Origin of the sequence: Falsigemmobacter intermedius, from assembly GCF_004054105.1 — a bacterium.
GTDB lineage: Bacteria > Pseudomonadota > Alphaproteobacteria > Rhodobacterales > Rhodobacteraceae > Wagnerdoeblera > Wagnerdoeblera intermedia.
The window spans coordinates 109254-152351 of record NZ_SBLC01000009.1 but is presented as its reverse complement, the minus strand read 5'-3'; the positions used below and the strand labels follow the sequence as shown (position 1 = coordinate 152351).

Here is a 43098-nt window from a genome sequence, read left to right as displayed (position 1 = left end):
TAATGGATTATAACGATCCCACCTTGGCACAAAGATGCCGTCGGGGGGCGGTTACAACATCAGCGCCGGTGGAAAGAGACGCTGGGCGTTCGGAGACTGATCTCGCGCGGCCGGGAGGTCTCCGAAGGGCGGATGGCTCCTGCAAACCCCTTTGGCACATAAAGAAAAAGGCCCCGCGAGGGACCTGTTTTCGGGTTTGCAATGTGCAAGTGGCGGAGCGGAAGGGATTCGAACCCTCGAGACGGTTTCCCGCCTGCACCCTTAGCAGGGGTGTGCCTTCGACCACTCGGCCACCGCTCCGCTGACCCGTATATGGAGGAGACGCGCCCTGAGCAAGAGGGAATTATCCTGTTCTCAGAAGAATTTGCACTCAGGAGGAATTTTTCTCCTTTGCATTCGCACGCATGGCACGGCGGTGGGCTTTGCGCGTGCGGCGCTGGTGCAGCCGCGCTTTCAGGCGGGACCAGCCTTTAAACAGGCCGCGCCGCCCGGGCGCCTCGAACATCTCATCGGGGCCATGGGGATCAAGGATCTCATTATCCGCCAGCCAGCCCTGAAAATCAGACAGCTCCGGCACCTCATAGGGCACAAGACTGCGGCCCGGGCCGCGAAGGGCCTCGATGGTTTCAATGAGCGAGCCGCGCAGCTGATACTCCGCAGCCACCCGCCCGGCCGGGACGCCCAGGTGCTCCCCCAGAAGGCGGGCGCGCAGGTCGGGAACCATCTCTGAGATCCCCCGCCCCGGCGAAATATCATCGCATAAAATCACATCGCATTCGCTGTCGAGACGCATGGAACGGTTGTTGATATTGGAGGAGCCGACCCGCAGGCAGTTATCATCCACGATCATCAGCTTGGAGTGCACATAGATCTCTTTGCCGCCCTCGGTGCGCGGATGATAGATCCGGAACCTGCCGCGATGATCGATCCGGTTCAACGCGGAGACCAGCCTCGCACGGGCAGTGTCCATGGCCATAGGCTCCAGCCAGCCTTCGGAACTGTGGGGCGCAATCAGCACCACCTCGGGCGGATCCTCCTCCATCAGGCGCTCAGCGAGGGCATGGGCGAAGCGGCGCGAGGCGAAATACTGCGATTCCGCGAAGATCACCCGGCGGGCCCGCGCGATCATGGCCAGTGAGACGGCCTCCACCTCATGGGCGGGAGTGACGCCCGACATCTTGGGGATGGTGCGGGCAATCGCCAGCTGCACATCGGTCAGCTCCGGCTCCAGAAACTCAGGCCAGATCTCAGTCTCGGGGCGCACAGGGGTGAGAAGATCGCCGCTCGCCCGCTGCCAGCGCTCGCGGGCAAGCTCTCCCATGGCTCTTGCGGCCGGGCCGTCAAAAACCGTCGCGCTGTCGTGCCAGGGATCATGCGGGCGGCCACCGGGGCTGACCCGGCGCGGATCGTCATCCAGATGCTCCGGCGTGTCCCAGCGGTTCAGCGTCATATCGATGCCGCCGCAAAAAGCCAGGGAGTCATCTATCACCACGATCTTCTGGTGATGCGATCCGGCAAAGGGATGCGCCGCATCAAGCCTGAGTGTGATTTGCGGATGAGCTTTCCAGCGCAGCACCGTCAGCAGTGTGTTCCCGCGAAAGAGCGATCTCAGCGCGCCGGTGTCCCACCGCAGAACCCGCACCTCCAGCCCCGGAGTGCGGTCGGCCAGCCAGAGGATGAAATCCCCCAAAGTCGCGGGTCCGGTCTGCCCCTCAGGGCCGCCAAGCTCAAGCCTCGCGTCAAAGTCCCAGCCGATCAGGAAAATCGAATGTTTCGCCTTCAGCATGGCCGCCCGCACCGCGCCGAAGTAATCTGCCGCATCAATCAGCACCCGAAACCGCTGCGCCTTTGCGATCTGCCAGCAGCTCTCTCCCGGCGTAAGCCAGGACGCGGGCTGCAGGGGACGATCAAACGACATCTTCGCCTCAAAGACTTGGGCCTGGTCAGACCGGTGAAGCCGGACCAGGGGTGGCGGGGCCAACGACGGACGGAGGAGCCCCCCGGGCCGGCAGGCGCGGCAGGTGGCGTCCCCGGGCACGGTGCGGCTAATCCGCACCGGCCTGGAGAGAGAAACGCCGATTTGCCCGCTGAGGTTCCTGCCCCCCCTGCCCTCTCCTGCTGCCCTCCTGTTGCGGCCCTGCCACGCCCTGGCGAGAGGCAGCCCGCGCCCCGGAACCACCGCGCGGACAGCGGGTTAACGCCAGGGTTGCTGAGCGACGGTGGCCCTTGGTTTGAAAGATTGACTTTAAAGCGGAGGTTCGCATGGACGAAACATCAGTGGGCTGGATTGCAGCCATCATCATCGGGGGTCTTGCCGGCTGGATTGCCTCGGCGGTGATGAACTCCAACACCGGCGTTTTCCTGAATATCATCCTCGGCATTATCGGTGCCGCCATCGCCAGCTTCCTCTTTGGCCTGCTTGGCGTCAGCTTCGGTGGCTGGATCGGCTATCTGGTGGCAGGCGTCGTCGGCGCCTGCATCCTGATCTGGGGCTCGCGCGCGGTGAGCTCAAAGGGCCGCTGATTTCGGCGCAGCCTTCGTCACGACACCCCGGCCCTCAGCAGAGCCGGGGTGTTTTGCTTTCCACACAGCGCTGCCCTTCCCCTCGCCGGACCCGGCCCCGCCTGAGAGGCTGCCTCCGCAGCCACTGGGCCTTCCCCTCCTCTTGACCCGGGGCTCCGGAGGCTCCACCTTAGAGCCATGACAGAGGAAAGCTTACCCCCCTTCCGCCGCGGCGTTCCGCTCTGAAACCGGCCCTTTGCCGGTTTGTCTGTCGTTAACCTTTTCATGCAATCATCACCAGGGGCCGGTTCTGCCTTCGCAGCCGCCCCGCCTACGGAGCAAACCCATGTCTCAGATGCCGCACCCTCCGCCGATCCTGATCGACGCTGACAAACTTGCCTTCTACGAATCCCTCGCTGAGGGGCTTGAAACCCGTTTCCCCGATCTTGCAGAACGTTTTCTGGAAGAGCTGTCGCGCGCTGAGATCCGACCCGCTGGCAACCTGCCCGCCGATGTCGTCGATCTGGGCCGGCAGGTCACCTATGTCGATGAAACCACCGGACGCGAGCAGACTGTGACCCTCGTGCGCCCGGAAGAGGCCGACATCACCTCGGGCCGCGCTGCGGTCAATACGCCCGTGGGCATCGCCCTGCTGGGTCTGCGCAAGGGCGCAAGCTTTAACTGGCAGGCCCGCGACGGCCGCGACCATCAGCTGAAGATTCTGTCCGTCAGCTGAGCGGCAGAATGGCAAACGCCGCCCCGAAGGGCGGCGTTCACGTTTCAGATCAGTTGTCGACGCGCGACTGACGCTTACGCTCATGGGGATCGAGGTAGCGTTTACGCAGACGAATGACCTTCGGGGTCACTTCGACCAGTTCATCGTCATCGATGTAAGCGATCGATTCTTCGAGCGACATACGCACCGGGGTGGTCAGGCGGACCGCTTCATCCGTGCCCGAGGCGCGAACGTTGGTCAGCTTTTTACCCTTCAGCGGGTTCACTTCGAGGTCGTTCTCACGCGAGTGCTCGCCGATGATCATACCTTCGTACACAGCTTCCTGCGCACCGATGAACATCTTGCCGCGATCTTCCAGGTTCCACAGCGCATAAGCGACCGAGATCCCGTTATCCATCGAAACAAGAACGCCCTGACGGCGGCCCTGCATCGGGCCCTTATGCGGTGCCCAGCCGTGGAAGATACGGTTCAGAACGCCCGAGCCGCGGGTGTCGGTCATGAACTGGCCCTGATAGCCGATCAGACCACGCGACGGCACATGCGCGATGATGCGGGTTTTACCCACACCTGCGGGGCGCATCTCAACCAGATCACCCTTGCGATCGCCGGTCAGCTTTTCGATGACCGCGCCCGAGTATTCATCATCCACGTCGATGGTGACTTCTTCGATCGGCTCCATGCGGACGCCGTCCTCTTCGCGCATAATCACGCGCGGACGCGAGATCGACAGCTCGAAGCCTTCGCGACGCATGTTCTCGATCAGAACGCCCATCTGAAGTTCGCCACGGCCCGAAACGATAAACGCCTCACCACCGGGGGTGTCCTCGATTTTGATCGCGACGTTCGATTCGGCTTCTTTGAACAGACGCTCGCGGATGATGCGCGACTGCACTTTGGTGCCGTCACGACCTGCCAGCGGCGAATCATTGATGCCGAAGGTAACCGAGATGGTCGGCGGGTCGATCGGCTGGGCCGGAAGCGGCACATCAACCGAGAGATCGCAGAGCGTATCGGCCACGGTCGCCTTGGTCATGCCTGCCAGGGTGACGATGTCACCGGCCACAGCCTCGTCGATCGGGGTCAGGGTCAGACCGCGATAGGCCAGGATTTTGGTGACGCGGAACTGCTCAATGCGCTCGCCTTCACGGGTGAGGGCTTTCAGCTGTGCGCCAACCTGGATGGTGCCCGATTCCACGCGGCCTGCCAGCAGGCGGCCGAGGAAGTTGTCGGCAGCCAGCGTGGTCGCCAGCATACGGAAGGGCTCAGCGGCGGCGGCCTGCTGCTTCGGTGCCGGAACATGGCTCAGCACCAGATCAAACAGCGAGGTCAGGTCTTTGCGCGGACCGTCGAGGACCGGATCGGCCCAGCCAGCGCGGCCCGATGCATAAAGCACAGGGAAATCAAGCTGTTCGTCGGTCGCGTCCAGGTTCGCAAAGAGGTCGAACACCTCGTTGAGAACGCGGTCCGGCTCACCGTCGGCTTTATCGACTTTGTTGACGACAACGATCGGGCGCAGGCCGAGTGCCAGCGCCTTCGAGGTCACGAATTTCGTCTGCGGCATCGGGCCTTCGGCCGAGTCCACCAGCAGAACGACACCGTCGACCATGCTCAGAATACGTTCAACTTCGCCACCAAAGTCGGCGTGGCCGGGGGTGTCGACGATGTTGAAACGGGTGCCTTTGTAATCGACCGAAGTGGCCTTCGCGAGAATGGTGATCCCGCGCTCGCGCTCGATGTCGTTGCTGTCCATGACGCGCTCACCAACCGCCTGGTTTTCGCGGTAGGTGCCGGCCTGTTTCAGCAACTCGTCGACCAGCGTGGTTTTGCCGTGGTCAACGTGCGCGATGATCGCGATATTGCGAATGTCCATTGAATTTCCCTGGATGCTGCGCCGCCGCACATACAGGAACGGGGCGCAAATGACTAGCCTGGACGGTGACGCAGGGGATTTAACCCGGCAGATACCAGTCGCGGCGATGATTCATTGCGATAACGATATTAAGGATGACCGCCCCCAGAAGCGACCAGCCGACGAGTGAAGCCGGCAGAAGGAAGGCGGCCGCGGCAAAGAGGCAAAGATCCCAGGCCATCTGAGTCCAGCCTGCCCGGATGCCGAAACGGTCCTGCAGAATAATGGCAATAATGCCCACTCCGCCAAGGCTGGAGCCGTGGCGGAAGAGGCCAAGAACCCCCACACCACCGATCACGCCGAACAGAACCGCCGCCATGCCCGGATGCAGATAGGAGAAATTGACCCAGTCCGGCAGCAGTTCGACCAGCGCCGAGACCCCGGCCACGCTCAGGAAGGTCTTGAAGGTGAAGGTCCACCCCCGTTTGCTCCAGGCGAACCAGTAAAACGGCAGATTGACCAGAAAGAACAGCCAGCCAAACCCAAGCCCCGTGGCATGCGAGATCAGCAGCGCCAGACCCGCCGTGCCGCCGGTGATCAGCCCGGCAGAGCCCAGCAGAAGCACACCGAAGGCGCCTTCAACAGAGGCGATGAGCAGACCCTGAAGGTCCTCAAGACGGGTATAACGCGGCAGGTTTTGCGACAGATCAGCCATGGCGGTCTCAACAGGAGGAACACCCCCACATGCCGCGACGCAGCATTTATGTCAATAAAGCTGACCGAAAATCCGACGGGCGCAGAGTCGCACTGCCTGAAACTTCGGCAAATTCAGGCTCCGGGGGCAGATGCAGCTGCGCCTCTCTGCGACGGTCAATCAGCGGACGGGCCGGGACGGGGCGGCGGTTTTTCAGGATCATCGGGAGCGCCGCCAGCAGTTCGCTGCGCTGGCGCGGGCGCAGAATGGCCAGCGCCCGCACGCCCGGGTAGAAGCTTTCACAGGCCAGCCCCTCGGCGAAAAGGATGCCATGCTGCGGCAGGGCCAGATGCACATAGGCGCGGGGCCGCCCCGCGGGCGGGGGCACCGGCGCAATGCCCTGACGGCCACTCAGATGGCGCAGCGCGACCAGAACCTGCTGCCCCCGGCGGTCCGACACCAGAACGCGGTGACAGGGCGAAAGCCAGAGATCCGCCTGCGCGCCCAGAACGCCGGCCGGAACCCGAAGCGGCTAAGACCGCGCCGGCAGCCCGGACCAGTCACAGGGCAGCTCACTGCGCGCGACCCAGATCACCGGCTGTGCGCCGCGATCTGCCGTCTGCACCAGATCGCCCGGGCAAAGCCGCTCCACCGGCACGGGACCCGCGGGGGTCATTATAGCGCTTCCTGCAACAAAACAGGGCAGATCTTCGACCGGGATGGGATAGGGCGCGCTGTCCAGATTCCAGCCGGCACGGCTGATCATGCCGGACCAGGCCGGCAGGATCGCCCCCTGTTCATCCAGGGGAAAGCTGATGGCAATGCCCCCGTCTTTCTCCAGAACATCGGTGCCGTAGAGCGTGACAACGCTATATTCCACGCCATCGACGGTCACCGTATCGCCGCGAAAAATCTCATAAATCCTGTAGGACTGTCCCCCGATGGTCAGCAGATCCCCCGGCTCATTGCTGATAAACCCATCGTTATTGGAATCGCTCAGCACCACTTCGCGCAGGTAGGGCTCAAGGCTGACGGGTTTACCCTCGTAGAAATGCGTCTCACCGAGGGTGTCAAACGTCCATTTGTCAGGCTGCGCCATCCCGGTGTCTCTGACCACACTGAATGCCGGATCAACCTCCCAGGCTGTTACGGTGATATCAGTCATTGCGCCCCCATCGCCCATCCCTGTTTGCGACAGTCTGACGGCGGGTGATGAAGAAAACGCAAACGGGCCCCCGAAGGGGCCCGCAGCTGTCAAATGGTCTGATCTCAGCCGTTCAGGGCTTTGTTCAGATATTCGTCCACTTTTTCCAGGTAACCCATGGTCGAGAGCCACTTCTGCTCCGGGCCGACCAGCAGGGCGAGGTCTTTGGTCATGAAGCCGTCTTCGACGGTCTGCACGGTGACCTTTTCCAGGGTCTCTGCGAAACGGGCGAGTTCGGCGTTGCCGTCGAGTTTCGCACGGTGCTTCAGACCACCGGTCCAGGCGAAGATCGAGGCGATCGAGTTCGTCGAGGTCTCTTTGCCCTTCTGATGCTCACGGTAGTGACGGGTCACGGTGCCGTGGGCGGCTTCGGCCTCAACCACCTGCCCATCGGGCGTCATCAGCACCGAGGTCATCAGACCCAAGCTACCGAAGCCCTGCGCCACGGTGTCCGACTGCACGTCGCCATCGTAGTTTTTGCAGGCCCAGACATAGCCGCCCGACCATTTCATCGCCGAAGCGACCATATCGTCGATCAGGCGGTGCTCATAGGTGATGCCGGCGGCTTTGAATTTCTCAGCGAATTCAGCGTCGAAAACTTCCTGGAACAGATCCTTGAAGCGGCCGTCATAGGCTTTCAGGATGGTGTTCTTGGTCGACAGGTATACCGGCCAGCCTTTGACCAGACCGTAGTTCATCGAGGCGCGGGCGAAGTCGCGGATCGACTCGTCCAGGTTGTACATCGCCATGGTGACGCCTGCACCCGGAGCCTGGAAGACTTCTTTTTCAATCACTTCGCCGTCTTCACCGACGAATTTGATCGAGAGCTTGCCCTTGCCCGGGAATTTGAAGTCGGTCGCGCGGTATTGGTCACCAAAAGCGTGACGGCCGATGACGATCGGCTGGGTCCAGCCGGGAACCAGGCGCGGCACGTTCGAGCAGATGATCGGCTCGCGGAAGATCACGCCGCCAAGGATGTTGCGGATGGTGCCGTTGGGCGACTTCCACATCTGCTTGAGGCCGAATTCTTCGACGCGGGCTTCATCGGGGGTGATGGTCGCGCATTTGACGCCAACACCGTATTTTTTGATCGCTTCGGCTGCGTCAATGGTGATCTGGTCGTTGGTGCGGTCACGCTCTTCGATGCCCAGATCGTAATATTTCAGATCGATATCCAGATAGGGCAGGATCAGTTTCTTTTTGATGAAATCCCAGATGATCCGGGTCATTTCATCGCCGTCGAGCTCGACGACGGGGTTTGCTACCTTGATCTTGGTCATGCCATGCCCTTTCGAGGTTGGATTCGCCTGATCGCCTCATAGCCTGGGGCGCGGGCTTTGGGAAGTGTTGTATGCCATTGCATACCGAAAATTACACCCTATGGCCTTAACTTGCGCTTAACTGCGCGACTGCCCTGCCCCGGCGCCAAGGGTGTCGCAGGCCAGGGCGATATACTGCTCCGCCACCGCCTCAGGCAACAGCCGCCCGCCCTCACGATACCAGGTCGTCACCCCGGTCAGCATGGCAATCAGCGCAAGCGTCGCAAGGCGGCTGTCGCGGGGGCGAAAGACCCCTGCGGCCATCCCGCGCTGCACGATGGTCTCGAGGTGATCTTCATAGGCCCGGCGCAGTTCTTCTACGGCAGCGAAGTTTTCGGGGTTGAGGCTGCGAAGCTCCATATAAGCCACGAAAACTGCGTCCCGGCGGCTGAGATGGTGAAGGATGTGAAACCGCACAAAGCCCTCAAGTGCCGCTCGCGGATCCGGGTCCGGCGCCGGCAGCGCCGCCAGCAGTTCGCGCAGATGGGCAAGCATCAGATCCGCCAGCAGGCTTTGCTTGTCGCGGGTATAGAGATAAAGCGCACCGGCCTGCACCCCGACCTCTGCCGCAATCTGGCGCATGGTCACGGCGGCAAAGCCATGACGGGCAAAAAGCCGCTCGGCGGCTTTCAGGACCTTCGGCCCTGTGATCTCTGCGTGTGAGCCGCTCTTTCGTGCCATGCAACCTTATTATCTGAACGGGCGTTCAGTTCAAGCGGCCTTGCTGCCGCCCGCAGCGCTGCGATAGAACAAAGCGGACTGAAGAAGGCGAACCCCGATGCTGCGTGCTGCTCTGCTCCTTACGCTCGCTCCGCTCCTGCTCGGGGCCTGCAACAGCCTGCCCGAGGCGGCGGCGCGGCAGACGAAAATCTCCGCTCAGACGCCCTGGCCACGCCTTCTCGATACCGCAGAGCTGGACCGCGCCCTGCCCGCGCCGGATCAGATGCCGCGCGACGGCGAGAGCCTGCGCAATGCCACGGAAGCGGAGCTGACGGCCCGCAGCGCCGGTCTGAAAGCCCGTGCCGAGGCTTTGCGCCGCCGCAGCGCTGAGTGAGTGAAAGGCCCGCAACGCGGGCCTCCCGACGCCTGTGATTTCAAGCAAAGGACGGTAAAGCCCGCCCGCTCAGCCGATCAGCCGGCTTTTGCCGCCGTTGACCAGCTCATAATGCCGCCGCAGCCGGTCAAGCGCGATCCGAAGCACCACCTTGCCGGAGCGGGCCGCCCAGCCGAGACGCTTCTCCGCCGTCTCGACCCCTTCGAGATAGCAGCAGCAGCGCAGAACCATATCGCCAAGCCCCGGCCCCAACTCACGCAAAGCCGCTGCAACGCGGTCGCGCGCAGACTGGCTGCCCGCAGGATCGCTCCCCGACCCGCCCGTGAACTCGCCCCTGACGCCGCCGGTCAGAAAGCGGTCCCAGTTCTGCGCCACACGCGGCCCCATCTGCGCCAGTTCAAAATCCTCGCGCAGCCGCTCGGCCGCCGCGACCTGCTCATGCGACAAAAAGGGCTGGCCGTCTTTGTCACGCCGCCGTCCCAGCAAAGCGACCGGGCTTTCCGACAGGCTGACACGCAGGCGGCGGGGGGCTCCGTCCTCGGCGATCACCCGCTCGCCCCAGTCGCGCTGCTGGAGCCCGAAGGGCGTCATGGCCTCTGCCAGCCCCTCGGTGGCGGTGGCCTCCTCCTCGCGGGCCAGCAAACGGCGCAGGGCCGCGCGTCCTGCGGCGGTCATCTCATAAAGCGCCACCCGCCCGGTGCCGCGACAGGAGATCCAGTCTTTCATCACAAAACTCTGCGCCAGTGAGGCCTCGAGCACCGCCGTGCGCAGCTGCCGCCCGTCGGGAAAACGGCGCAACACCACCGCCTTTTCCATCTCCGGCGCCACCGCCAGCTGTGCGCCCGGCTCTGCCAGACGGCGCAGCACGCAGCGCCTCCGGCGAGAGGGGCGCAGGATCGGTCAGACGGCGTTTCGCCCGGGGCATCTCGGTCATCGCGGGGATCTCCCTCTCCCAGACCGGAGCCCTGCGATCCGCCTTTTCCAGCCGGTTCAGCGCGGCATCCACCAGCGGGTCGTCGCGCAGCCGCTCAACCCGCCGGACCTGACGCAGAACGGTCGAGGGGTGCACCCCCTGTCGCCGCGCCAGTTCGCGCAAAGAAATGCCGTCGCAGGCGTGCGTGAGATAGGTGTTCCAGGACGGGGCCGCCGCTTTGGCTTCCGTGGCTGTGGGGGGCGTCTGACCTGCACTCTTTCCCGCGATATGCATCTGTGAACCTTCGGATCTGGTGGATAGGGTCCGGTAACTGTTTCCAAAAGTTATTACCCGTTGGTTAATTTTTACCAACTTCACCAGATTCCCTTACAAAAGATAAATTCTCCCAAAGATCGCGTTCGCAGAGGAAACAATGGACGCAACGCCCGGTTGTGCTGCGGCAGAGTCCTCAGGGTCTGAAAGGGAGACGAACCATGACGGAATCTCTGACCCGCCGCCTCAGCAGCCTGCGCCGCCCGGCGCTGATCCTGCGCGCGGCCCGCATCGGGGTAAGCGACTACCGCCGCGAGCGCGATCTCAAGCGGCTTTTGAAAGCACAAAGCGCGCCCGGACCGCAGGAGGCCCTGAGCGCGCTTTTGCAGCAGGAAGAAAAACTTGAAGCGACCCGCCAGGAGGGCGATTGCAGCTACAGCGTGACCGCCCATGTGGAGCTGCTGATCGCTTTGCTGGCAGAGGCGCGACTCGCCTCTGCGCTGCGGGCCTGAGCCTTACGAGCTGCGGTGTTTCAGCCGTCCGGTGGCGGGGATCAGCTGTTGCGCGATCCCCGCGCCCATCAGATAGATCGAGGTGATGATCAGCCCCCAATGCGCCCAGCTTTCGGGGTGGAAATCGACCCAGGCAGCCCATCCCGCAAAGAAAGTCCAGGCCAGCGCCATAGGCAGCGAGAGCCAGCGCCAGCGCTCGGTCCGCACCGGATGGATGAATTTCAGCGGGAAGAACATCGCAATGGCCAGGGCCACAACCAGGATCAGGCTGACCCAGAAATCGGGTTTCAGCGCAAAGATCACAATGACCACCTGGTTCCAGCAGGCCGGAAAGCCCGAGAAGGAATTATCCTTCGTTTTCATACGCGTATCGGCAAAATACAGCGCCGAGGTGAAGGTGATCACGATGATGACCACCCAGCCCGTCCAGCCCGGCAGCAGCCCGCTCGCAAAAAGCGCATAGGCCGGGATGAAAACATAGGTCAGATAATCAATGATCAGATCCAGCAGCACCCCGTCGATGATTGGGGCATTGGTGCGCACCCCGTAACGACGCGCCAGAGGGCCGTCGACGCCATCGACCACAAAGGCCACCACGAGCCAGAGAAACATCAGATCCCATTTGCCGTCCACAGCCGCCAGCATGGCGAGCATGGCAAGAACCGCCCCGGTGGCGGTCAGCAGGTGGACGGAATAGGCTTTAAATCCGGTCATCATCGTATCGGGTTCACTTCTTCGGAGAGACGGGCTCACGCACGAGGGTGGGCTTGGGCATATACGTCCATCAGCCGCGCGGCGTCTACGGCTGTATAGGCCTGGGTCGTTGAAAGCGAGGCATGGCCCAGCAATTCCTGAATGGCCCGCAGGTCACCGCCCGCACTGAGAAGGTGGGTCGCAAAGCTGTGGCGCAGCGCATGCGGCGTCGCCGTGGCCGGAAGACCAAGGGCTGCGCGCACCCGCTCCATCGCGCGGGCGATCATCCGGGAATTGAGTGCCCCGCCCCGCGCGCCCAGAAACAGCGGCCCCTCGCGGGGGATGTCATAGGGGACCTGAGCCACATATTCCGCCACCGCTTTGCGCGCGGCGGGCAGCACAGGCACGATGCGCTCTTTGCCGCCCTTCCCGGTGATGCGCAGCACCTCCGGCAAGGGGCTGTCGCGTCCGGTCAGCGAGAGCGCCTCGGAAATCCGCAGACCGCAGCCGTAAAGCAGCGTGGCCACAGCCGTATCGCGCGCGGCGATCCAATCCTCTCGGGCCTGATCGCCGATGGTCTCAAGCACCGCAGCCGCCGCATCAATGCTGAGCGGTCGGGGCAGCTTGCGGCGATATTTCGGCCCTCTCGCCGACAAAAGCGCCGTGGCATCGCCGCCGACCCGGTCTGAGAGCCAGCGGGTGAAGCTTTTGACAGCCGAAAGCCGCCGCGCCATGGAGCGCGCGCCAAGCCCGCCCCCCTGCTCATCGGCCATAAAGGCGCGCAGCTCACTGCGCTCAGCCGCGGCCACCGCTTTGGGCGAGAGATCTTCGCCCCCCCGATAGCGTGTCAGAAACACCAGCCAGCGCCGCAGATCAACGGTATAGGCGGCAATCGTCGCCTCGCTCGCGCCATCAAGCGCACGCAGATGCGCCAGCCAGTCACTGAGCGCTGCCCGCAAAGCCTCAGGCAACAGAATATCGTTTGTCATGCCAGCCAGCGCCTTAAAGTCAGGGAAAAGACGGCTCCGAAGAACCGCAGAAGATCAGTGCCCTGGCGCGGTGCGAACTGCTCCTCCTCAGCCGAGCCCATGACCAGCATGCCCGGCAGACGCCCCGCGCCCAGATCAAGCGCCAGAACCGCCTCAGACCGGATATGGCCCTCTTCGCGGCCATGCACCTCACCCGCCCCGTCAATCACGCCCCGCAGGGTGACAGGCGCGCGATATTCGGTCAGCTCATTGAGGTATTCCCCGATAAAGCCCGGCTCGACCACATGGATAAGGCCCGAATGGCGCTCAACCACCGGATCACGCCCGCGGGCCTCCAGCACCAGGCGCAGCGAATCAAGGCGCAGCGTCTCGGCAACCCGGGTTTCCAGACGGCGCAGAAATTCACCGAAGTCGGTCGGCTCCAGCACCTCAAGCACGGCGCGGTGGATCAGATTGGTCCCGGCAAGATTTTCATAAGCGGCGGCGATGACCGAGCGGTGAGTGGCCTCAAGCTGATCAAGCCGCCCCTCAAGACGCTTCATCGCCGTGCCGCGCAGATCGATGACATTGCCGCCAAGACTGCGCTCATGAGCGCCGACCAGCGCGCGCATCACGTCTTTATCGGCCAGAACCAGCTCAGGCCGCGACAGCAGCTCGTCGCGCAGATCATCTGTCAGGCGTGACCCGCCTGACAGGGGCTTTTGTTCCGACATCTTCAGGGCTCCGGTACAGGCTGACGCGGGCCAGCCTATACCGATCCTGTCACTGTGTCAGAGGATTTTCTGACCGGTCGCCGCCACGTCCTTCATGAAGGCTTCGAGGCCTTTGTCGGTCAGGATGTGGTTGGCCATGGCCTTGATCACCGCGGGCGGTGCGGTGGCCACGTCTGCGCCGATCAGCGCGGCTTCTTTCATGTGGTTCGCGCTGCGGATCGAGGCGGCGAGAATCTGGGTTTTGAAGTCGTAGTTGTCGTAGATCGAGCGGATGTCTGCGATCAGCTCCATGCCATCGAGGTTGATGTCATCGAGACGGCCGATGAAGGGCGAGATGAAGGTCGCACCTGCTTTGGCAGCCAGCAGAGCCTGGTTGGCCGAGAAGCAGAGCGTGACGTTGACCATAAAGCCGTCCTGCGACAGGACTTTACAGGTTTTCAGACCATCCCAGGTCAGCGGCACTTTGACCGTGATGTTTTCAGCGATCTCGGCCAGTTTGCGGCCTTCAGCGATCATCTCATCGGCTTTCAGCGAGACAACCTCTGCCGAAACCGGACCTTTGACGATCGAGCAGATCTCGCGGGTCACTTCGATGATGCTGCGACCCGATTTTGCGATAATCGACGGGTTGGTGGTGACCCCATCGACCATGCCCAGATCGTTCAGCTCGGTGATGGCGGCGATATCAGCGGTATCGACGAAAAATTTCATGGCCTGTCCTCAACTGGCAGCGGCGTTTGCTGCGCCCCCATACCACGCAGGCCGCACGGCGGAAACCCTCGGGCATGTGATGAGGCGGGCGGGGTCCTGTGTCCTTTCGAAGCGCTGCCGCCCCGGCCTTCCCTGCATGACCCTGCGTGCCGAAGAGCCGGGCCTGCGTCTCTGCCCTGGAAATCCGCGCGCTGATCTGCCACCACTGTGCCGGACCCTGCGGTTGGGCGTAACAACTGCACAAAGAGACAGCAGGACGGGAGCAAAGATATGACCCAAAGCCCGGACAATCTGATTTTCCGGCTCGAGCCCGGCCCGGTGCGCCGCGCCATCGGACCGGGGTTTCTCATGCTCACGGCCCTGGGCTTTGCCGCAGCCGCCGTGGCCCTGCCCGATGCGGGCCTTCTGACCCGCGCCGGGGTCGCGGCATTGGGGATCTTTTCGGCCGTTCAGGCAGTGCAGCTGCGCAGGGCGGCCCGGGGCGCGATTGAGCTGCGCGAGGATGGGCTTCACTGCACGGGCAGCGGACGCCGTCTTGCCGCGCTAGACGAGATTGACCGCGTTGAAACGGGGCTGAGCCTTCTCAAACCCGCCAGCGGTTTTCTGATCCGGCTGCGCGACAGCCAGCCGGCAGCGCGCCGGACCGGCATGTGGTGGATCCGCGGCAACCGGCTGGCCATCGGCGGGATCACCCCCAAAGGCGGTGGCAAGGCCATGGCCTCAGCCCTTTCGGAGCTTCTGCGCCTGCACAGAAGCTGAGCCAGTGGCTGAGTTCAGGTGATGGGCAAAAGCGCCTGGGCGCGCATTTTCTCAGTGGCGAGTTCATAAAAGACCTGCTCGCTCAGCCCGACCCAGAACGCAGGGGACCACTCCTGCCAGGTCTCCACCACCATCAGCGTATCGGCATCAGTGATATTGGGCAGATTGCGGCGCATCTCTGCGATCGAGGCATTTGTATGCGCCTGCGCACGGCTGCTGTCGGTCGTGCGCGACCAGATCACCCGAAAGGCCGATCCGGCCTCTGAATACTGGATCAGCGTCACGCGCAGCCAGCTGGGCCGCTGCGCCGCCGTCGCGTAGCGGTAAACCCGGTGCATCCCGGTGATGTAAGAGGAATTGATCGGCGCGCTTTCACGCGAGATCATATCGGCCACAGCGACTGTCGCTTTCACAGCCGTATTTTTGGCGCGGTAGCCGTCCCAATAGACAAAAAGCGCGAGAAACAGCCAGACCAGCAGCGGGGTGACGATGATCATCTCGGTGGTGATCACACCACGCTCATCCCGGGTGAAGCGGGCCAGAGCGCGGCGCAGGGGCGCAAAAAAATCCATGGCTTACCTCGGCTCGTTCACAAAGACGGTCATTGCGGCCAGCTGATATCCGCCGGAGGCGTCAAGCCGAAGCTGCAGACCCAGCGGTGTGGTCGGGAAGGTCGGGTTGAAAACCGCGCAGGCCCGCACGGCCACCAGCTCATTCGAGCCGCCCTGCACGAAATCCAGATAGGGCTGGATTTCAGTTGTGCGGTCGACGCAGGTCGGCGCGGGATCAAGCCCGGCCCAGGTGGTGCGGTCGATCACATTCATCTCAAGGCGCAGATCGGTCAGACAATCGGGCATGACAAAAATCTGGCTGCAAAGCCGCTCGCGCACCAGGTCATGGCCGGGGTTGGAGCCCAGCGCCCCGACCCGCAACTCACGCACGGTCAGATCGAGTGCGCGCTCCAGCCAGACTTTGCGGATGGTCGCCAGACCCGCCTCAAAAGAGGCGAGAAGGATCATCAAAATCACCGGCAGGCAGATCACGAAATCCATCGTGACATTGCCCTCGTCGCGGCGAAGCCAGCGCCGCAGTGCTGAGAGAGCCGTCATTGCGTCAGCCTCAGCGTCTGGGTCTGCGCGCGGATTGAGCGGAAGGCTTCCCGCAGATCGAGGCCCTGCACGTCATAGAAACGACCCGGCGAGACGCAGTTGCGGATCACATTCGCCCCCCCTGCCGGAGCTTCAAAGGCGATGCCGAAGACCGCGACGTTCTGCGCTTTCAACAGGCTGCACAGCGTGTTCAGGCGGCCATCCATCAGCGCCACGCCATGCGGCCCCGAGCTGTTCACCGTACCTTCGCGATTGCGCAGCCGCGAGATCGCCGCATCGAGCGTGATGCCCAGCGGGCGGCGGTAAAGCTGGTTGGCCACCCATTGCACCCGCAGATCCTGCCAGACCTCCTGCCAGTCCAGCGGCGTGCCCGAACCGCTCGGCACAGTCGCGGTGCAGCTGGTGCGCCCGCAGGTCTCGCCGGCCCAGCGGTGCGGGTACCAGGCGCTTTTGTGCGGCACATAGTAATTGCGCGTCTCGCCCCGGCGGTCGTGAAAGATCGAATAATTGCCGTCGCTGTGGCGATAGATCGGCGAGGGACCCGAACGGTAGCCATCCTGAACATGTTCATTCGGCCAATGCTCACCATCGGTCATCAGCACCAGAACCTTCAGCGTTTCCCGGTCGTTATAGGCCGAGGGGCGTCCCTCAAAGGCCTCCGAAATCTGGCCCTGGCGGATCAGATTGCTGACCACGGGCCGGGTTGAGGGGTCAAGCAGCGCCGCCCCCCAGCGCAGCCCCGCGTCAATCGAGGTCGCCCCCACCGCCTGCAGCGCATTGATCTGCTGGCGCAGCTGCACGATGTTATTGCTCAGCACCCGAACCGTATTGGCCGGAATATTGGGGCACCAGATGTTTGAGGTGCCCGGGGCCATATTGTTCCGGCTCCAGCCGCTGCCGGTGTCAGAACTGTTGTAGGTATCCGCCGCGGCATGCTGTGGCATGGGCGTCGTGGGCGAAAAAGCCAGCCGCGAATAAGAGGTCGGCGGCAGGTCCACACAATACGAGCGGTCATGACGATCGGTGATGTGATACTGCGCCATCAGCGTCGGGCCGATATAGACCTGGCCATTATAGGGCACGACCGAAATCGAGACCTTATCACCCTGATCCTCTCCGAGCATATTCTCGACAAATTCCACCGCAGCCGCCTTCAGCCGCGTGAGCTTGAGGTTCGAGTCCATCGAGCCCGAGAGGTCGAGGACCAGCACGATCTCCACATTGGTGCGCCGCTCTTCCGCGCGGCCTGCATGGGTCGAGCGCAGCTCATCGATCCCCAGAAGATGCATGAAGAAATTGCGCGAAACGGCCCGGGTCTGAACCTGAACATCGCGGTAGTTCAATCCGATGTCCTGTTGCACGCCGACCAGCGCATGGCTGAGGTTCTTCGCCTCAAACCAGTTCTGCACCACCTCCTCCGGCGTTGCCACCTGCCGCATCGAAGCCGCAGCCAGCGCCGCCGAATCTGCCGCCGACATGATGCGCGTGCGCTGCGCCTCATAGCGCATCAGGTCCACCGCCGTTCCGCCGATGAAGAGCATGATCAGCACCACCACCAGGGCCAGATAGATCATTGCCCCGCTCTCATCGCGATGAAAGCGCAGCAGGGCCCGCGTCAGACGCAGACGCGCCGGGATCCGCTTCGCCAGGGGAGAGTGTGAACCACGCATCGATCTTCTTTCCTCGCAACAGCTGCCGTCGCCGCAAAGACCTGGCACCGACTGCGGCGGTTGTCGCGCCAGGCTGTGGCATAAGTTTGACGGCTTTTTCGTCAATTCTGGCATTTCCAGGGAGATTGAAACCCGAAAGCCCTGACCGCCATGTCAAAGCCCCCCCCCGGAATGGCCCCGCAGGGCACTGCGGATCACCATAACCGCAACAGGTTTTGCGAAGATAAACGCCGACCAGCGAGATTGCCTCTGGCGGAAGGTCTCTGCCCTTTCAGGCAGAGACACCGAAGCGGCCCGTCAGGTGGCGGCCCCCTCCCCCTCGCGCCCTGCGCGGGGATCAAGGCTGTAGGGCCGGGCGGCTCCCGCGCGGCTGCTTGCCACCACCAGGGCAAAAAGCGGCGACAGACGCAGCAAAAGCCCGCCCGCCTCCTCCACACTCTGCCCGGTGAGGGCCGCGAGCAGTCGCGCGACGGGAAGCGCGGTGCCAGGATCGGCGATCAGCCCGCTCAGCACATCGGCGCTGACCAGCAGAGCGGGCAGAATGCCCAGCCAGAAACTGCGGGTGCGTCCGATGAAAACCGGGGTCAGCGACGACAGAGGGCTGCTCATGTTCTGCTCTCCTTTGGCAAAGCCTTCAGACAAAGAGTGGTTTCAGCCAGGCGCCGCGCGGTCAGCCCGGCGACGACGCGCCCGCCCGCGCGGTTCCAGCGCGGCAGTTCCGAGCAGGCCGCCGCCCAGTCCCCCGCCCGTGCCAGCCGCACCAGCGTCGAGCCACAGGCCGCCCCCGGGCCGACATTATAGGTCCAGCTGGTCAGCGCGACCTGAACACCCACCGGCTGCGCGCTCAGCCCCGGCAGGCAGGCCGCAAGGGCCTGATGATAGCTGTCGAGTGCGGCAAGAAGCCCCGCCTCACAGTCTGCGCGGCTGCGCTGCAGACCAGGGGTGACACCCCGCGTCTCACCATAGCAGATCGTCCAGACCGGCGGCTCCGCCAGACGGTCGAGATAGGCCTCGGTGCGCAGCCCCTCCCAGGGCATGACAAAGGCCGCCGCCGCCAGCAAAAGCGCGGCCTGGGGCAGCAGGGGCGCAGGCTCTGCCGCAGGCCCGGCCCTTCGGCGCAGGATGACCTGAAACAGACTGTTGATTACTCCGGCAAACATCATTCCCCTCCCGTGACGATGACGCCGACAGGCTCTCAAACCCGCATTAACCTTTTCCTGACAGAGCGTTCCCTGACAGGATCTGCGGGGGCATCCCGCGGTCACGGCGGCACAGGAAGCATTTGCCAGCTACGGCTGCCGGCTGTAGGACTCGAAGGTCAGAACGGGCGGACAGGGGGAGGTTCCGGCGTGCAGATCGCCTTTCATCTTGGCGCACATGCGACCGACGACGGCGCCATTCTGAAGGTGCTGCACCAGAACCGCGCAATGCTTGCGGATCAGGCCATCGCCGTTCCCGGACCCGAGGCCTATCCCGACCTGCTGCGCATGGCCGCCCGCGGCTTCGCCGGGCAGCCCGCCCCCGGCGCAGAGGACCGTGACGCGCTGCTGAACCGGCTGGCCAGGCCCCCCGCACAGGCCCCCGCCGCAGAACGGCTGGTCTTTTCCTTTGAAAGCTTTCTGGGATTTGCCCAGGACGCGGCGGACCCTGCAGGGTTTTACCCGATGGCTGAGGCCAGAGCCCGGGTGCTGGGCGATCTCTTTGCGGGCCACCAGCTGGAGCTGTTCTTTTGCCTGCGCAATCCCGTCACGCTTCTGCCCGCCCTTGATCAGCGCCGCCGCGCCAAGGGGGGCACGCCCCTGACCCTCTCCCCCCAAGAGGTGCCCTCCTGGACGGAGTTTGCCGCCGCCCTGCGGCGCGCCCTGCCCGCAGCCCGGCTGACCTTCTGGTGCGATGAGGATGCCCCCGTCGTCTGGCACCGCATCCTGCGCGCGGTCGCGGGATTTGATGAGGCAAGCGAGCTTCAGGGAGCGCTGGACTATCCGGCCGCTTTGCTGGCCGCCGAGCCTGAGGCGCTGCGCGATCTGCGCGTCTGGTTTGAAACCCGCCGCCCCGCAAGTGATCTCGAGCGCGCAAAAGCGCTGCGCAGCCACCTTGCGCAACTCGCATCGCTGCCGGCCGTCAGCGCCGGGCTGGAGGGCTGGAGCGCGGGAGATATCGCCCGCCTGACAGCCCTTTACGACGAAGACTGCGCCCGCATCGCCCGGATGCCCGGCGTCAGCTTCATCCTGCCCCCCGTTGCCTGAGGCGCCGCCTCAGCTCTCAGCCCGGGTCACGTCATGAGCGTGGATCCAGTCATACCGCCCGACAAGCATCCCCGGCGCAAAGCGTGAGGCCAGCCGCAGCGCAAGATGCGCGGCCTCTCTCGCCGGAGATCTGAGATGGTAATTCCGTGCATTGGCGCTGGCCGCTGCCACGACGCGCGTTACCCGATCAAAGCGCCGCTTCTGATAAAGCGCCAGGGCCGCAGCAAGGCTGTCTGTTTCGCTGAGGGCCCCGGCCAGGACCCAGGCATCCTCCAGCGCCAGATTGGCGCCCTGGGCCAGAAAAGGCAGCGTGGGATGCGCCGCATCCCCGACCAGCGCCAGCCCCGAGGAGGGATTTCCCGCCGCCACAGCCCCCCAGCGCCCCGCCACAGGATGGCGAAAAAGCCCCCAGAGCCAGCAGCTTTCAACCTGCTCCAGCCAGCCCTGAACCTTCGGGGAAAACCCGGCAAAGGCGGCGCGCAGATGGTCGGGATCATCGGGCTGCGACCAGCCCTCCTCGGTCCATGAATTGCGCTCTTCGATGGCCACGATATTGCGCAGGCTGCCGTCGCGTAGCGGATAGCTGACGAGATGCCGGCCCGGCCCCATATGGATCTCGGCCTTCGCCCCGGCGCCGGGTGCGGCCGGGATCAGCGCGCGCCAGGCCACCTGACCGGTAAAGAAGGGACGCGAATCGGGCAAAAGCGCACGGCGGATCACCGAATGAAGCCCGTCCGCCCCGATGACCAGACCGGGATGCATCTGCGCGCCCTGCGCACTGCGCAGCCAAGGGCCGTTATGATCCAGACCTGCCGCCTCAATGCGCTGCAAAAGGCGGATCTCAACCCCCGCAGCCCGCGCACCCTGCTCGAGAACTGCGATCAGATCGGCGCGATGGACCAGACGCCAGTCCTGCCCGGGGCGCAGCTCCCGCATCGGCAGACGCGCCACCAGCGCATCATCGGCCCCGTTGCGCAGCTCCACCGCCTCAGAACGCCAGGATCCGGGTGGCACCTCAAGTCCCAGAGCCCGCAAAACCGCAAGCCCGTTGGGACTGAGTTGCAACCCCGCCCCGACCTCTGAAATCTGCGCGGCCTGCTCCAGCACGGTGACCTTGGCTCCGCGCAGCGCCAGGGCGCGCGCAAGGGCCAGCCCTGCAATGCCCGCCCCAAGAATGGTCGCGTGCTCTCCGATCAGCATGGCTGCCCCTTTGCCTGTCCCACCCGCGCAGAACCCTCCCTCTGCCCCGGGGTGGTCCCCAAAAACCTGCGCCGGGGGAACCCCCGGCGCAGGTGAAACTCGCTCAGATCCGCCGGATCAGTCGTCGCGGTGAACCCGCTCGCGGCGCTCATGACGTTCCTGCGATTCCAGGGTCATGGTGGCAATCGGACGGGCATCAAGACGCTTGAGGCTGATCGGCTCTCCGCTCATCTCACAATAGCCGTATTCGCCGTTATCGATCCGGCGCAGCGCCGCATCAATCTTGCCGATCAGTTTGCGCTGACGGTCGCGCGTACGCAACTCAAGGGCGCGGTCGGTCTCTTCAGAGGCGCGGTCTGCAATATCGGGCACATTGCGCGCACTCTCACCAAGGTTATCGAGCGTCTCTGCACTCTGGTCGAGCAGCTCGCTTTTCCAGTTCAAAAGCTTGCGACGGAAATATTCCAGCTGCCGATCATTCATGAAAGGCTCGTCCTCGGCGGGACGGTAATCGTCTGGCAGAAAATTCTCTGCTTTCATGAGCTCTCCCCGGTTGAGGACGGGCCGGGACGTCTGGTCGGATACGGTCATGCGGCCCCTCCTTCGTGGCGGCTCATTAGCGCAGGCACATGGGAATGTCACGGTGATTCTGCCCCCGCCTGCGACTTGCAGCCGCACCCCCGCGTGCTATGGTCGCCTCCGATTGCACGAACAGGGAACGGCGGAGCTTCGATGAAATTCACCTCGACCGACAGCTATATTGCCACCGAAGATCTGACCATCGCGGTGAATGCAGCCGTCACACTGCAGCGTCCGCTTCTGGTGAAGGGCGAGCCGGGCACCGGCAAGACCGAGCTTGCCCGTCAGGTCGCCGCAGGCCTCGGGCTGAAGATGCTGGAGTGGAATGTCAAATCCACCACCCGCGCCCGGCAGGGTCTTTACGAATACGATGCCGTCTCGCGCCTGCGCGACAGCCAGCTCGGAGATGAGCGGGTCCATGACGTGAAAAACTACATCCGGAAAGGCAAGCTCTGGCAGGCCTTCGATACCGATGAGCGCGTCGTGCTGCTGATCGATGAGATCGACAAAGCCGATATCGAGTTCCCGAACGATCTGCTGCAGGAACTCGATAAGATGGAGTTCCACGTCTATGAAACCGGCGAGACGATCCGCGCCCGGCAGCGCCCGGTCGTCATCATCACCTCGAACAATGAAAAAGAACTGCCCGACGCCTTCCTGCGGCGCTGCTTTTTCCACTATATCCGCTTCCCCGATCCGGAGACGCTGAAACGCATCGTCGAAGTCCATTTCCCCGGCATCAAAGAAGACCTTCTCAGCACGGCTCTCAGCCAGTTCTTTGAGATCCGCGAAACTCCGGGACTGAAGAAAAAGCCCTCAACCTCAGAAGTTCTCGACTGGCTTAAACTGCTGCTGGCGGAAGATCTCGGACCGGAGGATCTGAAGCGTGAAGGCAGTCACCTGCTGCCGAAACTGCACGGGGCGCTGTTGAAGAACGAACAGGACGTGCATCTGTTTGAGCGCCTGGCCTTTATGAGCCGGCGCGGCTCGCGCTGATCCGGGCACCATGCCGCGCCAATGGCGCGGCGGCCTCCGGCGGGAGTATTTAAGAAAACCCAAAATTGACAGTGGCTTTTGGGTTTTCAAAAATACTCCGGGGGAGGAGGCGGCGAAGCCGCATCCGGGGGCAGCGCCCCCTGAAGGCGACGGGGCCGCGCGGAAAATCGCTGTTTCACAGCGCGGCGCGATGGTCTAAACCCCGGTCCAACTCATCTTTTGGAACAGGACGCGATGGCACGGCATCTCATCACCTCCGCCATTCCCTATATCAACGGGATTAAGCATCTGGGCAACCTCGTGGGCAGCCAGCTGCCGGCGGATCTTTATGCCCGCTATCTGCGCGGACGCGGTCATGAGGTTCTCTTCCTCTGCGCGACGGACGAGCATGGCACGCCGGCCGAGCTGGCGGCGGCGAAGGCGGGCAAGCCCGTCGATGAATTCTGCCGCGAGATGTATGAGGTTCAGGCGAAGATCGCCGAGGGCTTCCGGCTGTCCTTTGACCACTTCGGCCGCTCTTCGAGCCTGCAGAACCGCCATCTGACGCAGCATTTTGCCTCGCAGCTGGCGAAGAACGGCATGATCTCGGAAGTCACCGAGCAGCAGATGTATTCGGTCGCTGACGGCCGCTTCCTGCCCGACCGCTATGTTGAAGGCACCTGTCCGAACTGCGGCTATGACAATGCCCGCGGTGATCAGTGTGACAACTGCACCAAGCAGCTCGATCCGGCTGATCTCATCAACCCGCGCTCGGTGATTTCGGGATCGACCGAGCTTGAGATGCGTGAGACGCGCCATCTCCATCTGCGCCAGTCGCAGATGAAAGAGAAGCTGGCTGACTGGATCGACAGCAAGAAAGACTGGCCGATCCTGACCACCTCAATTGCGAAAAAATGGCTCAATGACGGTGATGGTCTCGCCGATCGCGGTATCACCCGTGATCTGGCCTGGGGTGTGCCGGTTCAATATGAAGGCGCGCCCTGGTCGGGCATGGAGGGCAAGGTCTTCTATGTCTGGTTTGACGCGCCGATCGAATATATCGCCTGTTCGCAGGAGTGGGTTGACGCCGGTAAAGGCGCAGACTGGGAGCGCTGGTGGCGGACGGACAAGGGCGCGGAGGATGTAACCTATACCCAGTTCATGGGTAAGGACAACGTCCCCTTCCATACGCTGTCGTTCCCCTCGACGATCTTTGGCTCGGGCGAGCCCTGGAAGCTCGTCGATTACATCAAGAGCTTCAACTATCTGAACTATGACGGTGGTCAGTTCTCGACCTCGCGCGGGCGCGGGGTGTTCCAGGACCAGGCGCTGAGCCTGCTGCCCGCCGATTACTGGCGCTGGTGGCTGCTGAGCCATGCGCCCGAGTCCTCGGATGCGGAATTCACCTGGGAGAACTTCCAGGTTTCGGTCAACAAAGACCTCGCCGATGTCTTGGGCAACCTCGTCAGCCGCGTCACCAAGTTCTGCCGCGCGAAATTTGGTGAAGTGGTGCCTGAAGGCGGCGTCTTCGGGCCGCAGGAAGAGAAGCTGATTGCCGAGCTTGAGACCCGCATCCGCGCCTATGAGGGCTTCATGGATGCGCGCGAAGTGCGCAAATCGGCGGCTGAACTGCGGGCGATCTGGGTTGCGGGCAATGAATATCTGCAGTCCTCGGCCCCCTGGACCGTCTTTAAGACCGATCCGGTACAGGCGGCGGCGCAGACGCGCGTGGCGCTGAACCTGATCCGCCTTTACGCGGTGCTCTCGCGTCCGTTCATCCCGGATGCGGCGGCCTCGATGATGGCTTCGGTGCAGAGCGGGGACTGGTCCTGGCCTGAGGATGTGGCTGCCGCGCTGAACGTGCTGCCTGCCGGCCACGGCTTTACCACCCCGGAGGTGCTCTTCCGCAAGATCACCGATGAGGAGCGTGTCGACTGGCAGGCCCGCTTCGCCGGCACCCGTGACTGAACGCAAAAGGCGCCCTGCGGGGCGCCTTTTTCATGGGGATCGTCGGGGGATCTGCAGGGGGATCTGTCGGCGGCTTCCCCTCAGTCGAGTTGCTCTGCGGCCAGGACCTGACCGGGCCCCTGCTCCTGGACGATGACCACGAGCCGGTCCTCTCCCTCGAGCGGCAGGCGCAGCGAGATCGGTGCCTCGCCCCGCCACTCAGCAAGGCGGGTCCAGGAGGTGACGACATTGCGGTAAGTGATGGTCTGGCCTGCATTTTCACCGCGCTCAATCTCAACTTCGCGGCCCGGGTGATAGCGAACGAGATGCAGAACGGCCGGGCGGCTCAGCGGCGCGGCGGCGGCGACATCAATCGTAAGGCTCTCCGCCTCGCGGCGCAGTTTCAGCCCGACAGCCGCCGGGCGCCTGGACAGTTCTGCGATGCGGGTGCGAATCTCAGCCTCGCGGGCCCCCTGCAACCTTTCGACTCCGTTGAGAATCACCTGAGGGGTGTAAATCATCTTCGCGCCGGAACTGAGCGCATAGCGCTTTTGCCGGATGGTATGGGCGGGGTCGGCAAAGGCATCTTCCCAGCCGAGGTAATCCCAGTAATCCACATGCAGCGCGAGCGCGATCACCCCGGGCTCATCGGCCAGCCGCGAGAAAACTTCATCCGCAGGGGGACAGGAGATACATCCCTGAGAGGTGAACAATTCAACCAGAACGGGCATTTGAGCGGCCTTCGGGACCGTATCGGGCAGGCCATCCTGCGCCGCCACGGCCGTGACGCTGAAAAGGGACATCGCGAGCCCTGCGCCTGCCGCCCGCAACGGCCGGCAGAATTGCTGAAATCCCTGTTTGCTCATCACGTCCCCCGGGGTGCCCTCCCTGAACGTGCTTAACCTGACCGGAGGGGCGCTGCCAATCAAGGATTTGCGATGAGAATTGAGGATTTATTGCGCGGATCCCGGTGCTTGACCCAGCGGCATTCCTGAGCGATTCAGGGGCGCAGGATAGGGCTGGATTTTCGGCATACAATTGCATACAACCAGCGCGACTCCCGCCCGCGGCACCCGCGGGCCAGGATCCCAGCAGGACCGCAAGCCAGGAGGCCTCCGCCATGACCGTTCAGGTCGGACACGACAGCCAGAATACCCGTAAGACCCTCACGGTCGGCGGGAAATCTTACAACTATTATTCGATCCCGGCTGCCGAGGCCGCAGGCCTGGGCGAGTTCTCGAAGCTCCCCGCCTCGCTGAAGGTCGTGCTCGAAAACATGCTGCGCTTTGAAGATGGCAAGACCGTTTCGGTCAATGACATCAAAGCCTTCTCCGACTGGGGCAAGCTTGGCGGCAAAAACCCGATCGAGATCGCCTACCGCCCGGCCCGCGTGCTGATGCAGGACTTCACCGGCGTTCCGGCGGTGGTTGACCTTGCCGCCATGCGCGACGGCATCCTGGGCCTGAAAGGCTCGGCTGCGAAGATCAACCCGCTGGTGCCGGTCGATCTGGTCATCGACCACTCGGTCATGATCGACGAATTCGGCAACCCGCGCGCCTTCCAGATGAACGTGGATCTGGAATATGAGCGCAACATGGAGCGTTACCAGTTCCTGAAGTGGGGCCAGGGCGCGTTCAACAACTTCCGCGTGGTTCCCCCGGGCACCGGCATCTGCCACCAGGTGAACCTGGAGTATCTGGCCCAGACCGTCTGGACCGATACCGATCAGGACGGCAACCTGGTTGCCTACCCCGACACCCTCGTCGGCACCGACAGCCACACCACCATGGTGAACGGCCTTGCGGTTCTGGGCTGGGGTGTGGGCGGCATTGAGGCGGAAGCCGCAATGCTCGGCCAGCCGGTCTCGATGCTGATCCCGGAAGTCGTCGGCTTCAAGCTGACCGGCAAAATGGTTGAAGGCACCACCGCGACCGATCTGGTTCTTAAAGTTGTGCAGATGCTGCGCAAACACGGCGTGGTCAACAAATTCGTCGAATTCTACGGCGAAGGTCTCGATCACCTGCCGCTCGCTGACCGTGCGACCATCGCCAACATGGCTCCGGAATATGGCGCGACCTGCGGCTTCTTCCCCATCGACGATGAGACCCTGCGTTACCTGCGCAACACGGGCCGAGACGAAGACCGCATTGCCCTGGTCGAAGCCTATGCCAAGGAAAACGGCTTCTGGCGTGGTGCGGACTACAGCCCGATCTACACCTCGACGCTGGAGCTCGACATGAGCACCATCGTTCCGGCGATCTCGGGTCCGAAACGTCCGCAGGACTACCTGCCGCTGACCGACTCGGCTGAGACCTTCTACAAACTCGTCTCGTCCTACCGCGGCATCGACACCTCGCTCGACGCCAAAGAGATGGCCGATGAGGGTGGTCCGGTTGTGGCTCCGCCGAAAGATCCGCGCAAAACCGTGCAGGTTGAGGGCAAAGATTACTCGATCACCGACGGCTCGGTCGTGATTGCGGCAATCACGTCCTGCACCAACACCTCGAACCCCTATGTGATGATCGGCGCAGGCCTTGTGGCCCGTAAAGCGCGTGCACTTGGCTTGAACCGTAAGCCCTGGGTGAAAACCTCGCTGGCACCGGGATCGCAGGTTGTGGGTGAATACCTGAAAAACGCGGGCCTGCAGGAAGACCTGGACGCCATCGGCTTCAACCTGGTCGGCTATGGCTGCACCACCTGCATCGGCAACTCGGGCCCGCTGGGCGATCCGGCGATCTCGAAAGCGATCAACGACAATGACCTCGTGGCTGCGGCTGTGCTCTCGGGTAACCGTAACTTCGAAGGCCGCATCTCGCCCGACGTGCGCGCGAACTTCCTCGCCTCGCCGCCGCTGGTCGTGGCCTATGCCATCGCAGGCGATATGAACATCGACCTGACGAAAGACCCGATCGGTCAGGACAAAGACGGCAATGACGTCTTCCTGAAAGACATCTGGCCCACCAACAAAGAGATCGCGGATCTGGTCCATTCGACCGTGACCCGTGAGGCCTTCCAGTCGAAATACGCCGATGTCTTCAAAGGCGATGAGAAGTGGCAGGCTGTTGAAGTGGTTGAGGCAGAGACCTACGACTGGCCGCCGACCTCGACCTATATCCAGAACCCGCCCTACTTCCAGGGCATGGGCCCGGATGCAGGCGTGATCAGCGATATCAACGGCGCCCGCGTTCTGGCGGTGCTGGGTGACATGATCACCACCGACCACATCTCGCCCGCAGGCTCGTTCAAAGCGACGACCCCGGCCGGCAAATATCTGACCGAGCGTCAGGTTGCGGTCAAAGACTTCAACTCCTACGGCTCGCGCCGCGGGAACCATGAAGTCATGATGCGCGGCACCTTCGCCAACATCCGTATCAAAAACGAGATGCTGGACGGTGTTGAGGGCGGCTATTCCAAAGGCCTCAACGGCGAGCAGACCTCGATCTATGATGCGGCCATGGAATACATGGAAGCCGGCATCCCGACCGTGATCTTCGGCGGCATCGAATATGGCGCAGGCTCCTCGCGCGACTGGGCAGCCAAAGGCACCGCGCTTCTGGGCGTGAAGGCCGTTGTGGCTGAGAGCTTTGAGCGTATCCACCGCTCGAACCTGGTTGGCATGGGCGTGATCCCCTTCGAGTTCACCAATGGCGACACCCGCAAATCGCTGGGTCTGACCGGCGATGAAGTGATCTCGATCGGCGGTCTGGCCGGTGATCTGAAGCCCCTCTCTCTGGTGCCGATGACCATCACCTATAAAGACGGCACCGTGAAAACCACGCAGATCAAATGTCGGATCGATACCGCCATTGAGATCGAATACGTCCAGAACGGTGGCGTGCTGCACTACGTGCTACGTAACCTCGCAAAATCGTAAGTCCTTCACAGGACACGGAAAGGGGCGCCCCGGCGCCCCTTTTTCATTTCGGGCTCCCGCAGGCACAGCCGCCGTCACGGCGCTTCACGAAGATCCGATTTGACTCTGCCCCCCTGCAGGCTAGCCTGCCCCTGCCCGTTCAGTATGGTGACCCTATGCTCAGACCTTTTCTTCCCGCAGCGCTTTTGCTGACCCTTGCCCTGCCGGGTTTTGCCCAGACCGCCCCGACTGCGGCCCCTCAGGCCCCGGCTGCGCCCGCGGCCTTCGGCCAGACCCTCAGCGGTGCAGAGTGGAAGGTCACCCGCCTGACCGCCCTCAGCCGCATTGAAGGTGAGGCACCGGGCATCAGCTTTGGCAAAGACGCCCGCGTCTCGGGCAGCTCGGGCTGCAACCGCTATATGGGCGGCTATAGCCAGGACGGGCAAAGCCTGACCTTCACCGAACTTGCCGGAACCATGATGGCCTGTCCGCCGCAGCGGATGGAGCTGGAGCAGCAGATGCTGGGCGCACTTGGTCAGGTGAAAGGCTTCCTCATCACCCCCGGCGGCGCGCTGGAGCTTTATGGCGACACCGGCCTTCTGCTGCGCGCCGAGCGCTGAAGCCGCTGTAAGATCTGCAAATTTCGCCACGCCCTCTTGACCTTTGGCCCGGTTTCCTGAAATTGAGCCTGCGTGCGGACGTGGCGAAACTGGTATACGCAGCAGACTTAAACGTGATTTGAGTGCCCCTCGGGAAACCGGGGGTGCATAACCGCTCAAAGTCGGGGAAAGCTACGGGGGAGACCCCTTGCCAATCCCGAGCCAAGCCTTTGGTAACAAAGGAAGGTGTAGAGACTGGACGGGCGGCACCTGACACCCTGCAAAGGGAATGGTGAAGGGACAGTCCAGCCCACGAACGCCCCCTTTCGGGGCGGCGGCGAAAGCCGAAGTGGGATGAAAATCTGCCACCCGAAAGGGTTTACGGGTTCGAGACCCGTCGTCCGCACCACTCTCCTCCCTGGATTAGATGCAGCCTTCTCCCCCCAAGGGGCGGGGATGCTTTGCCGCGATGATGGCGACCGGAGACATCAGGCGGCTCCGGTTCCTCTCTCTATCAGTGTCCGGCACCCATACTGCGCTGCAGAGGAGACGCGGCACGCCCCGCGATGACCGCGCCCTACGGACCAGGGCCGGAAGCCGCGCGCGATCCCGGCCCTCAAAGTCAGGTATTTTCTAACTATCTGCGAAAAAACAAGATTTCCCGCAACTATCCGCTTGCAGCGCCCGGCAACGCAGGGTAATTACTCCCCATGGCGGGCGGTTAGCTCAGTTGGTAGAGCGCTTCGTTTACACCGAAGATGTCGGGGGTTCGAGTCCCTCACCGCCCACCACTTTATAAAACGACGATCTGCGAAACCGCACCGGACACCGGCGCGGTTTTTATGGTTTTCGGGGCCTGGTGACAGAGATCGGGCCTTCTGTAACGGTGTCATAAAGGTGTGATCCGGCGCGGATAAGCGCAGGGCTGCCTGACTTTTTCCGGAGCCCCCTGTCTATGCCCTCTCCTCTTCCGCCCCTGTCCGCCGACAAAGAGGTTCTGCCGCGTGTCGGCATTGTGATCCTCGCGCTGGCCATGGGTGGCTTTTCCATCGGCACCATTGAATTTGCGGCCATGTCGCTGGTGCCCTATTTCGCGGCCGATCTCGGCGTGGATGCCGCCACGGCAGCCAATGCCATTTCCGCCTATGCGATCGGCGTGGTCTGCGGTGCGCCCGTGCTGGCGGTTCTGGGGGCCGGTCGGTCGCGGCGAAGCCTCCTGATCGGCTTTATGGGGCTTTATGCTCTGGCCAATCTGGCGGCGGCTGTCGCGCCGGACTGGAACAGCCTTCTGCTCTTTCGCTTTCTCTCCGGCCTGCCCCATGGCGCTTACTTCGGGGTGGCAGCCCTTGTGGCAGCCTCGCTGGTGCCGCCGAACCGGCGGACCTGGGCGGTCTCGATGGTGATGATGGGGCTGACGGTTGCGACCCTTGTGGGTGTTCCGGCCTCGAGCCTGCTGGCGCAGGGTCCTGGCTGGCGGTGGGGGTTTGGCGTCGCGGCGCTGCTTGCAATGCTCTGTGTGGGGCTGGTCCTGCTCTACGCCCCGAAGGATAAGCCGGAAGCCGGGGCGAGCCCTGCGGCGGAGCTTTCCGCCCTTGGCAACCGTCAGGTTCTGCTGACGCTGCTGACGGCGGCTGTGGGCTTTGGCGGGCTTTTCGCCGTTTATACCTATATCGCGAGCACCCTTCAGGAGGTGACCCTTGCGCCCTCCTGGGCAGAGCCGATGATGTTCACCATTACCGGCCTTGGCATGGTGGTGGGCACCCTGGTGGTCTCACGCGTGGCCGATCGCAATCCGCTGCGGTCCGTCGGGGTGATGATGCTGCTGTCGATGGCCATGCTGCTGGCCTATCCGGTCAGCACCCAAAGCCTGCCGATGATGGCTGTCACGCTCTTTGGCGCCGGTTTTGCGGGCGCGGTCGGACCGGCCATGCAGACCCATCTGATGGATGTGGCAGGCAGGGCGCAGACCATGGCCGCCGCCATGCACCACGCGGCCTTCAACGCCGCCAATGCGCTTGGCCCCTTTCTGGCTGCCATCGCGGTCTCCCGCGGCTTTGGCTTTCCGGCCTCTGGCTACGTGGGGGCGGCTCTGGCGTTCACGGGGTTTCTGATCCTGTGCTTTACCGCCTGGGATTACGGGCGCAGCAGGGAAGCCGTGCTGAAGTGACGGATGAAGAAAAGCCCGGAAGGTTCTCACCTTCCGGGCTTTTCTCTGAGACGTCCTGACAGCGGATCAGAGGGAAATCGCCACCGCCAGGCCTCGTGTCAGCCTTATTTCGACGGACGGATGCGCCAGATCATATTGCCGCGATCATCGTCCTGACCGAGCGATTTATTCACCGCCCAGACAGTGCCCAGACCATCAGCCCGCAGCTGGTTCGGGCGCGAGCCGGCATCGAGGTTAGCGGTGATCTCACCCTTGGTGTTCACCACCGTGATGGTGCCCGAGCCCCGGTTGGCCACAAAGGCCTGACGGCTGACCGGCTCAAAGGTGACGTTCAGCGGCTGCGCCCCGACCGGCACGTCATGCAGGATCGTACCGTCTTCTGCGCTGACGATCAGCAGATTGTCCGACTGCTGCGAAGCCACGAAGATCAGCTTTTCCTGCGGATCATAGGCCACACCCGAAGCTGCCAGCGCACCCGAAAGCGGCAGAACCTTCACGCTGCCGGCGTTCAGATCAACAACGGCGACTTCATTGCTGCTCATCGAGACATTGACCAGGATGCCCGAAGCCTCGTCCAGATCGAGCGCCATCGACGACCACTGACCGCCGCGACGGCTGGTGGTGATCTCAATCGGCTCCAGCTTCTCGAGCGTTTTGGTATCGAAGACTTCGATGCGGTTGGTGCGGGTGGCTGCGACATAGGCCCGGCCGCGGGTCTCATCGACGACCACATCACGCCCGTGGCTGACGGTGCCGGGCTCAAACTGCTTTACCAGCGCCATCTCTTTGGCGTCATAGACAGCGATGCTGTCCTGACGGGTGTTGCTGACCCAAAGGCGGTCATGCGTGCGGTCAATGTCGAGACCATAGACCGCGAAGAGGCCGGGATCTGCGGCGCCACCGTCCGGGCCGGATCGGCCCGAGGGGGGCGCTTCGGGCGGAGAGACCTGGCCGGTCACCTTCAGACTCTCTGCATCGAGACGGGTCACTTCCGAGACCTTCACCGGCAGGCGCCCGACAGCCGAGGTCACATAGACCGAGCCGGTCTTTTCATTGTGGATGACCTGGTAGAGGCCATTGGCCACCGGACCGGAGGTGATGTCGAATTTCTCCGCCCCGCTGAGCGCCACTTTCGGAGAGATTTTCACATTCACTACCTGGGCTGCAGCGGGTTTCTCGGCCAGAACCACCACCGGCTGCTGCCCCGTGGCGGCAGCCGCATCAAGGGTCAGCTCAAAGCGGAAACGCCCCTCCGCGTCGACGACGATCGGACCCTCAGCATTGAGCACCGTCGCGCCGCGCATCAGGGTGAGTTCCTGCCCCGGCACCAGACGCTCGCCGGTGATGACGACATTGCTGCCCGCATAGACGGGGGCGCCCTCCTGGGCAGACGCCGCCCGGATCACAGGGGCAAAGTCTTTCGCCACAGGGGTATAGACGCTCTCGGCGTAAAGCGGAGCGGCAATGCTCATCAGCACCAGGGCCGAAGCTCCCGCACGCAGGCGGCTCAGAAAGGTCATGGATCACCTCGATCAACTAAGGCACCCCGCCCCTGAGGGGCGGCATGCAGCCAGGATGCAGCCCAGGGCCTGAGCAGGACTGCCGGTTGCGGCCCGGCCGAAAGGTCGGGATTGCGCCCGGTTTACATACCTGACAAATTCACCAGGAGAGCAAAATTGTGACAGTCTGTCACGCAAAGGTGCCATGTGGTTATTTCCCGACTGATATTATAGGAAAAGCCCTGACCCGCACGCCTTTTCGCAGCAAGACCGAGATATGACCGAAGTTTCCCCTCAGATCCTCGTCGTCGAAGATGCCCGCGACATCCGCGGCCCGCTTTGTCTTTATCTGCGGCGCGAGGGGTTTCGCACGCTTGAGGCCGGATCCGCTGAAGCCGCGCGGGAGCTTCTCTCCGGGGCGCAGGTGCATGCGGTGATTCTCGATATCAAGCTGCCCGGCGACAGCGGCCTTGTGCTGTGTGCCGAACTCGCCCGCGCGGGCGGTCCGCCGGTGATCCTGCTGACCGCCATGGCCAGCGACGAAGACAGCATTATCGGGCTGAACGCGGGTGCGGATGATTACGTGGTCAAACCCTTTAACCCCGCAGCCCTGGTGGCGCGGCTGCGCTCTCTTCTGCGCCGGGTGCCTCCGGGGGTGCAGGGCCCCACATCGCGCCGCCGCCGCTTTGCCGGGCGCCTGCATGATCCCGACCGCCAGGAGGTCAGCCTGCCGGACGGCACACTGCGGCATCTGACCAGTGGCGAGAACCGGCTTCTGAGCATGTTTCTCGATCACCCGGATGAGGTCCTCAGCCGCCAGCGGCTGATTGACCGCGTGCGGGGCCGCGATCTCGGGGCCTTTGACCGCACCATTGACACCATGGTCAGTCGCCTGCGCCGCAAGATCGGCGATGGCGCAGGCGCCGAGGGGACCCGCATCATCGCCACCGAATGGGGGGGCGGATATCGGCTCTGCGCCGAGGTGGAAACCGTAGAATGAGCGCGCTTCGCCGCTTGGCACAGCGCCTGCGCCCGCGCGGCCTTGCGGCGCAGTTCGCGCTTCTGCTCATGGGGGCGATTGCTGCGGCGCAGATCCTCGCGCTGTTGCTTTTTGCGGGGGAAGGCTCGGATTTTGACCGCCAGGCGCGGCTGCATCAGGATCTTGGCCGGCTGATTGCCCTTCTGCATGCGGTCGAACAGGCCGACGAAGAGGTCGCGACCGAGATCATCGCCCAGAGCAACACCGGATTTACCCGCTTTTTCGTCAGCGAGGATCCGCTTGATACTGCGGGTGGCACGCCGCTTCCGGGCCTTGCCGCGGAGCTGCGCCGCGCCATGCCGGGCAATACGGTGCTGGTCCACAGCCCCGGAATTGCCACGCTGCCTGAGGATCAGCCGGTCCTGATGATGATTTCAATCGCCATCAATGCGGGGCCGTTTTCGGGCGAATGGCTGAACAGTCTGGTCTATCCGCTGCCCCGGTCGCTGGCCTGGCCGCGAAAATGGGGCTTTGTGATCCCGCTTCTGATGTCGGCGGCAGGCTGTCTGGCGGTGGCGCTTTATTTCACCCGCCAGTTGACCCGCCCGCTGGCAGAGGCGGCCCGGACCGCGCGTCTGGCCGGGGCGGGCGATCACAGCCAGCGCCTGACCCTGAGCGGCCCGGCAGAGCTGCAGGATTTCGCCCGCGCCTTCAACGCCATGCAGTCGCAGATCGCGGGATTTGAGGCGACGCGGCGCACCATCCTGGCGGCGGTGGGCCATGACATCCGCACCCCCGTCACCTCGCTGCGGCTGCGCGCGGAATTTATCGAAGACCCTGACCTGCGCGAGGGAATGATCCGCAGTCTGGAAGAGATTTCCGTGATTACCGAGGACCTTCTGGGCAGTGCACGGCGCATCTCGGACCAGGAGGCGCTGCGAGAGACGGATCTCACCGCGCTGCTGAGCGACCTTTGTGAGGAACAGGCCGTGCGCTTTTGCGGCGGGCCGCCGGTCACTCTGCCGCTGCGCGAAGTTGCGATGCGCCGGGCTTTGCGCAATCTGATGGTGAATGCCAATCTCTATGCCTGCGACCCCGAGGCGGAGTTGCGCCTTGAGGGGGACATCGCGCTGATCGAACTGCGCGACCGTGGCCCCGGTCTGAGCGAGGCGAAACTCGCGCTTTTGAACAAACCCTTTGAGGCTGCGGCCGGCGGGCGTCACTTCGCCGGGGGCGGCACGGGCCTCGGACTTGCGATCTGCGAAAGCGTGCTGCGGGCCCATGGCGGCACTCTCACGCTGAGCAACCGCCAGGGCGGCGGGCTGAGCGCTCTGGTGCGCCTGCCCCTCGGCGAGGCGGAGGAGGGCGCCGCTGCGTAAACTTATCCCGGGACTGTGCGGCCCGCGCATATTGGTGGCTCAGGCCTCCTGCGCCTCAGCCTGATCTTCCGGCGCGCTTTCCGCCAGCGGGTGGCGCGTCAGCACCAGTTCGCGCAGCCGGTCTTCCAGAACATGCGTGTAGATCTCGGTGGTGCCGAGATCTGCGTGACCCAGAAGGGTCTGGATGGCCCGCAGATCCGCGCCCCGGGCCAGCAGATGCGTGGCAAAGGCATGGCGCAGCGTATGCGGCGTGACCCGCGTCGGGTCCAATCCGGCGGCCAGGGCCAACTCTTTGACCAGCGCGTAAAATCGCAGGCGGGTCAGATGCCCCTCAGCCGAGCGTGACGGGAAGAGAAACCGGCTCTTCTGTCCCGACCCTGCCTCTGCGGCATCGCGCAGCACCAGCCAGTCCGACACCGCCGCTTTCGCCGGGCGCGACAGCGGCACCATCCGCTCGCGCCCGCCCTTGCCGCGCACGAGGATCATCGCCGGATGCCCGCGCACCGCGGCGACCGGCAACGAGACCAGCTCGCTCACCCGCAGCCCCGTGGCATAGAGAAGCTCCATCAGACAGAGGTTGCGCACCCTGTCCGCGCCTTCGCGCCCCTGGGTCTGCGTGGCCGCGATCAGCAGCGCCACCTCATCCTCGCTCAGGGTCTGCGGCAGCTTTTTGCTGCGCCCCGGGCCTTTGATGCGCAAAGCCGGATCGGTTTTGACCCAGGCCTCATCAAAGGCAAAGCGGTAAAGCTGACGCACCGCAGAGAGCCTGCGCGCGCGGGTGGCCTGCGACAGGCCCTCAGCCTCGCAGCGGATCAGCCAGGCCTCAATATCGCTTTGCGCGGCGGTGTTGAAATGCAGCCCCCTCCCGGCCAGATAGCCCGCGAAATCCATCAGATCGCGGCCATAGGCGAGTCGGGTGTTCCTGGCCGCCCCCGCCGTGGCCGTCTGGGCCTCAAGGAAGCTTGAGATCCAGCGTTCCATCGGGCTGTCCATCAGCCTCTCCGTTCCAAAATCAGCAGTTGCAGCGCGGCCTTGCGGGCCGCCGTTTCAAACCCGAGACGCCGCAGGGTCACCAGCCCCTCCGTCACCGTGCGCAATTCGCCCAAAGCGCCAACGGTGACCTGATCGATCGCCATCAGCGCGGCCTCTCCCATGCGGCCATCGCGCATCAGCCCCTGGGCCGCACCTGAGGGCAGCGGCGGCTCTCCGGCACCGGGGAACGCGCGGGCGATGGCCCGGGCAAGATTATCCGGCGGCGGCGCGGTGGTGGCCCGCCCCTGGGCGAGCCCGGCGAGGAAAGCTGCCTCCTCAGAGGGCGGCACATCCTCGGGCAGCAGGTTTGCAAAATCCGCACTCAGAAGCCGCAGACGGAACGCAAGCTCCTGCGCCTCCCCCTCAGGCCAGGGGTGGGCTGCGATCCGCGCGGCGTAATGCTCGGCGAAGGGCACTTCCAGTTCCATAGAGGCCATCTCGGTCCAGGCCGTTTTCAGCGCAGAAGCCGCCTTTTCAGGCGCTGCACCTGACAGCGCGCGCTCAAAGCTCTGCACCGCCTGAACCCGGCTCCAGACCCCGCCCGAGGCGGCAGCGCGCCGCTCGGTGTAGAGGCGGAAAAGCTGCGCCGGGGCGATACCGCCGGTGCGGGCCAGGCGCTCTGCGGCCTCAATCTGCGCTTTCCAGCCGGTGGCGGGCGTCAGATCGCCATGGGCAAACGCAAGGGGCTGACCGGAAGGCGACAGCGCCTCTCCGATTGCCTCATAGAGGCGCAGGTTCAGAGGCGTCACCCGGGCAGGCGGCGGAAGGGGCTCTTCATCCTCATAGGCCTCCGGCCGGATGAACCGGCGCAGGATCTGGACCTCTTCTTCCGACACATGGCCGAGTGCCTGAGCCGTGGCGAGGGTCAGCTCTGCCGCGCCCCAGTCACCGCCGCGTGCCAGACAAAAGATCCGCGCCGAAAGCGTCGGGGAAATCCGCGGGCTGGCGCGCTGCGCCGCGCAGGCGCGGTCCTCCGTTCCCAGCAGAAGCGCGATGTCAAAGGCGCGGCGGAACAGATCCGGCGTCGGCGGGCCTGCAGCCGTGATCAGCTCCTGCGCCGCCTCAAGGGCACCAAAGCTCAAAAGCCGGTCGATACGTGCCAGCAAAAAGCCGCCCTGCCCGTCGCTGTGCATCGGCGGGTCAACTTCGGCCAGCATCAGCATCTGGATCAGATCGCGCAGCGCCGGCAGCGGCTCCGGGCCTTCGTCGCGCAGCTTTGCCTTCAGCACCTCTGCATCCGAGCGCGCCCAGAACTGCGGATCCATTCCGGTGGTTTTGACGCTCAGAACGCCCACACCGTCCAGGTTGCGGGCCGAAAGCGGCGTGGTGACAATCGCCTCCGGTGCCCCGAGGGGGCGCACCGGTGCCTCCGGCACCACGCGGGGGGCCGGGCGGGCGACGGTATCTGACAGCCAGTCGATGGCCGAAAGCGGCCGCCCCTGCGCATGCCCCGCGACCGGAACCAGCAGAGCCGTCGCCGTCAGTAAGAGAGCGCGCAGCCCCTCAGTTGCCATCCGTCCCCGCCGCAGTGGAAGGGCTGGCTTCAGGGCGCGTCTCGGCAGGCGCCAGTTCCAGCGGCTGCGAGACCTGTGCGGGCTCCGGCGTCATATCGCCGAAATAGGCAAAACCGGTGAGACCTGCGAAGGCCAGAACGATCAGCACCAGGAGAACCTTAATCAGACGCATTGCACTTCCTTGCCTGCTTTTGCCCTTAGAATTGGCAGCACGCCGAAGAGCGCTGCCTGTCGAATATATATGGTCTTTTTGCGAAGATCACGCCATTCAGGCGTGAAAGATCAAACACAAGGGGAAACCCCTGATGAAATGGCGTCTGCGCAAAACGGTCGTGCTGGTGGGCATGATGGGAGCGGGAAAAACCGCCGTCGGCACTCAACTCGCACGCATGCTGCAGGTGCCCTTCCGCGATTCGGATGACGAGATCGTGAAGGCCGCCAATATGACCATCGCAGAAATTTTCGCCCGCGATGGTGAACCCTTCTTCCGTGAGAAAGAATCACAGATCATCGGGCGGCTGCTGGCGGATCAACCCTCGATCCTGTCCACCGGTGGCGGCGCTTATATGGCTGAAGCCAACCGTGAGGCGATCAGAGAGGGCGGGGTCGCGGTCTGGCTGCGCGCCGATGTCGATCTGCTGTGGCACCGTGTGCGCCACCGCAACAACCGCCCCCTGCTGCGCACCGCAAACCCCTATGAGACGCTGCGCACGCTTTATGCCGAACGCGAGCCGGTCTATGCCCAGGCCGAGCTGATCGTCGACAGCGAGCATGGGCTGTCGATTGACGCAACGGCGCAGCGGGTGATTGAGGCCCTCTCCACCCGCGCCGATGTGCTGGAAAGGATCTGAGATGCGCGTGACGGTTCCGGTAAATCTTGGGGATCGCAGCTATGAAGTCCGCATCGGTGAGGGACTTTTGTCCCGCGCGGGCGATGAGCTGGCCCCCTTTCTGCGCCGCAAAAAAGTGGCGATCCTGACCGAGGAACGGGTCGCGGCCCTGCATCTCCCTGCCCTTGAGGCCGCGCTTGACGCCGCAGGCATCGCCCATGCCTCTCTGGCGCTGACGCCGGGTGAGGGCACGAAATCCTGGGCGGGGCTTGAGCAGGCCTGTGATTTCCTGCTCGATCAAAAGATTGAGCGCCGGGATCTGGTCATCGCCTTTGGCGGGGGCGTGATCGGCGATCTGGCGGGCTTTGCTTCGGCCATCCTGCGCCGCGGCGTGCGCTTTGCGCAGATCCCGACCTCGCTTCTGGCCCAGGTCGACAGCTCCGTCGGCGGCAAGACCGGGATCAACACGCGCCACGGCAAAAACCTGATCGGTGCGTTTCATCAGCCGACCGTGGTTCTCGCCGATACCGCACTTCTCGGCACCCTGCCCGCGCGCGACCTGCTGGCGGGCTATGGTGAGGTGGTGAAATACGGCCTTCTCGGCGATGCGGCCTTCTTTGAGCGGCTGGAGCGCGACGGCCCTGCGCTTGCCAGGGGCGACGCCGCCACGCGGCTTTATGCGGTGCAGCGCTCGGTTGAGATGAAGGCCGGGATCGTTGAGCGTGATGAGACCGAACAGGGGGAACGCGCCCTTCTGAACCTTGGCCATACCTTCTGCCACGCGCTGGAGGCGGCCACCGGCTATGGCGAGCGGCTGCTGCACGGCGAAGGTGTGGCCATCGGCTGCGCCCTGGCTTTTGAGCTGTCCTCTCGCCTTGGTCTTAGCAGCCAGGAAAGCCCGAGCCGCGTGCGCGCGCATCTCAAGGCCATGGGGATGAAAACCGATTTCTCAGATATCGAAGGCGATCTGCCGGGGGCAGAGGCGCTTCTTGATCTGATGGGTCAGGACAAAAAAGTCGTCGACGGCAAACTGCGCTTCATTCTGGCGCGGGACATAGGCGAGGCATTCGTTGCCGATGATGTGCCGCGAGAGGCGGTGCTGTCGGTTCTGAGGGACGCACTTACGGGGAGGTAAACGCGTGCTGGGGGGAGTGAAGATTGTAGAACTTGAGGGGCTGGGACCTGGCCCCTTCTGCGGCATGCTGCTGGCGGATCTGGGCGCCGAAGTGACGGTGATCCACCGCCCCGTCGCTGCCGATACGCCCGGCGCGGTGGATGAGAACCTGCTTGATCGCGGCAAACGCTCGATCGTGCTGGATCTGAAAGACCCGGCCGACCGTGAGGTCGCACTGGCGCTGATCGCTCAGGCCGATGCGCTCATTGAGGGCTATCGCCCCGGCGTGGCGGAGCGTCTGGGGCTCGGGCCGCAGGACTGCCACCGCGTCAACCCGCGCCTTGTTTATGGTCGCATGACCGGCTGGGGCCAGGAGGGGCCGCTGGCGAAACTGGCGGGCCATGATCTGAATTACATCTCACGCTCCGGGGCGCTCTGGTATGCCTCTGCGGCGGGGGATGCGCCGCTGACGCCGCCGACGCTGGTCGGAGATGTGGGCGGCGGCGCGATGTATCTGGCGGTCGGGATCCTGTCGGGCGTGCTGAATGCGCGCAGCACCGGCAAAGGCACCGTCGTCGATGCTGCGATTGTTGACGGCTCAGCCCATATGCTGGCGCTTTTGCATTCCATGCGGCCTTCCGGCGCGATGGTGACCGAGCGGGGGCAATCGGTGCTCGACGGGCCGCACTGGAACCAGAGCTATCTCTGCGCGGATGGTGGCTGGGTCACCGTTCAGGCGCTTGAGCCGAAGTTCTATGCGATCTTCCTTGAAAAGCTTGGCCTTAACGATGATGAGGCCATGGTGAAGGGCCATTACGACCGCGCCGCCTGGGGCCCCCTGAAAGAGCGGCTGAAGCCCATCTTCGCCGCAAAGCCCCGCGCCCATTGGGATGCGCTTTTCGGCGGGACGGATGCCTGCGTGGCCCCGGTGCTCTCGCCCGAAGAGGCGCAGCACGACCCCCATATCAAAGCCCGCGGCATCTGGCAGGGCGAAACCCTCGCCCCGGCCCCGGCCCCGCGCTTTGACGGGCAGACCCGGATCGCAGGTGCAATTCCCGCACGCGGGGCACATTCAGCACAGATCCGGGCCGAACTTGCGGCAAAACGATAGGCGGGACCCGCTTTTCTTGACCTGGCGGGGATTTTAGGCTAATCCGCCCATGGGTGCACGGAACCGCCGTGCGCCCCTTTTTCGATGCTGGGGCGCCCTGACCGACTGCGTCCCGTTCCATTTGCGGTCCGATGCCGCATCCTAAGGACGCCTATGACCCTTTTTTCTGACCTGAAACTCGACCCAAAAGTCCTCCAGGCTGTTGCAGAAGCGGGCTATCAGACGCCCACCCCGATCCAGGCTGAGGCGATCCCCCATGCGCTCGAAGGCCGGGATGTTCTGGGTATTGCCCAGACCGGCACCGGGAAAACCGCAAGCTTCACGCTGCCGATGATCACCCGTCTGGCCAATGGCCGGGCCCGTGCGCGGATGCCGCGCTCGCTGGTGCTCGCCCCGACGCGGGAACTCGCCGCCCAGGTGGCCGAGAACTTCGACACCTATACCAAACACCTCAAGCTGACGAAGGCGCTGCTGATCGGCGGCGTCTCCTTCAAAGAGCAGGATGCGCTGATCGACCGTGGCGTCGACGTGCTGATCGCAACCCCCGGCCGTCTGCTCGATCACTTTGAGCGCGGCAAGCTGCTGCTGACCGGCGTGCAGATCATGGTGGTGGATGAGGCCGACCGGATGCTCGACATGGGCTTCATCCCGGATATTGAGCGCATCTTCCAGCTGACGCCCTTTACCCGTCAGACGCTCTTCTTCTCGGCCACCATGGCGCCTGAGATTGAGCGCATCACCAATACCTTCCTGTCGAACCCGGCCCGCGTCGAAGTGGCGCGCCAGGCGACGACCTCGGAAAACATTGAGCAGAAGCTGATGCATTTCACGCCCTCGCGCCGTGAACGTGCCTTCGGCGAAAAGCGTGCCCTGCTGCGTCACCTGATCCGTCAGGAAGGCGATGCCTGCACCAACGCCATCGTTTTCTGTAACCGGAAGATGGATGTGGATGTCGTTGCCAAGTCGCTGAAAGCGCATGGCTTCAACGCCGCGCCGATCCATGGCGATCTTGAGCAGTCGCAGCGGATGAAAACCCTCGATGCGTTCCGTGAGGGCGAGCTGCGGGTTCTGGTAGCCTCGGATGTGGCGGCGCGTGGCCTCGACATCCCGGCCGTCAGCCATGTCTTCAACTTCGATCTGCCGAGCCATGCGGAAGACTATGTCCACCGCATCGGCCGCACCGGTCGTGCCGGCCGCCATGGCAAGGCCTTCTCGATCTCGATCCCGGCGGATGAGAAATATCTGACCGCGATTGAATCGCTGATCAAACAGCCGATCCCGCGCGGTGACGTGCCGGAAAACCTGTTCGACGACAGCCCGGACCGTGGCGACCACCGCCAGCCCCGCTCGCGCGAGCGCAGCCGTGACCGCGGTGACAAGCGTGAGCCGCGCCGCGATGACCGCCGCGCTGAGCGCACGGAAGAGGTTGTGGCCGCCGTCGAAGAGACCCGCCGCGAAGAGGCTCCGCGCCGCGAAGAACGCGCTGAGCGTCCGCATCGTCATGAGGAGCGTCGTGACGACCGCCGTGAGCCGCGCCGCGATGAGCGCCGCGACCGCCGTGACAATGGCCCCTCGGTCCTTGGCCTCGGCGATCACGTGCCGGAGTTCCTGACCCGCAGCTTCGCCACCGTGCTGCGCGCGACTGAGGCGGCAATTCAGGCCAATGCCGATGCGGATGAGGCTGAAAGCGCCTGAGCCTTCGCGCATAATACTAAAAATCAGCCCGCCCGGTGATCCGGCGCGGGCTTTTTCTTTGCCCGCCGCCGGACTGCCCGCCATAGTTGCATTACCCTGTCGGAGTGCTGCCATGAAATATCTGCTCACCGCCCTGCTGATCGCCCTCGCCCTGCCCGCCGCGGCGCGGGATCTCAAGCAGATCTGCCAGCGCTAGGATCGCGGGCAGATCTATGACTGCCTTGTGGACCATCATAAGCGCAGCGACCGCGAGATGGGGCGGATTTACAATGCCCTGGTCGCTGCCATGCAGGGTTTTGAGCCTGAGGATGTGCCGCGCCTGCGGGCCGCGCAGCGGGCCTGGATCGCCTTTCGGGATGCCGATTGTGAGGTGGCGAAATTTCGTGACCGTGGAGGGCGCGAAGAGCTGATCTATCAGGCGGAATGTCTGATCCTGCGCACCCAGAGCCGCACGTCCGAACTGAACCACTGGCTCCAGAGCATTAAGCGCTGACATGAAAAAACGCGCCCTCCCGGGCGCGTTTTTCAGATTTTGCAGACCTCAGGCCAGACGCGAGACGACCACGGTCACCTCAGGTTTCTTGCCGATCTCTTCCATCGAGATCTGACGCACGACGCGGCGGATACCTTCGTCGAGTTTGTCGTCATCGCGCAGGATCTTGCCACCCGCACGCTCCAG

General features: G+C 63.7%; 41 protein-coding genes, 2 tRNA genes and 1 pseudogene (1 of these 44 cut by a window edge). 19 read left to right on the top strand and 25 right to left on the bottom strand.

Going from position 1 to position 43098, the window contains the following annotated elements; genetic code table 11:
* Positions 1-210: 210 nt before the first annotated feature.
* Both EP867_RS08725 and EP867_RS08720 read right to left on the bottom strand, forming a co-directional pair.
* Positions 211-300 (bottom strand) — tRNA-Ser (locus EP867_RS08725).
* Between the two features lie 70 nt (positions 301-370).
* Complete coding sequence (locus EP867_RS08720; RefSeq protein ID WP_128488223.1) at positions 371-1918, bottom strand: phospholipase D-like domain-containing protein; 1548 nt, start codon at positions 1916-1918, stop codon at positions 371-373.
* Between the two features lie 344 nt (positions 1919-2262).
* Between EP867_RS08720 and EP867_RS08715 the strand changes: the two genes are divergently transcribed.
* Both EP867_RS08715 and rnk read left to right on the top strand, forming a co-directional pair.
* A complete protein-coding gene (locus EP867_RS08715) occupies positions 2263-2523 on the top strand; it encodes a GlsB/YeaQ/YmgE family stress response membrane protein (RefSeq protein ID WP_128488221.1) in 261 nt (86 codons plus the stop codon).
* 325 nt (positions 2524-2848) lie between these two features.
* The gene (gene rnk / locus EP867_RS08710) at positions 2849-3238 is read left to right on the top strand and encodes a nucleoside diphosphate kinase regulator (RefSeq protein WP_128488219.1); all 390 of its coding nucleotides are present in this window, start codon (positions 2849-2851) and stop codon (positions 3236-3238) included.
* A 49-nt stretch (positions 3239-3287) separates the two neighbouring features.
* Here the strand turns inward: rnk and typA are convergent, their stop codons facing one another.
* From typA to EP867_RS08680, 5 genes and pseudogenes are all read right to left on the bottom strand, one after another.
* Positions 3288-5108: a translational GTPase TypA gene (typA, locus tag EP867_RS08705; RefSeq protein WP_128488218.1), complete on the bottom strand. Its 1821-nt coding sequence runs from the start codon at positions 5106-5108 to the stop codon at positions 3288-3290.
* 79 nt (positions 5109-5187) lie between these two features.
* Positions 5188-5802, bottom strand: a complete 615-nt coding sequence (locus EP867_RS08700; protein WP_128488216.1) for a YitT family protein — start codon at positions 5800-5802, stop codon at positions 5188-5190.
* Positions 5803-5848: 46 nt separating this feature from the next.
* Positions 5849-6880, bottom strand: a pseudogene (locus EP867_RS20520) (Hint domain-containing protein).
* 170 nt (positions 6881-7050) lie between these two features.
* Complete coding sequence (locus EP867_RS08685; RefSeq protein ID WP_128488210.1) at positions 7051-8265, bottom strand: NADP-dependent isocitrate dehydrogenase; 1215 nt, start codon at positions 8263-8265, stop codon at positions 7051-7053.
* Between the two features lie 117 nt (positions 8266-8382).
* A complete protein-coding gene (locus EP867_RS08680) occupies positions 8383-8985 on the bottom strand; it encodes a TetR/AcrR family transcriptional regulator (RefSeq protein WP_128488208.1) in 603 nt (200 codons plus the stop codon).
* A 97-nt stretch (positions 8986-9082) separates the two neighbouring features.
* On the opposite strand from EP867_RS08680, the gene EP867_RS08675 reads away from it, so the two are divergent.
* A complete protein-coding gene (locus EP867_RS08675) occupies positions 9083-9358 on the top strand; it encodes a hypothetical protein (protein WP_128488206.1) in 276 nt (91 codons plus the stop codon).
* Between the two features lie 69 nt (positions 9359-9427).
* Here the strand turns inward: EP867_RS08675 and EP867_RS08670 are convergent, their stop codons facing one another.
* Positions 9428-10225, bottom strand: a complete 798-nt coding sequence (locus EP867_RS08670; protein WP_128488204.1) for a DUF6456 domain-containing protein — start codon at positions 10223-10225, stop codon at positions 9428-9430.
* A 540-nt stretch (positions 10226-10765) separates the two neighbouring features.
* Between EP867_RS08670 and EP867_RS08665 the strand changes: the two genes are divergently transcribed.
* Positions 10766-11056 carry a DUF6477 family protein gene (locus tag EP867_RS08665; RefSeq protein ID WP_128488202.1) on the top strand — a complete coding sequence of 97 codons (291 nt, stop codon included), beginning with the start codon at positions 10766-10768 and terminating at the stop codon, positions 11054-11056.
* A gap of 3 nt (positions 11057-11059) precedes the next feature.
* Here the strand turns inward: EP867_RS08665 and EP867_RS08660 are convergent, their stop codons facing one another.
* Genes EP867_RS08660 through fsa form a run of 4 tightly spaced genes read right to left on the bottom strand, consistent with a single transcriptional unit; the run spans position 11060 to position 14162 of the window.
* A complete protein-coding gene (locus EP867_RS08660) occupies positions 11060-11773 on the bottom strand; it encodes a CDP-alcohol phosphatidyltransferase family protein (RefSeq protein WP_128488200.1) in 714 nt (237 codons plus the stop codon).
* A 32-nt stretch (positions 11774-11805) separates the two neighbouring features.
* Entirely contained in the window at positions 11806-12738 is a 933-nt protein-coding gene (locus EP867_RS08655; protein ID WP_128488196.1) for a tyrosine recombinase XerC, read from the bottom strand.
* Positions 12735-13451, bottom strand: coding sequence for a DUF484 family protein (locus tag EP867_RS08650; RefSeq protein WP_128488194.1), 717 nt, complete (start codon positions 13449-13451; stop codon positions 12735-12737). Before EP867_RS08650 ends, EP867_RS08655 begins: the two co-directional genes overlap by 4 nt.
* Before the next feature lie 57 nt (positions 13452-13508).
* Positions 13509-14162: a fructose-6-phosphate aldolase gene (gene fsa, locus EP867_RS08645; protein WP_128488192.1), complete on the bottom strand. Its 654-nt coding sequence runs from the start codon at positions 14160-14162 to the stop codon at positions 13509-13511.
* Positions 14163-14432: 270 nt separating this feature from the next.
* On the opposite strand from fsa, the gene EP867_RS08640 reads away from it, so the two are divergent.
* Positions 14433-14921, top strand: a complete 489-nt coding sequence (locus tag EP867_RS08640; protein ID WP_128488190.1) for a hypothetical protein — start codon at positions 14433-14435, stop codon at positions 14919-14921.
* 14 nt (positions 14922-14935) lie between these two features.
* On the opposite strand, the gene EP867_RS08635 is transcribed toward EP867_RS08640, so the two are convergent.
* The 5 genes from EP867_RS08635 to EP867_RS08615 all read right to left on the bottom strand — a co-directional run bounded on the left by EP867_RS08635 (position 14936) and on the right by EP867_RS08615 (position 18860).
* Positions 14936-15493, bottom strand: coding sequence for a TadE/TadG family type IV pilus assembly protein (locus EP867_RS08635; RefSeq protein WP_128488188.1), 558 nt, complete (start codon positions 15491-15493; stop codon positions 14936-14938).
* A gap of 3 nt (positions 15494-15496) precedes the next feature.
* Complete coding sequence (locus EP867_RS08630; protein WP_128488186.1) at positions 15497-16030, bottom strand: TadE/TadG family type IV pilus assembly protein; 534 nt, start codon at positions 16028-16030, stop codon at positions 15497-15499.
* Positions 16027-17700 carry a vWA domain-containing protein gene (locus EP867_RS08625; RefSeq protein ID WP_164888808.1) on the bottom strand — a complete coding sequence of 558 codons (1674 nt, stop codon included), beginning with the start codon at positions 17698-17700 and terminating at the stop codon, positions 16027-16029. Before EP867_RS08625 ends, EP867_RS08630 begins: the two co-directional genes overlap by 4 nt.
* Before the next feature lie 297 nt (positions 17701-17997).
* Positions 17998-18309 carry a hypothetical protein gene (locus EP867_RS08620; protein WP_128488182.1) on the bottom strand — a complete coding sequence of 104 codons (312 nt, stop codon included), beginning with the start codon at positions 18307-18309 and terminating at the stop codon, positions 17998-18000.
* Positions 18306-18860, bottom strand: coding sequence for a lysozyme (locus tag EP867_RS08615; RefSeq protein WP_128488180.1), 555 nt, complete (start codon positions 18858-18860; stop codon positions 18306-18308). Before EP867_RS08615 ends, EP867_RS08620 begins: the two co-directional genes overlap by 4 nt.
* A 189-nt stretch (positions 18861-19049) precedes the next feature.
* Between EP867_RS08615 and EP867_RS08610 the strand changes: the two genes are divergently transcribed.
* Positions 19050-19946, top strand: coding sequence for a hypothetical protein (locus tag EP867_RS08610; protein WP_128488178.1), 897 nt, complete (start codon positions 19050-19052; stop codon positions 19944-19946).
* A 9-nt stretch (positions 19947-19955) separates the two neighbouring features.
* On the opposite strand, the gene EP867_RS08605 is transcribed toward EP867_RS08610, so the two are convergent.
* Entirely contained in the window at positions 19956-21146 is a 1191-nt protein-coding gene (locus tag EP867_RS08605) for an FAD-dependent monooxygenase (protein WP_128488176.1), read from the bottom strand.
* A gap of 117 nt (positions 21147-21263) precedes the next feature.
* On the bottom strand, positions 21264-21686 hold the full coding sequence (gene dksA, locus EP867_RS08600; protein ID WP_128488174.1) for an RNA polymerase-binding protein DksA: 423 nt from the start codon (positions 21684-21686) through the stop codon (positions 21264-21266).
* A 192-nt stretch (positions 21687-21878) separates the two neighbouring features.
* Here dksA and EP867_RS08595 point away from each other — a divergent pair, with 192 nt between their 5' ends.
* Positions 21879-22721 (top strand): AAA family ATPase, encoded by an 843-nt coding sequence (locus tag EP867_RS08595; protein WP_128488172.1) that lies wholly within the window; start codon positions 21879-21881, stop codon positions 22719-22721.
* Between the two features lie 234 nt (positions 22722-22955).
* Positions 22956-24668: a methionine--tRNA ligase gene (metG, locus tag EP867_RS08590; RefSeq protein ID WP_128488169.1), complete on the top strand. Its 1713-nt coding sequence runs from the start codon at positions 22956-22958 to the stop codon at positions 24666-24668.
* 80 nt (positions 24669-24748) lie between these two features.
* Here metG and EP867_RS08585 read toward each other — a convergent pair whose 3' ends face one another.
* Positions 24749-25450: a DUF1223 domain-containing protein gene (locus EP867_RS08585; protein ID WP_128488167.1), complete on the bottom strand. Its 702-nt coding sequence runs from the start codon at positions 25448-25450 to the stop codon at positions 24749-24751.
* Positions 25451-25767: 317 nt separating this feature from the next.
* On the opposite strand from EP867_RS08585, the gene acnA reads away from it, so the two are divergent.
* The 4 genes from acnA (at position 25768) to EP867_RS08565 (ending at position 31266) form a co-directional block, all read left to right on the top strand.
* On the top strand, positions 25768-28521 hold the full coding sequence (acnA, locus tag EP867_RS08580; RefSeq protein WP_128488165.1) for an aconitate hydratase AcnA: 2754 nt from the start codon (positions 25768-25770) through the stop codon (positions 28519-28521).
* Positions 28522-28676: 155 nt separating this feature from the next.
* Positions 28677-29120: an META domain-containing protein gene (locus EP867_RS08575; protein ID WP_128488163.1), complete on the top strand. Its 444-nt coding sequence runs from the start codon at positions 28677-28679 to the stop codon at positions 29118-29120.
* A 694-nt stretch (positions 29121-29814) separates the two neighbouring features.
* Positions 29815-29890: transfer RNA gene (locus EP867_RS08570), tRNA-Val, on the top strand.
* A gap of 164 nt (positions 29891-30054) precedes the next feature.
* On the top strand, positions 30055-31266 hold the full coding sequence (locus EP867_RS08565; protein ID WP_206616315.1) for an MFS transporter: 1212 nt from the start codon (positions 30055-30057) through the stop codon (positions 31264-31266).
* 104 nt (positions 31267-31370) lie between these two features.
* Here the strand turns inward: EP867_RS08565 and EP867_RS08560 are convergent, their stop codons facing one another.
* Positions 31371-32786: a YncE family protein gene (locus EP867_RS08560; RefSeq protein ID WP_128488160.1), complete on the bottom strand. Its 1416-nt coding sequence runs from the start codon at positions 32784-32786 to the stop codon at positions 31371-31373.
* 256 nt (positions 32787-33042) lie between these two features.
* Between EP867_RS08560 and EP867_RS08555 the strand changes: the two genes are divergently transcribed.
* Together EP867_RS08555 and EP867_RS08550 are read left to right on the top strand one after the other, a co-directional pair.
* The gene (locus tag EP867_RS08555) at positions 33043-33765 is read left to right on the top strand and encodes a response regulator transcription factor (RefSeq protein WP_128488158.1); all 723 of its coding nucleotides are present in this window, start codon (positions 33043-33045) and stop codon (positions 33763-33765) included.
* Entirely contained in the window at positions 33762-35123 is a 1362-nt protein-coding gene (locus tag EP867_RS08550) for an ATP-binding protein (RefSeq protein WP_164888807.1), read from the top strand. The genes EP867_RS08555 and EP867_RS08550 overlap by 4 nt, the downstream gene beginning before the upstream one ends.
* A gap of 39 nt (positions 35124-35162) precedes the next feature.
* Here the strand turns inward: EP867_RS08550 and EP867_RS08545 are convergent, their stop codons facing one another.
* The 3 genes from EP867_RS08545 to EP867_RS08535 are packed head-to-tail and all read right to left on the bottom strand — an operon-like array spanning position 35163 to position 37841.
* The gene (locus EP867_RS08545; protein ID WP_128488154.1) at positions 35163-36116 is read right to left on the bottom strand and encodes a tyrosine recombinase; all 954 of its coding nucleotides are present in this window, start codon (positions 36114-36116) and stop codon (positions 35163-35165) included.
* Entirely contained in the window at positions 36116-37669 is a 1554-nt protein-coding gene (locus EP867_RS08540) for a hypothetical protein (protein ID WP_128488152.1), read from the bottom strand. Before EP867_RS08540 ends, EP867_RS08545 begins: the two co-directional genes overlap by 1 nt.
* Positions 37659-37841, bottom strand: coding sequence for a hypothetical protein (locus EP867_RS08535; RefSeq protein ID WP_128488150.1), 183 nt, complete (start codon positions 37839-37841; stop codon positions 37659-37661). Before EP867_RS08535 ends, EP867_RS08540 begins: the two co-directional genes overlap by 11 nt.
* A 133-nt stretch (positions 37842-37974) precedes the next feature.
* On the opposite strand from EP867_RS08535, the gene EP867_RS08530 reads away from it, so the two are divergent.
* The 5 genes from EP867_RS08530 to EP867_RS08510 all read left to right on the top strand — a co-directional run bounded on the left by EP867_RS08530 (position 37975) and on the right by EP867_RS08510 (position 42912).
* A complete protein-coding gene (locus EP867_RS08530) occupies positions 37975-38520 on the top strand; it encodes a shikimate kinase (protein ID WP_128488148.1) in 546 nt (181 codons plus the stop codon).
* Position 38521: 1 nt separating this feature from the next.
* Entirely contained in the window at positions 38522-39634 is a 1113-nt protein-coding gene (aroB, locus tag EP867_RS08525) for a 3-dehydroquinate synthase (RefSeq protein WP_128488146.1), read from the top strand.
* A gap of 4 nt (positions 39635-39638) precedes the next feature.
* Positions 39639-40724: a CaiB/BaiF CoA transferase family protein gene (locus EP867_RS08520; RefSeq protein ID WP_128488144.1), complete on the top strand. Its 1086-nt coding sequence runs from the start codon at positions 39639-39641 to the stop codon at positions 40722-40724.
* 153 nt (positions 40725-40877) lie between these two features.
* Positions 40878-42419 carry a DEAD/DEAH box helicase gene (locus EP867_RS08515; protein ID WP_128488142.1) on the top strand — a complete coding sequence of 514 codons (1542 nt, stop codon included), beginning with the start codon at positions 40878-40880 and terminating at the stop codon, positions 42417-42419.
* 208 nt (positions 42420-42627) lie between these two features.
* Positions 42628-42912 carry a lysozyme inhibitor LprI family protein gene (locus tag EP867_RS08510; RefSeq protein ID WP_277749359.1) on the top strand — a complete coding sequence of 95 codons (285 nt, stop codon included), beginning with the start codon at positions 42628-42630 and terminating at the stop codon, positions 42910-42912.
* A 48-nt stretch (positions 42913-42960) separates the two neighbouring features.
* Here the strand turns inward: EP867_RS08510 and EP867_RS08505 are convergent, their stop codons facing one another.
* On the bottom strand, positions 42961-43098 hold the 3' end of the coding sequence (locus EP867_RS08505; RefSeq protein ID WP_128488138.1) for a ribonuclease J. 1530 nt of this gene lie beyond the right edge of the window; 138 of the gene's 1668 nt are visible here — the last part of the coding sequence; its start codon lies beyond the right edge, outside the window; the stop codon is at positions 42961-42963.

Bases quoted from the DNA above. Each gene is read 5' to 3' on its own strand.
- acnA (WP_128488165.1), top strand. From the start codon at position 25,768: ATGACCGTTCAGGTCGGACACGACAGCCAGAATACCCGTAAGACCCTC.
- EP867_RS08640 (WP_128488190.1), top strand. From the start codon at position 14,433: ATGACCCAAAGCCCGGACAATCTGATTTTCCGGCTCGAGCCCGGCCCG.
- EP867_RS08615 (WP_128488180.1), bottom strand. From the start codon at position 18,860: ATGTTTGCCGGAGTAATCAACAGTCTGTTTCAGGTCATCCTGCGCCGA.
- EP867_RS08620 (WP_128488182.1), bottom strand. From the start codon at position 18,309: ATGAGCAGCCCTCTGTCGTCGCTGACCCCGGTTTTCATCGGACGCACC.
- metG (WP_128488169.1), top strand. From the start codon at position 22,956: ATGGCACGGCATCTCATCACCTCCGCCATTCCCTATATCAACGGGATT.
- EP867_RS08565 (WP_206616315.1), top strand. From the start codon at position 30,055: ATGCCCTCTCCTCTTCCGCCCCTGTCCGCCGACAAAGAGGTTCTGCCG.
- EP867_RS08630 (WP_128488186.1), bottom strand. From the start codon at position 16,030: ATGACGGCTCTCTCAGCACTGCGGCGCTGGCTTCGCCGCGACGAGGGC.
- EP867_RS08595 (WP_128488172.1), top strand. From the start codon at position 21,879: ATGAAATTCACCTCGACCGACAGCTATATTGCCACCGAAGATCTGACC.
- EP867_RS08685 (WP_128488210.1), bottom strand. From the start codon at position 8,265: ATGACCAAGATCAAGGTAGCAAACCCCGTCGTCGAGCTCGACGGCGAT.
- rnk (WP_128488219.1), top strand. From the start codon at position 2,849: ATGTCTCAGATGCCGCACCCTCCGCCGATCCTGATCGACGCTGACAAA.
- EP867_RS08535 (WP_128488150.1), bottom strand. From the start codon at position 37,841: ATGCGTCTGATTAAGGTTCTCCTGGTGCTGATCGTTCTGGCCTTCGCA.
- EP867_RS08655 (WP_128488196.1), bottom strand. From the start codon at position 12,738: ATGACAAACGATATTCTGTTGCCTGAGGCTTTGCGGGCAGCGCTCAGT.
- EP867_RS08700 (WP_128488216.1), bottom strand. From the start codon at position 5,802: ATGGCTGATCTGTCGCAAAACCTGCCGCGTTATACCCGTCTTGAGGAC.
- EP867_RS08650 (WP_128488194.1), bottom strand. From the start codon at position 13,451: ATGTCGGAACAAAAGCCCCTGTCAGGCGGGTCACGCCTGACAGATGAT.
- fsa (WP_128488192.1), bottom strand. From the start codon at position 14,162: ATGAAATTTTTCGTCGATACCGCTGATATCGCCGCCATCACCGAGCTG.
- EP867_RS08540 (WP_128488152.1), bottom strand. From the start codon at position 37,669: ATGGCAACTGAGGGGCTGCGCGCTCTCTTACTGACGGCGACGGCTCTG.
- EP867_RS08605 (WP_128488176.1), bottom strand. From the start codon at position 21,146: ATGCTGATCGGAGAGCACGCGACCATTCTTGGGGCGGGCATTGCAGGG.
- EP867_RS08575 (WP_128488163.1), top strand. From the start codon at position 28,677: ATGCTCAGACCTTTTCTTCCCGCAGCGCTTTTGCTGACCCTTGCCCTG.
- EP867_RS08665 (WP_128488202.1), top strand. From the start codon at position 10,766: ATGACGGAATCTCTGACCCGCCGCCTCAGCAGCCTGCGCCGCCCGGCG.
- EP867_RS08550 (WP_164888807.1), top strand. From the start codon at position 33,762: ATGAGCGCGCTTCGCCGCTTGGCACAGCGCCTGCGCCCGCGCGGCCTT.
- EP867_RS08555 (WP_128488158.1), top strand. From the start codon at position 33,043: ATGACCGAAGTTTCCCCTCAGATCCTCGTCGTCGAAGATGCCCGCGAC.
- EP867_RS08675 (WP_128488206.1), top strand. From the start codon at position 9,083: ATGCTGCGTGCTGCTCTGCTCCTTACGCTCGCTCCGCTCCTGCTCGGG.
- EP867_RS08560 (WP_128488160.1), bottom strand. From the start codon at position 32,786: ATGACCTTTCTGAGCCGCCTGCGTGCGGGAGCTTCGGCCCTGGTGCTG.
- aroB (WP_128488146.1), top strand. From the start codon at position 38,522: ATGCGCGTGACGGTTCCGGTAAATCTTGGGGATCGCAGCTATGAAGTC.
- EP867_RS08660 (WP_128488200.1), bottom strand. From the start codon at position 11,773: ATGATGACCGGATTTAAAGCCTATTCCGTCCACCTGCTGACCGCCACC.
- EP867_RS08515 (WP_128488142.1), top strand. From the start codon at position 40,878: ATGACCCTTTTTTCTGACCTGAAACTCGACCCAAAAGTCCTCCAGGCT.
- EP867_RS08585 (WP_128488167.1), bottom strand. From the start codon at position 25,450: ATGTCCCTTTTCAGCGTCACGGCCGTGGCGGCGCAGGATGGCCTGCCC.
- EP867_RS08530 (WP_128488148.1), top strand. From the start codon at position 37,975: ATGAAATGGCGTCTGCGCAAAACGGTCGTGCTGGTGGGCATGATGGGA.
- dksA (WP_128488174.1), bottom strand. From the start codon at position 21,686: ATGAAAGCAGAGAATTTTCTGCCAGACGATTACCGTCCCGCCGAGGAC.
- EP867_RS08545 (WP_128488154.1), bottom strand. From the start codon at position 36,116: ATGGACAGCCCGATGGAACGCTGGATCTCAAGCTTCCTTGAGGCCCAG.
- EP867_RS08680 (WP_128488208.1), bottom strand. From the start codon at position 8,985: ATGGCACGAAAGAGCGGCTCACACGCAGAGATCACAGGGCCGAAGGTC.
- EP867_RS08715 (WP_128488221.1), top strand. From the start codon at position 2,263: ATGGACGAAACATCAGTGGGCTGGATTGCAGCCATCATCATCGGGGGT.
- typA (WP_128488218.1), bottom strand. From the start codon at position 5,108: ATGGACATTCGCAATATCGCGATCATCGCGCACGTTGACCACGGCAAA.
- EP867_RS08625 (WP_164888808.1), bottom strand. From the start codon at position 17,700: ATGCGTGGTTCACACTCTCCCCTGGCGAAGCGGATCCCGGCGCGTCTG.
- EP867_RS08720 (WP_128488223.1), bottom strand. From the start codon at position 1,918: ATGTCGTTTGATCGTCCCCTGCAGCCCGCGTCCTGGCTTACGCCGGGA.
- EP867_RS08635 (WP_128488188.1), bottom strand. From the start codon at position 15,493: ATGGATTTTTTTGCGCCCCTGCGCCGCGCTCTGGCCCGCTTCACCCGG.